Annotated in this window: 58 protein-coding genes (2 of these 58 only partly in view); 31 read left to right on the forward strand and 27 right to left on the reverse strand. The window is 63.6% G+C overall.

The window, feature by feature from the left end; all coding sequences use genetic code 11:
- The 5 genes from ACTJKL_RS23280 to ACTJKL_RS23300 all read left to right on the forward strand — a co-directional run.
- On the forward strand, nt 1-289 hold the 3' portion of the coding sequence (locus ACTJKL_RS23280) for an SRPBCC family protein (RefSeq protein WP_003528608.1). Its footprint begins 161 nt before the window's first position; only the last 289 of its 450 coding nucleotides appear in the window; its start codon lies off the left edge, out of view; it ends in the stop codon at nt 287-289.
- 127 nt (nt 290-416) lie between these two features.
- Nucleotides 417-968 carry a DUF1003 domain-containing protein gene (locus ACTJKL_RS23285; RefSeq protein ID WP_275599690.1) on the forward strand — a complete coding sequence of 184 codons (552 nt, stop codon included), beginning with the start codon at nt 417-419 and terminating at the stop codon, nt 966-968.
- Between the two features lie 73 nt (nt 969-1,041).
- Nucleotides 1,042-1,317 (forward strand): hypothetical protein, encoded by a 276-nt coding sequence (locus tag ACTJKL_RS23290; RefSeq protein WP_440853912.1) that lies wholly within the window; start codon nt 1,042-1,044, stop codon nt 1,315-1,317.
- A 49-nt stretch (nt 1,318-1,366) separates the two neighbouring features.
- Nucleotides 1,367-2,431: a polysaccharide pyruvyl transferase family protein gene (locus ACTJKL_RS23295; RefSeq protein WP_440853913.1), complete on the forward strand. Its 1,065-nt coding sequence runs from the start codon at nt 1,367-1,369 to the stop codon at nt 2,429-2,431.
- Entirely contained in the window at nt 2,418-3,842 is a 1,425-nt protein-coding gene (locus ACTJKL_RS23300) for a Coenzyme F420 hydrogenase/dehydrogenase, beta subunit C-terminal domain (protein WP_440853914.1), read from the forward strand. The genes ACTJKL_RS23295 and ACTJKL_RS23300 overlap by 14 nt, the downstream gene beginning before the upstream one ends.
- Here the strand turns inward: ACTJKL_RS23300 and ACTJKL_RS23305 are convergent.
- From ACTJKL_RS23305 to ACTJKL_RS23315, 3 genes are all read right to left on the reverse strand, one after another.
- Complete coding sequence (locus ACTJKL_RS23305; protein WP_338284082.1) at nt 3,755-4,717, reverse strand: glycoside hydrolase 5 family protein; 963 nt, start codon at nt 4,715-4,717, stop codon at nt 3,755-3,757. The two genes, ACTJKL_RS23300 and ACTJKL_RS23305, sit on opposite strands and share 88 nt — an antisense overlap.
- 72 nt (nt 4,718-4,789) lie before the next feature.
- A complete protein-coding gene (locus ACTJKL_RS23310; RefSeq protein ID WP_440853915.1) occupies nt 4,790-5,389 on the reverse strand; it encodes a histidine phosphatase family protein in 600 nt (199 codons plus the stop codon).
- The gene (locus tag ACTJKL_RS23315; RefSeq protein ID WP_440853916.1) at nt 5,386-6,489 is read right to left on the reverse strand and encodes an inositol-3-phosphate synthase; all 1,104 of its coding nucleotides are present in this window, start codon (nt 6,487-6,489) and stop codon (nt 5,386-5,388) included. Before ACTJKL_RS23315 ends, ACTJKL_RS23310 begins: the two co-directional genes overlap by 4 nt.
- Before the next feature lie 151 nt (nt 6,490-6,640).
- Between ACTJKL_RS23315 and ACTJKL_RS23320 the strand changes: the two genes are divergently transcribed.
- Nucleotides 6,641-8,386, forward strand: coding sequence for a hypothetical protein (locus tag ACTJKL_RS23320; RefSeq protein ID WP_440853917.1), 1,746 nt, complete (start codon nt 6,641-6,643; stop codon nt 8,384-8,386).
- Between the two features lie 30 nt (nt 8,387-8,416).
- Here ACTJKL_RS23320 and ACTJKL_RS23325 read toward each other — a convergent pair whose 3' ends face one another.
- Nucleotides 8,417-9,442: a Gfo/Idh/MocA family protein gene (locus ACTJKL_RS23325; RefSeq protein ID WP_440853918.1), complete on the reverse strand. Its 1,026-nt coding sequence runs from the start codon at nt 9,440-9,442 to the stop codon at nt 8,417-8,419.
- Nucleotides 9,435-10,427 (reverse strand): MDR/zinc-dependent alcohol dehydrogenase-like family protein, encoded by a 993-nt coding sequence (locus ACTJKL_RS23330; RefSeq protein WP_440853919.1) that lies wholly within the window; start codon nt 10,425-10,427, stop codon nt 9,435-9,437. The genes ACTJKL_RS23325 and ACTJKL_RS23330 overlap by 8 nt, the downstream gene beginning before the upstream one ends.
- Nucleotides 10,428-10,760: 333 nt before the next feature.
- Between ACTJKL_RS23330 and ACTJKL_RS23335 the strand changes: the two genes are divergently transcribed.
- Genes ACTJKL_RS23335 through ACTJKL_RS23370 form a run of 8 tightly spaced genes read left to right on the forward strand, consistent with a single transcriptional unit; the run spans nt 10,761 to nt 19,307 of the window.
- Nucleotides 10,761-11,867, forward strand: a complete 1,107-nt coding sequence (locus tag ACTJKL_RS23335; RefSeq protein WP_440853920.1) for an NAD-dependent epimerase/dehydratase family protein — start codon at nt 10,761-10,763, stop codon at nt 11,865-11,867.
- Complete coding sequence (locus ACTJKL_RS23340) at nt 11,864-12,985, forward strand: NAD-dependent epimerase/dehydratase family protein (protein ID WP_440853921.1); 1,122 nt, start codon at nt 11,864-11,866, stop codon at nt 12,983-12,985. The genes ACTJKL_RS23335 and ACTJKL_RS23340 overlap by 4 nt, the downstream gene beginning before the upstream one ends.
- Nucleotides 12,982-14,133 carry a glycosyltransferase family 4 protein gene (locus ACTJKL_RS23345; protein ID WP_440853922.1) on the forward strand — a complete coding sequence of 384 codons (1,152 nt, stop codon included), beginning with the start codon at nt 12,982-12,984 and terminating at the stop codon, nt 14,131-14,133. The genes ACTJKL_RS23340 and ACTJKL_RS23345 overlap by 4 nt, the downstream gene beginning before the upstream one ends.
- Nucleotides 14,134-14,137: 4 nt before the next feature.
- Nucleotides 14,138-15,268: a CgeB family protein gene (locus tag ACTJKL_RS23350; RefSeq protein WP_440853923.1), complete on the forward strand. Its 1,131-nt coding sequence runs from the start codon at nt 14,138-14,140 to the stop codon at nt 15,266-15,268.
- Nucleotides 15,265-16,350: a CgeB family protein gene (locus ACTJKL_RS23355; RefSeq protein WP_440853924.1), complete on the forward strand. Its 1,086-nt coding sequence runs from the start codon at nt 15,265-15,267 to the stop codon at nt 16,348-16,350. The genes ACTJKL_RS23350 and ACTJKL_RS23355 overlap by 4 nt, the downstream gene beginning before the upstream one ends.
- Complete coding sequence (locus ACTJKL_RS23360) at nt 16,347-17,465, forward strand: CgeB family protein (protein ID WP_440853925.1); 1,119 nt, start codon at nt 16,347-16,349, stop codon at nt 17,463-17,465. The genes ACTJKL_RS23355 and ACTJKL_RS23360 overlap by 4 nt, the downstream gene beginning before the upstream one ends.
- A 19-nt stretch (nt 17,466-17,484) precedes the next feature.
- Nucleotides 17,485-18,525, forward strand: coding sequence for a UDP-glucuronic acid decarboxylase family protein (locus ACTJKL_RS23365; RefSeq protein ID WP_440853926.1), 1,041 nt, complete (start codon nt 17,485-17,487; stop codon nt 18,523-18,525).
- A 2-nt stretch (nt 18,526-18,527) separates the two neighbouring features.
- Nucleotides 18,528-19,307 (forward strand): TIGR04290 family methyltransferase, encoded by a 780-nt coding sequence (locus ACTJKL_RS23370; RefSeq protein ID WP_026168915.1) that lies wholly within the window; start codon nt 18,528-18,530, stop codon nt 19,305-19,307.
- 82 nt (nt 19,308-19,389) lie between these two features.
- Here the strand turns inward: ACTJKL_RS23370 and ACTJKL_RS23375 are convergent, their stop codons facing one another.
- From ACTJKL_RS23375 to ACTJKL_RS23430, 12 genes are all read right to left on the reverse strand, one after another.
- Entirely contained in the window at nt 19,390-19,581 is a 192-nt protein-coding gene (locus ACTJKL_RS23375; RefSeq protein ID WP_033046178.1) for a hypothetical protein, read from the reverse strand.
- Between the two features lie 34 nt (nt 19,582-19,615).
- Nucleotides 19,616-19,960: a hypothetical protein gene (locus ACTJKL_RS23380; RefSeq protein ID WP_018098023.1), complete on the reverse strand. Its 345-nt coding sequence runs from the start codon at nt 19,958-19,960 to the stop codon at nt 19,616-19,618.
- Between the two features lie 114 nt (nt 19,961-20,074).
- Nucleotides 20,075-21,166, reverse strand: a complete 1,092-nt coding sequence (locus tag ACTJKL_RS23385) for an ABC transporter ATP-binding protein (RefSeq protein ID WP_411922230.1) — start codon at nt 21,164-21,166, stop codon at nt 20,075-20,077.
- A 1-nt stretch (nt 21,167) separates the two neighbouring features.
- Complete coding sequence (locus ACTJKL_RS23390; protein WP_338284097.1) at nt 21,168-22,364, reverse strand: glycoside hydrolase family 172 protein; 1,197 nt, start codon at nt 22,362-22,364, stop codon at nt 21,168-21,170.
- A 30-nt stretch (nt 22,365-22,394) separates the two neighbouring features.
- On the reverse strand, nt 22,395-23,243 hold the full coding sequence (locus ACTJKL_RS23395) for a carbohydrate ABC transporter permease (protein WP_440853927.1): 849 nt from the start codon (nt 23,241-23,243) through the stop codon (nt 22,395-22,397).
- Entirely contained in the window at nt 23,233-24,177 is a 945-nt protein-coding gene (locus ACTJKL_RS23400; protein ID WP_440853928.1) for a carbohydrate ABC transporter permease, read from the reverse strand. The genes ACTJKL_RS23395 and ACTJKL_RS23400 overlap by 11 nt, the downstream gene beginning before the upstream one ends.
- Nucleotides 24,178-24,237: 60 nt before the next feature.
- The gene (locus tag ACTJKL_RS23405) at nt 24,238-25,593 is read right to left on the reverse strand and encodes an ABC transporter substrate-binding protein (RefSeq protein ID WP_440853929.1); all 1,356 of its coding nucleotides are present in this window, start codon (nt 25,591-25,593) and stop codon (nt 24,238-24,240) included.
- Between the two features lie 59 nt (nt 25,594-25,652).
- The gene (locus ACTJKL_RS23410) at nt 25,653-26,657 is read right to left on the reverse strand and encodes a LacI family DNA-binding transcriptional regulator (protein WP_440853930.1); all 1,005 of its coding nucleotides are present in this window, start codon (nt 26,655-26,657) and stop codon (nt 25,653-25,655) included.
- A gap of 217 nt (nt 26,658-26,874) precedes the next feature.
- A complete protein-coding gene (locus ACTJKL_RS23415) occupies nt 26,875-27,849 on the reverse strand; it encodes a DUF3618 domain-containing protein (protein ID WP_440853931.1) in 975 nt (324 codons plus the stop codon).
- Entirely contained in the window at nt 27,846-28,265 is a 420-nt protein-coding gene (locus ACTJKL_RS23420; RefSeq protein WP_018098028.1) for a phage holin family protein, read from the reverse strand. Before ACTJKL_RS23420 ends, ACTJKL_RS23415 begins: the two co-directional genes overlap by 4 nt.
- Nucleotides 28,258-28,836, reverse strand: coding sequence for a nutrient deprivation-induced protein (locus ACTJKL_RS23425; protein ID WP_440853932.1), 579 nt, complete (start codon nt 28,834-28,836; stop codon nt 28,258-28,260). Before ACTJKL_RS23425 ends, ACTJKL_RS23420 begins: the two co-directional genes overlap by 8 nt.
- Nucleotides 28,837-28,992: 156 nt before the next feature.
- Nucleotides 28,993-29,166: a hypothetical protein gene (locus tag ACTJKL_RS23430; protein ID WP_080662009.1), complete on the reverse strand. Its 174-nt coding sequence runs from the start codon at nt 29,164-29,166 to the stop codon at nt 28,993-28,995.
- A gap of 166 nt (nt 29,167-29,332) precedes the next feature.
- Between ACTJKL_RS23430 and ACTJKL_RS23435 the strand changes: the two genes are divergently transcribed.
- From ACTJKL_RS23435 to ACTJKL_RS23455, 5 genes are all read left to right on the forward strand, one after another.
- Nucleotides 29,333-30,019, forward strand: a complete 687-nt coding sequence (locus tag ACTJKL_RS23435) for a BON domain-containing protein (protein WP_440853933.1) — start codon at nt 29,333-29,335, stop codon at nt 30,017-30,019.
- Nucleotides 30,020-30,387: 368 nt separating this feature from the next.
- Nucleotides 30,388-30,567 (forward strand): hypothetical protein, encoded by a 180-nt coding sequence (locus ACTJKL_RS23440; RefSeq protein WP_100672533.1) that lies wholly within the window; start codon nt 30,388-30,390, stop codon nt 30,565-30,567.
- A 184-nt stretch (nt 30,568-30,751) separates the two neighbouring features.
- Nucleotides 30,752-31,156, forward strand: coding sequence for a cupin domain-containing protein (locus tag ACTJKL_RS23445; protein WP_440853934.1), 405 nt, complete (start codon nt 30,752-30,754; stop codon nt 31,154-31,156).
- 255 nt (nt 31,157-31,411) lie between these two features.
- The gene (locus tag ACTJKL_RS23450; protein ID WP_100672535.1) at nt 31,412-32,149 is read left to right on the forward strand and encodes a response regulator; all 738 of its coding nucleotides are present in this window, start codon (nt 31,412-31,414) and stop codon (nt 32,147-32,149) included.
- A complete protein-coding gene (locus ACTJKL_RS23455) occupies nt 32,149-33,495 on the forward strand; it encodes an ATP-binding protein (protein WP_440853935.1) in 1,347 nt (448 codons plus the stop codon). The genes ACTJKL_RS23450 and ACTJKL_RS23455 overlap by 1 nt, the downstream gene beginning before the upstream one ends.
- Nucleotides 33,496-33,680: 185 nt before the next feature.
- On the opposite strand, the gene ACTJKL_RS23460 is transcribed toward ACTJKL_RS23455, so the two are convergent.
- From ACTJKL_RS23460 to ACTJKL_RS23475, 4 genes are all read right to left on the reverse strand, one after another.
- Nucleotides 33,681-34,421: a VOC family protein gene (locus ACTJKL_RS23460; RefSeq protein ID WP_440853936.1), complete on the reverse strand. Its 741-nt coding sequence runs from the start codon at nt 34,419-34,421 to the stop codon at nt 33,681-33,683.
- Nucleotides 34,422-34,563: 142 nt separating this feature from the next.
- Nucleotides 34,564-35,610, reverse strand: coding sequence for an alpha/beta fold hydrolase (locus ACTJKL_RS23465; protein ID WP_440853937.1), 1,047 nt, complete (start codon nt 35,608-35,610; stop codon nt 34,564-34,566).
- Between the two features lie 178 nt (nt 35,611-35,788).
- Complete coding sequence (locus tag ACTJKL_RS23470) at nt 35,789-37,543, reverse strand: cytochrome c biogenesis protein DipZ (RefSeq protein ID WP_440853938.1); 1,755 nt, start codon at nt 37,541-37,543, stop codon at nt 35,789-35,791.
- A 172-nt stretch (nt 37,544-37,715) separates the two neighbouring features.
- Nucleotides 37,716-38,390 carry a type 1 glutamine amidotransferase domain-containing protein gene (locus tag ACTJKL_RS23475; protein WP_440853939.1) on the reverse strand — a complete coding sequence of 225 codons (675 nt, stop codon included), beginning with the start codon at nt 38,388-38,390 and terminating at the stop codon, nt 37,716-37,718.
- Nucleotides 38,391-38,587: 197 nt separating this feature from the next.
- Here ACTJKL_RS23475 and ACTJKL_RS23480 point away from each other — a divergent pair, with 197 nt between their 5' ends.
- The 3 genes from ACTJKL_RS23480 to ACTJKL_RS23490 all read left to right on the forward strand — a co-directional run bounded on the left by ACTJKL_RS23480 (nt 38,588) and on the right by ACTJKL_RS23490 (nt 40,669).
- Nucleotides 38,588-39,520 carry a LysR family transcriptional regulator gene (locus ACTJKL_RS23480; RefSeq protein WP_440853940.1) on the forward strand — a complete coding sequence of 311 codons (933 nt, stop codon included), beginning with the start codon at nt 38,588-38,590 and terminating at the stop codon, nt 39,518-39,520.
- A gap of 142 nt (nt 39,521-39,662) precedes the next feature.
- The gene (locus ACTJKL_RS23485) at nt 39,663-40,376 is read left to right on the forward strand and encodes an SDR family NAD(P)-dependent oxidoreductase (RefSeq protein ID WP_440853941.1); all 714 of its coding nucleotides are present in this window, start codon (nt 39,663-39,665) and stop codon (nt 40,374-40,376) included.
- A gap of 53 nt (nt 40,377-40,429) precedes the next feature.
- Nucleotides 40,430-40,669, forward strand: a complete 240-nt coding sequence (locus ACTJKL_RS23490; protein WP_018098042.1) for a tautomerase family protein — start codon at nt 40,430-40,432, stop codon at nt 40,667-40,669.
- A 67-nt stretch (nt 40,670-40,736) separates the two neighbouring features.
- Here ACTJKL_RS23490 and pqqE read toward each other — a convergent pair whose 3' ends face one another.
- The 6 genes from pqqE to ACTJKL_RS23520 all read right to left on the reverse strand — a co-directional run bounded on the left by pqqE (nt 40,737) and on the right by ACTJKL_RS23520 (nt 45,195).
- Nucleotides 40,737-41,864, reverse strand: a complete 1,128-nt coding sequence (pqqE, locus tag ACTJKL_RS23495) for a pyrroloquinoline quinone biosynthesis protein PqqE (protein ID WP_440853942.1) — start codon at nt 41,862-41,864, stop codon at nt 40,737-40,739.
- Nucleotides 41,861-42,157, reverse strand: coding sequence for a pyrroloquinoline quinone biosynthesis peptide chaperone PqqD (gene pqqD / locus ACTJKL_RS23500; RefSeq protein WP_440853943.1), 297 nt, complete (start codon nt 42,155-42,157; stop codon nt 41,861-41,863). Before pqqD ends, pqqE begins: the two co-directional genes overlap by 4 nt.
- Nucleotides 42,154-42,924: a pyrroloquinoline-quinone synthase PqqC gene (gene pqqC / locus ACTJKL_RS23505; protein ID WP_440853944.1), complete on the reverse strand. Its 771-nt coding sequence runs from the start codon at nt 42,922-42,924 to the stop codon at nt 42,154-42,156. The genes pqqD and pqqC overlap by 4 nt, the downstream gene beginning before the upstream one ends.
- Nucleotides 42,921-43,832, reverse strand: a complete 912-nt coding sequence (gene pqqB, locus ACTJKL_RS23510) for a pyrroloquinoline quinone biosynthesis protein PqqB (RefSeq protein WP_440853945.1) — start codon at nt 43,830-43,832, stop codon at nt 42,921-42,923. Before pqqB ends, pqqC begins: the two co-directional genes overlap by 4 nt.
- 41 nt (nt 43,833-43,873) lie before the next feature.
- Complete coding sequence (gene pqqA, locus ACTJKL_RS23515) at nt 43,874-43,969, reverse strand: pyrroloquinoline quinone precursor peptide PqqA (protein WP_003528714.1); 96 nt, start codon at nt 43,967-43,969, stop codon at nt 43,874-43,876.
- 284 nt (nt 43,970-44,253) lie between these two features.
- On the reverse strand, nt 44,254-45,195 hold the full coding sequence (locus ACTJKL_RS23520) for a LysR family transcriptional regulator (RefSeq protein ID WP_100672546.1): 942 nt from the start codon (nt 45,193-45,195) through the stop codon (nt 44,254-44,256).
- A 101-nt stretch (nt 45,196-45,296) separates the two neighbouring features.
- Between ACTJKL_RS23520 and ACTJKL_RS23525 the strand changes: the two genes are divergently transcribed.
- The 9 genes in view from ACTJKL_RS23525 to ACTJKL_RS23565 are tightly spaced (at most 57 nt apart) and all read left to right on the forward strand, a layout consistent with a single transcriptional unit that may run on beyond the window.
- Nucleotides 45,297-46,346: a class 1 fructose-bisphosphatase gene (locus tag ACTJKL_RS23525; RefSeq protein ID WP_440853946.1), complete on the forward strand. Its 1,050-nt coding sequence runs from the start codon at nt 45,297-45,299 to the stop codon at nt 46,344-46,346.
- Nucleotides 46,347-46,356: 10 nt separating this feature from the next.
- Nucleotides 46,357-47,226 carry a phosphoribulokinase gene (locus ACTJKL_RS23530; protein ID WP_100672548.1) on the forward strand — a complete coding sequence of 290 codons (870 nt, stop codon included), beginning with the start codon at nt 46,357-46,359 and terminating at the stop codon, nt 47,224-47,226.
- Between the two features lie 10 nt (nt 47,227-47,236).
- Nucleotides 47,237-49,318, forward strand: coding sequence for a transketolase (tkt, locus tag ACTJKL_RS23535; RefSeq protein WP_440853947.1), 2,082 nt, complete (start codon nt 47,237-47,239; stop codon nt 49,316-49,318).
- 2 nt (nt 49,319-49,320) lie between these two features.
- Nucleotides 49,321-50,400 (forward strand): class II fructose-bisphosphate aldolase, encoded by a 1,080-nt coding sequence (fba, locus tag ACTJKL_RS23540; RefSeq protein ID WP_100672550.1) that lies wholly within the window; start codon nt 49,321-49,323, stop codon nt 50,398-50,400.
- Between the two features lie 31 nt (nt 50,401-50,431).
- Nucleotides 50,432-51,892 (forward strand): form I ribulose bisphosphate carboxylase large subunit, encoded by a 1,461-nt coding sequence (locus tag ACTJKL_RS23545; RefSeq protein ID WP_010975100.1) that lies wholly within the window; start codon nt 50,432-50,434, stop codon nt 51,890-51,892.
- A gap of 57 nt (nt 51,893-51,949) precedes the next feature.
- On the forward strand, nt 51,950-52,339 hold the full coding sequence (locus ACTJKL_RS23550; protein ID WP_018098053.1) for a ribulose bisphosphate carboxylase small subunit: 390 nt from the start codon (nt 51,950-51,952) through the stop codon (nt 52,337-52,339).
- A gap of 11 nt (nt 52,340-52,350) precedes the next feature.
- Entirely contained in the window at nt 52,351-53,286 is a 936-nt protein-coding gene (gene cbbX / locus ACTJKL_RS23555; RefSeq protein WP_275599653.1) for a CbbX protein, read from the forward strand.
- Complete coding sequence (gene rpe / locus ACTJKL_RS23560) at nt 53,283-53,969, forward strand: ribulose-phosphate 3-epimerase (protein ID WP_440853948.1); 687 nt, start codon at nt 53,283-53,285, stop codon at nt 53,967-53,969. Before cbbX ends, rpe begins: the two co-directional genes overlap by 4 nt.
- Before the next feature lie 3 nt (nt 53,970-53,972).
- On the forward strand, nt 53,973-53,998 hold the 5' end (the start) of the coding sequence (locus tag ACTJKL_RS23565; RefSeq protein ID WP_018098055.1) for a thioredoxin family protein. 541 nt of this gene lie beyond the right edge of the window; only the first 26 of its 567 coding nucleotides appear in the window; the start codon lies at nt 53,973-53,975; its stop codon lies off the right edge, out of view.

Here is a 53,998-nt window from a genome sequence, read left to right on the forward strand (position 1 = left end):
GGCCCGCTTCGCCCGCGGCTCCTTTCGCGAGGTGGTGCCGGTGCACCGCCTGGCTTACAGCTTCGGCTGGGACGACAGCGATGTCGTGCCGCCGGGCTCGAGCCTGGTCGAGATCGACCTGATCGAGCAGCCGGATGGAACGCTGGTGCGACTGACCCATTCGGGCCTGCCCAATGCCGAGCAATGTGCCGGTCATGCCGAAGGTTGGGCCCACTATCTCGATCGGCTTTCGGAAGTTGCCGCGGGACGCGACCCGGGGCCTGACCCGTGGCACGGCCGTACCGGGTGAGCCTCGGCCCCGGCCGCTGACCTGGGAGCTTCCGCCTCGTCCTTCTCGCGCGGAACTTTGCGGTGCCTGACGTGTTTGCCGTAGCCGCCGGCAACAAGGCGGCCCACAAGGTGTCGCGAGTGTTCGAATGGGATCGAGAAGGAACAGAACCGAGGAAAGATCGTCCGCCGCTCGAACCATGCCGAGGCTCGAGCGCAACATAAACGCCATTCTGAAGCGGCGCGAGGAAGACGAACGCGGGCGGAGGGCGCACGACAGGGTCGCCCAGGCGATCACGAACTTCGCAGGCTCCATGACTTTCGTCGGCTTGCACGTCCTGGCGTTCGGCGCCTGGATCGCTCTGAACCTCGGTCTGGTCCCCGGCATACCGGTGTTCGACCCGACCTTCGCCGTTCTCGCCATGGTTGCTTCGGTGGAGGCGATCTTCATTTCCACTTTCGTTCTGATCAGCCAGAACCGAATGGCCGAGAAGGACGACGAGCGCTCCGACCTCAATCTGCAGATTTCGCTCCTTGCCGAGCAGGAGGCGACGCAACTGCTCGCGCTTCTTCGTGAGATAGCCGGCCGGCTGGGCGTGAAGGTGGACGGTGAAGAGGACATCCGTGAACTCACCGAGGAGATCACGCCGGAAGAGGTCCTCAATCGGCTCGAGGACCAGAAGGTCCGGTCGGGCGATTAGAACCACGCCCATTTGCCGCAGGAACAATCGGCCGGGCCCGTCATTTGACGACTGACAACAAAAGGAGTCCAAGATGGAGGAGTCACAAGCCATTTCCCGTCCGCAACGCGCTTCCGACTATTCCGGTCGCCGGATGGACTGCATCGCCGCTCTGCGGCCGGCCGTTTCGGACCTGGCGGCGACATCCCAGGAAAGCATCGTGGCGGCGATGGGCGGGGAGTTGACCGACGATCTGCTGGCGCTCGCCCAACGGGCCGAGGCGGCCGGTTGGACGTTCGAGGAGGCATCGGCGGCGATCGAGGAGCTTGCGCGCGAATATGAGGGCGCGAAAGGAACCATCTTCGATTGAAACCGGTTGAACCCGGCGATCTGCTTCCACGATCAGGAGATAGAGGCCGTTGGCGAAACTCGGCGTTTTGACCTTCCACCGCTGCATCAATTATGGATCGTTCTGGCAGGCGCGATCTCTTGTCCACGGTCTTCGTTCGCTCGGCACCGACCCCATTGTCCTCGATCATCATTCCGCCCGCGTCACCCGGGCCGAGTGGCGCTGCGCGATGCAGCCGCTTCTGCCGGAGAGGACCCCGCGCGCCGACATTCCGCTCTACGCTTCCAAGATCAGAAAATTTCAGAGCGCCCTGGCTTCGGTACCGATGAGTGCCCCCTTCGCACTGGACGGTCCGGCCGGCGCCGAAGAATGCGATATCGTCGTCGTGGGCAGCGATGAGGTTTGGAACTTGCGGCACCCCTGGTACGGCGGTTGCTCGCTTTTCTACGGGGAGGGTCTCTCCGCCAAGAGAACCGTTTCCTACGCGGCGACGTTCGGAAACCACCCCGCGGCCGATGGCCTCGAACCATACTGGGCTGAAAGGCTGCGCAAATTCGATGGAATTTCCGTCCGCGACGACAATTCGAGGGCGATCATCGAAAAGGATGTGGGACGCGAGGCGACGCTCGTTCTCGACCCGTGCCTGCAGTTCCCCGAGACGATTTCCTTCGGCCCGAACGCTCTGGCTTCACGCCCCTACATAGCCGTCTACGGACATTCGTTCCCGTCTTGGTTTCAGCACACGATCCGCCATTGGGCGACGACGCGCTCGCTGCCTCTCGTCAGCATAGGCTATCGTAACGAATGGGCGGACGAGCAGTGGCTCGATGCCGGGCCCTACGAGTTCGCCGCCTGCATGGAGGGTGCCGAGGCCGTCGCGACGAATTTCTTTCACGGCTGCATCTTCTCCCTCCTCAACGCCAAGCCATTCGTCACGGTCCTTTCCGACTATCGTTCCAACAAGATCGCCGATCTCGCGCGCACCGCCGGCGCGGAACGGCACGTGGTATCGCAGGAGACGCCGCAAGCCGACTACGAAACACTTCTCGCGCAATCCCCGAGCCCGGCTATCGCGAGAAGGCTCGCCGAACTCCGCCGGCAATCACGGACCTATCTGACAGATGTCCTCGCCTGAGCGACCCGCACCCGCCTTGGCCAGCGCCTCGCTCTCGCCGGGGCAGATGGCGAAATCCGGGCTCTGCATCGGTTGCGGCACGTGCATGGCGCAATCGGGCGGCAGCGCCGCGATGCGTCTCGACCGCTATGGCCAGCTCAAACCGGCCGCTACACATCGCCCCGACGGGTTCGCCGAGCTGTGCCCCTTTTCGCCCCACGCCCGAAGCGAAGACCAGATCGCCGAGGCACGCTTCGGATCGGCGCGATTTTACGACCCGCGGATCGGCCGCTTCGAGGCAGCCTATGTCGGCCATGTCAGCGAGGGCAGCTTTCGAGCGGATGGCAGCTCCGGCGGCATGGCCAGTTGGACGGCCGCGGAGCTTCTCAAGAGGAACCTGGTCGACGCGGTTGCGCATGTGGTTCCCCGTTCGGGCGCCGGCGAACGTCTGTTCCGGTATCAGGTCTCGCGGTCCGCGGATGACCTGCGCAAGGGCGCCAAGTCGCGCTATTATCCGGTGGAGCTCTCCGGCGTCATCGCCGAAATGAAGCGGCATCCCGGCCGCTACGCAGTCGTCGGGATACCCTGTTTCATCAAGGCGATCCATCTCCTCTGCCTCAACGACCCGGTGCTCGAGGAGCGCCTTGCCTTCACCCTCGGCCTGTTCTGCGGACACATGAAGAGCACCCGCTTCGTGGAAAGTTTCGCCTGGCAGATGGCCACGGAAATGAACGCCGTAGCGGGCGTGGACTACCGCCTGAAGGATTCCGCAAGACCGGCAAACTGGTACACGGCCCATCTGCGGCTCAGGGACGGAAGCACGAGAAGCAAGGATTGGTGGCATCTGGTCGACGGCGACTGGGGAGCCGGGTTCTTCCAGAATTCCGCCTGCAATTTCTGCGATGACGTGGTTGCAGAAACGGCCGACATCTCCTTCGGCGACGCCTGGGTCGAACCCTATTCGTCCGACGGCCGCGGAACGAATGTGGTCGTCGTTCGCTCGCCCCTGCTGCAGACGCTCGTGGCCGAGGCGATCGACGCGGGAAGGCTCGACCTGAGCGCGGTCGACAGTGCCTTCGTCGTGGAGACGCAGGCTGCCGGTTTCAGGCAAAGACGGGAGGGGCTGGCCTTCCGGCTGGCCTGGCCGCGTTCCGGCATTCGACCGAGGAAACGCGTTGCGCCGAAGTGGAGGGGCTTGCCTGCACGGCGGATGCTGATTTACTGGCTGCGCAGCGCGATCAGCGCAAACAGCCACCGTGTCTTCTGGCTTGCCAGAACCCTGAACATGCCGGCCGCCTATCTCCGCTGGGCGGCGGCGATGCTCGCTCTCTACCAGGGCGTGACCTATTCACGCGGCTGGATCGGCAAGCTCGCCGATGCCATCGCGACGCCTTGGCGCAAGGGCTCGAAGGACGACGGGGCGGGCGCATAGCGCGCCGTCATTTCGGCACAGAATTCGGCAAACTCCTCCGGTACGAGGGGCGCGCTCGTGTGGTGCGGAGCGAGCCCCCGGTGCTCGGGCGTGAAGCAGTAGGTGACGGTGACGTCGAAATCCTCGAGCGCCTCCATCTGGCGATCGAACCAGTCGAGCGCATTCGGCCGGAAGCGGTCGGCCCAGGAGAGCCCGGTGCGCAGATATGTGACGCCTAGGCGCTTCATCCAGGCGACGGCATCGTCGAGGCGCGGGTCCTCGAAATGGAACCATTGTACGAGCCCGATCTCCGGCGTGTGGCGGGCAAACTCCTCGAACGCCAGTTTCGGCGTTCCGTCCTCGCGCAGAAGACCCATGTAGAAATGCCGGTAGTAGGACGAACCCTCGGCCTCCCGATGCCGCGTCGTCGCCGGCCAGGCCCGCGGCAGGTCGTAAAGGCTGTACCATTGAATGCGATCCGCCCGGCCCTTCAGGAGTTCGGCGGTTCGCTTCAGTCCCCAGAGCTGCACTTCCTCGGCGCCGAAGGTGGAGACGCCGACCTCGCTTACCCAGACCGGCAGTTCGGTGACGCTCTTCAGTTCATCGAGCTTCTGCGGCCATTCATGGATCTGCCAGAGGTTCCAGTCGAGCGGGAAACCATGGGCCGCGACGGCGTCGACATGGTCGAGCACGCCCTCCGATTTCATCAGAGCGAGGAAGTTCGGATCGATCGGCGAAATTCCGCCGAGCACGCGTGTGAGCCTGGGATTGACCTCCCGGATCGCAGCCGCGGCCAGCTTCGCCATATGGGCAAAGCGGCTCCAGTCCGGATCGATCTCCGGATCCCAATGCGACTTGTTGTTCGGCTCGTTCCAGATCATGGCGGCTTCGATCATGAGTACCTCCGAATTGCCGGAAACGCCGGCCGGCCTCCCGCATTTGCGGCACCGGCAGACGCGGCCGGCCGGCTACGACACGTTTTCGTTCAATGTCAGGATTTTCGCGCCCCAATCGCCCATCACCAGCACCGAGATGGAGGCAGGGGCGATTTCGAAGCGCGGCCAGGCGTCGGCGGAAAGTCCTAGGACATGACAGACCAGGGTTTTGATGACGTCCGCGTGGCTGACCAGGGCGACCTTCTCCTGGCCGTGGCGCTGCGCAAGCGCCGCCACAAGTCCCACCGCCCGGCATTGCACGTCCAGCATCGTCTCCCCGCCGGGAGCACGCACGAGGCTTCGCATCGCGTTCCATCGCCGCCAGAGCGGGTCGGCATCGAGGACGTCGAAAGTCTTGCCCGACCAGTCGCCGAAATCCACCTCATCGAGCGCTTCCGTGGTCACGACTTCCGCAACTTCCGACGCCGCGGCGATCGCCGCGGCCGTTTCCTGCGTGCGCTTGCGCGGGCTCGCGTAGATCGAGCTTATGCCTTCGCCGGCCAGACGCGCCGCGAGCCGCTGGGCCTGCTCGCGGCCCGCGGTGCCGAGCGGCACGTCGCCGGTCCGCCCGGCAAGAAAGCAGCCGACCCTGTCATGGGCGGCATGCCGCACCAGAAGGAAAGTGGTCGTCACTCGGCGGCCCCCAGGAGTGCGTCGGTATCGCCGGCGATGAATTCCTCGAGGCGTCTGCGCGCTTCGGCATCGGTGAACTGCTGCGGCGGCGACTTCATGAAGTAGCTCGAAGGGGCAATCAGCGGACCGGCGATGCCGCGGTCGATTGCGAGTTTGGCGCAGCGAACCGCATCGATGACGACTCCTGCGGAATTCGGCGAGTCCCAGACTTCGAGCTTCAGTTCCACGTTGAGGGGAACGTTGCCGAATGTCGTGCCCTCGACGCGAATATAGGCGAACTTGCGGTCGGCAAGCCAAGGGACGTGATCGCTTGGGCCCACGTGGATGTCGCCGGCCGCAAGCGGAATATCCATCTGGCTGACGACCGATTGGGTCTTGGAAATCTTCTTCGATTCGAGCCGTTCCCGCTCGAGCATGTTGAGAAAGTCGGTATTGCCGCCGAAATTGAGCTGGTAGGTCCGATCTATGCGCACCCCCCGGTCGCGAAAGAGGTTGGCAAGCAACCGGTGCACGATGGTCGCGCCGACCTGGCTCTTTATGTCGTCGCCGATGAGCGGCAGGCCGCGCTCGGCGAATTTGCGCTGCCACGCCTTGTCCGAGGCGATGAAAACGGGAATGCAGTTGACGAAACCGCAGCCGGCGGCAAGCGCCTGCTCCGCGTACCAGCGCGTGGCGACTTCGGAACCGACCGGAAGATAGGAGACGAGCACGTCCGTCTCGGTCCGCCGCAGGACCTCCGCGACGTCGGCGGCGGGCGCATCGGATTCCTCGATCTCCTCGCGCAGATAGCGGCCGATGCCGTCGAGCGTTCTGCCGCGCTCGACGAGCACGCCGGTGGCGGGAACCTCCGCAAAGCGGAACGTGTTGTTGGGAGCGGCGTAGATGGCCTCCGCGACATCGCGCCCGACCTTCGAAGCGGCGACGTCGAAAGCCGCTGAGAGCTCGATATCACCGACGTGGTATCCGCCGAGACTGGTATGCATCAGCCCCGGAACCGGCTCGTCCTCCTTCGCGTCGCGATAGAATGTCAGCCCTTGGACGAGGGAGGACGCGCAATTGCCGACACCGACCAGCCCGACCCGAATGGAGTTCGATCGCATCTCACCACTACTCCTGCGCAGTATCTACAATGCTTGCCAAACCCGCGCGCAACCGATTGGTTCCTTCTTCTTTCTCCCGTTTCTCGCGCATCGCGGATCGAATTCAGCCGCAGCGCGTTGAAGGGGCGGACAGGAAAGTGAGCGAGACTTCATGCTCGTATACGGTGACGCAAAGCGCCTGGAGCGCGCCGACACGCTATGCGCCGAGATCGCCTCGCGCCTGCATAGGGCCCAACACCAGCCGCCGGGCATCGCCCGCCACACCGAGCTCGTCGCCATCCTGCTCAGGGCCGGGGAACTGGTGCAGGGGCTTGCCGACCTGGAGCTGGTGCGGATGGGAGCCGACGACATCTCCGCATCGCGCCAGACCGGCGAGTGCCTCCTCCTCGACCTTGCCGGGCTCGTCGCCCGGTCCTGGCGCCAGGGCTTCGCCGGCCCGGTGGTCGTGCCGGCCCGTGTCGCAAGGTCGCTGGCGGAAAGCCAGGCACCGCTTTCCCTCAGCATTCGCGAGCCGGAAGGCTATGCCTTCTATGCTCTTTACCCGGAGAGCTATCTCGAGGCCGCGGCAGGTTCCGGGCTTCCTGCCGACACGGTGGTGATCGGCCTGCGCAGCATCGGCACCACGCTCTCGGCACTTGTCGCGGCCTCCCTCGGTGCCGCGCCTCCGGTCACACTGCGGCCGATCGGCGATCCGTTCCGAAGGCGGCTTGCAGTCGCGCCGCAACTTGCGGAACGGCTGCTGCGCGACCGGGCGGCGGATTTCGCGATCGTGGACGAAGGACCCGGCCTTTCCGGCAGCTCGTTCGGATGCGTCGCGGATTGGCTGGAGGATCACGGCGTCAGCGCCAACCGCATTCACTTCTTCCCCGGCCACAAGGGAGGACTTGGGCCGCAATCCTGCGGCCGTCATCGCCAGCGCTGGGCGGAAAGGCCGCGCCATGTCATCGACGTGGACGATCTCCTGATCAAGCCGTCGCATTCTGCGCGCCACCTCGCCGATTGGGTCGCCCATCTCGTCGGCCCGCTCGAGAAGCCGCTCGAAGACGTCTCAGCCGGCTTATGGCGCAAGATGCTTCCCGGCGATCGCTGGCCTCCCGCAGACGGCAGGTTCGAACGCCGGAAATTCCTGGCGCACACCGCCGACGGTCCGTGGCTCGTCAAGTTTGCGGGACTCGGCGAAACCGGGCAGCGCAAGCTCGTCAAGGCGCGTCTTCTTGCCGAGGCAGGCTTCACGCCACCGGTCGCCGGATTGTGCCATGGCTTTCTGGTTCAGAAATGGGTTTCGGCGAAGCCGATGGCGCCGCCGGAATTCCGCCGGCCGGCCTTCATCGCCCATCTCGGCCGCTACCTGTCCTTCCGGGCGCACAGCCTGCCGCCGCCTGCGGCGCAAGGGGCATCCATGGCCAAACTCTGCGAGATGGCAGTGATCAACACCGAAGAGGCATTGGGCAGAGCGGCAGCGTCGCGGCTGAAGAGCCGCCTCGGCGATCCGGAACGATACGATTCGACGATCGTGCCGGTCGATACGGACAACCGGCTTCACCGGTGGGAATGGCTGGTCGAAGGAGAGCGACACATTCTCAAGACCGATGCGTTCGACCACAGCAGCGCCCATGACCTCGTCGGCTGTCAGGACATCGGCTGGGACATTGCGGGCGCGAGCATAGAATTCGACCTCACGGGCGAGGAGCGGGCGGCGCTGCGCGCGGCCGTATCCGAAGGCTGCTCGCGCATTCCGGATGCCGGGCTGCTGGAGCTCTTCGAACTCTCCTATCTCGCCTTCCAGCTGGGCCTGTGGATGTCGGCAAAGTCCGTGGCCGCCCCCGAGGAAGTCCCCCGGCTGGAGGCCGCAGCCGCGCGCTATGCGAGGTTCCTTCGGCGCCGGATCGAGGATTAGGATAGGAGCCGCAGCGGACGGCACGCCGCCCTACCGCCCGTAAATCCTGTCCAGCACATCCGCCACTGTGACCAGATATTCGCTGTCGGGATCGAAGCGCGCGCCTGCGGCCAGCCTCTCGGCCCAACCGGCCGCCGCGCGTCCGCCCCAGGCGTCGGGGGGAACCGCAAGCACCTCGCGCTGCGTGCCGCGATAACGTTCGGCCGTGAAGTCCAGATAAGACCCGTTGACGTTTCTCAGGCTGGCGCCGCCTTCGGTGCCATAGAAGTCGGCGCTGATCACCGCATCGCATCCGGCCTGCAAATGCCATGAGCATGCCATCCTGGCGAGAGCGCCGTTCGCCAGTTCGACCGTAGCGACGGCGTAATCCTCGACCTCGTCGCCGTCGCGGCGGATGGGCAGACCTTTGGCGAAGAGCCTGCTTTCCACGCGGGCGACGTCCGGGAACCCGAGGACCCAGAGAAGGAGGTCGACCAGGTGCACGCCGAGATCTATGACGCAGCCGCCGCCGGAAAGCGCCTTGTCGTAGAACCACGGCTTGCTCGGCCCGTAGGCATTGTGGAAGGTGAGGTCCACGGCGAACACGGTGCCGAGTTCGCCCGACGCGATCAGGTCGCGAATTTGCCGCATGCCGTCGGTGTAGCGATAGGAGAGATCGACGCTCAAAAGCCTGTCGACATGCCGGGCGGTTTCGACCACCGCCGCGGTCTCGTCGCGCGTGCGGCCGAGCGGCTTCTGGCAGAAAACCGCCACGCCCTGCTCCAGTGCCACGATCGATTGGGCGGCGTGGAGCGCGCTCGGCGAGGCGATCACGATGCCGTCGAGCTCCTGGTCGAGCAGTGCCTCGAGCGAGTTCACGACGGAGGCCTCGGGGGTCAGCTCGCGGGCCGCCGCCGCCATTTCCGGCGAAGGATCGAAGATCGCGACGGTTTCGACGGATCCGGTCTCGACCACCGCCTTCATCCGGTGGAAGCCGATTCTTCCGACGCCGAGAAAGCCGACGCGGGGGCGGATGACGGCCTTCGGGCTCGTTGAAAGCTGCATTGCGTCACTCATGGCAGATCACCAGCGCTTTGATGAAACCTTCCGGCCGGTCGCGCGTCATGTCGAGCGCGGCGCCGAGTTCTTCGAGGGGAAACCGATGGGTGTAGAGCCGCGAGGGAGAAAAACCACCCGCTGCCGTCGCTTCGATCGCCTCGTTCATGCCGCGCATATAAACGGCAGGATCGCGTTCATGCGCATTGATCACGTCCAGGCCGCGCCAGTTCCAGAGCTGCATGTTCACCTGTCGGGGGCCGTCCTGGTGGTAGCCTGCGACGACGAGCCTGCCGCGCTCCTTCGTCAGTTCGCCGGCAAGATCGAGCGGCCATTGCTTGCCGACCGCCTCGATGACGCAATCGCAGAAACGCCCGTCGGTCAGTTGCTTTACCTCTTCGATGATCCGCCAGTGATCGTCCATGGGAATCACTTCGCTCGCACCGGCCTGCTGGGCCGCGGCGAGCGAAGACGGCCTGCGCGATATCGCTATCACCCGCGCGCCGGCAGCGCTTGCGAGTTCGGTCAGAAGAATCCCGAGAAAGCCGATACCGACGATCGCCACAGTCTCTCCCGGACTGATCGCGCTGCGCCGGAAGATGTTGAAGGCACAGCCGAGCGGTTCGCCGGGAAAGGGCTGATCTGCAAGAGACGCCGGCAAGGGCGCGATCGCGCTCTGATCGGCGATGTCGTGCGTGGCATAGGCATGGTAGGAAAGTGCCGCCACGCGATCGCCCGGCGCGAAACCCTGCACGCCCTCGCCGACCGCGTCGACAATGCCCCAGCCCTCGTGTCCGAGCGCGCCGGGTTCCGTCGGAAACTGCATCCATTCCGGACCCGCCCAGGGAACGAGATTTGAGGCGCAGACGCCGCAGCCTTCGAGCCTTATCCGCACCTGGCCGCGACCCGGTTGCGGCAACGGCAACGTCTCTATGCGCACCGCGCCCGGCCCGGTGACGATAGCGGCGGACATCGTGTCCGTCCGCTGAGATATGCTGATGTTCATGTCAGCTCCTTCCCTCGGTGGCGACCTGTCCGGCAGCCCGAAAAGGGTGTCGCGAGGTCCGCCGGACCCGCCCCTGCCCCGGCCAAAGAAAGCTCCGAGCAATGTTCAAGAGCCTCCCGCCCTTAACTTGATGTTGCAGCTTTTGTTCCTGATGCCCGCAGTTCGCGTGGAACACTCCCGCGAAAGAGAGGTTTGTACCTTGGCACGGGGCGACGCCCCCGGGGGATCAAAGAAGAACATCAAAGAAGAAGAAGTCAAAGAAGAAGGAACATTTGCGACGCACGTTTGTTGGAGGTTTGTCTCTATCTCTGATTGGTCATCATCAGGTGCATTATGACAAAAGTACTTGTTACCGGCGGCTGCGGCTTCATAGGGCGGCATGTTGTCGAAGAGCTTCTTTCAAGGAACTACGACCTGCGCGTCCTCGATGCGTTGAACGATCAGGTCCATGCGGATGCGCAGGTCACGCTGCCACCGGAAGTAGACATGCGGCGCGCCGACATATGCGACGCAGACGCGGTGAAAAGCGCGCTGAAGGACGTCGATCACGTCATTCATCTCGCCGCGGAAGTCGGCGTCGGCCAATCGATGTACGAGATTTCCCGCTATGTCGGCGTCAACGACCTGGGCACCGCCGTTTTGCTCGAGGCGATGATCGGCATGCCGATCCGGCGGATCGTCGTTGCCTCTTCCATGAGTGTTTACGGCGAAGGCTTGTACGAGACGACGGCCGGCGAGCGTCGTGCGCATATCCGGCGATCCCCCGCCGAGATCAAAGCCGGCGCCTGGAACCCGTCCGGTCCTGACGGCGAACGCCTGAGGCCGATCGCCACCGACGAGAACAAGCCGGTCGACCTCGCTTCCATCTACGCGCTCACCAAATATGCACAGGAGCGTCAGGTCCTTATATTCGGGGAAACCTATGGGACGGACGCGGTGGCGCTGCGGCTCTTCAACGTCTACGGCGCCGGCCAGGCGCTTTCCAACCCTTATACGGGCGTGCTTGCCAATTTCGCCTCCCGCCTTGCCAACGGGCAATCGCCGATGGTTTTCGAGGACGGCCGGCAGAAACGCGACTTCGTGCATGTCCGCGATGTGGCGCGTGCCTTCCGGCTGGCGCTCGAACAGCCGCACGCCGCCGGCCACGTCATCAATATAGGCAGCGGCAACGCCTACGCCATTGCGGACATCGCCTCGTTGCTTGCCGAAGCGATGGGTGTACCGGAGATCGAGCCGGAGATCATGAACAAGGCCCGCTCAGGCGATATCCGCAATTGCTTTGCCGATATCGCGAAGGCACGCGACCTTCTCGGCTTCGAACCGGCCCACCGGCTCGAGGACTCGCTTGCGGACTTCGCCCAATGGGTCCGCAGCGCCGGCGCGATCGACCGCGGCGCCGAGATGAAACGCCATCTGGAAGCACGGGGGCTGGTCCTATGAGCGGCCGGACGGTCGGCACGGACCGGCATCTGGCGGCGCCCGCTCTTTCCGGCAAGACGGCGCCGATCCTGGTCGTTGGCGGCAGCGGCTTTCTCGGCAGCAATCTGGCCGACAGCTTTCTGCGCGACGGCGAGCACGTGATCGTTCTCGACAATCTCAGCCGTCCGGGCGTCGAGCGAAACCTCGAATGGCTGGTGGACGGCCACGGCCGTGCCGTCGAGGCATTGATCGCGGATATCCGCGACCTCGGCGCGATCGAACCTGCCTTCAGAGAAGCCAGGGCTGTGTTTCACTTTGCGGCCCAGACGGCGGTAACCACCAGCCTCGAGCAGCCGACGGACGATTTCGAGACGAATGCCCGCGGCACGCTCAACGTGCTCGAAGCCGCACGCCTGGCCGGCCGCCGTGCGCCCGTCATCTTCGCCAGCACCAACAAGGTCTATGGCGCCCTCGGGCACATGGCGATGCAGGACATGCGGGGCCGTTACATGCCGGCCGACGAGGCGACACGCGAGCATGGCGTCGGTGAGGCCCAACCGCTGGATTTCTGTACGCCCTACGGCTGCTCGAAGGGTGTCGCCGACCAGTATGTGCTGGATTATGCCCGCTCCTTTGGCTTGCCGACGGCCGTGCTCCGGATGAGCTGCGTCTATGGGCCGAGGCAGTTCGGCACCGAGGACCAGGGCTGGGTCGCCCATTTCCTCATTCGCGCCCTCGCCGGCGAGCCTGTTTCGATCTATGGCGACGGCAAGCAGGTCCGCGACATTCTCCATGTCACCGATGCGGTCGCGGCCTATAGGGCGCTCCTGAAATCGATCGACCGCCTGAAGGGGCGCGCTTTCAATCTGGGAGGCGGACCCGCCAATGCCGTCAGCATTATGGACGTGCTGCGCGAGATCGAGCTTTTGACCGGCCGCGTGCTCTCGAAGGCAAAAAGCGATTGGCGCGCAGGCGACCAATTGTACTTCGTCGCCGATACGCGCGCGATCGCCGATGCGCTTGGCTGGAAGGCCGCAATGCCCTGGCGCGAAGGCTTGCGCGACCTGTACGCCTGGCTTCACGACGATCGGGGTGCGGTCAGCAGGATCCGGCGCCAACCGCGGAGGGTCACCGCATGAGCCTTCCCGCCGTTTCCGCCGCTCGATTTGACGGCCGCCGCAGGGCCCCGGGCCCACTGCCGCGGCGGGTGTTGATGACCGTCGATGCCGTGGGCGGCGTCTGGCGCTATGCGATGGATCTCGCTGCGGCCATGCGCGATTGCGGCGTGGAGCCGCTGATCGTCGGCCTCGGCCCGCAACCTTCCCCGGAGCAACGGCGCGAGGCAAACAGCATAGGCCGGCTCGAATGGCCGGCTCAGCCGCTCGACTGGATGGTCGAAGACGAGAGCGAACTCGACCGCGTCCCGCACCTCCTGTCCGAACTTGCGCTCAGGCATTCCGTCGATCTCCTCCATCTCAACCTGCCGTCCCAGGCGGCGCGAATAACGGCGGAAATACCGCTCGTCACCATGTCGCATTCCTGCGTCGCCTCCTGGTTCGCTGCGGTGCGCGGGTCCGGTTTGCCGGAAGCCTGGGCCTGGCAGAAGCGATTGAACCGGCTGGGATTCGACCGCGCCGACCTGGTGCTCGCGCCGAGCCGAAGCCATGCCGCGACCCTGACGCGCACTTACGGCGCAATCCCCGATCTCGCAGTCGTCTACAATGCGAGCCGGAATGCATGCTCCGTCAGCACCAAGGAAAACTTCGTCTTTGCCGCCGGTCGCTGGTGGGACGAAGGCAAGAACGGCGCCGTGCTCGACAGGGCCGCCGCCGACATAGGCTGGCCGGTCGTGATGGCCGGCGCCTGCGAAGGCCCGAACGGGCAGCACCTGGCGATCATGCATGCCGATCACGAAGGTGAACTCAGCCACGACCGGACGATGAGGCTGATGTCGAAGGCCGGGATCGTCGTCTCTCCATCGGTCTATGAACCCTTCGGCCTGGTGGCGCTGGAAGCCGCGCGTGCAGGCGCCGCACTGGTCCTCGCCGACATCGAAACCTATCGCGAGCTCTGGGAGGGCGTCGCCCTTTTCGCCGACCCCGGTGATCCCGCCGCCTTTGCCGAAGCCGTCAACCGGCTGACGGAGGATGAAGGGCTCAGGGCCGACCTTGGCCGACGGGCGCAGCTGCGCTCAGCCGATTTCACGGTCGAGGCTCAGCGCGACGCGGTGCTCGCCGCCTACCGGCGGGTGATGAGCGGGTCCGATCGATTGACGGCAGCGGAGTGAGCGGATGCGATTTCTCTTCTACACCCACTCATTGGTGTCCGACTGGAACCACGGCAATGCGCATTTTCTGCGCGGTGTCATGCGCGAACTCATCCGGCGCGGCCACGAGGCCGTAGCGCTCGAGCCCGGCGATTCCTGGAGCCGGCGCAATCTCGTCGCAGATCAGGGTAACGGAGCGATCGCTGCCTTCCGCAAGACCTTCCCCGATTTGAGGGTCGGGATCTACGGGGCCGATTTCGAGCATGAAGCGGCGGCCCGCGAGGCCGACATGGTCATCGTGCATGAGTGGACCGATCCCGCTCTCGTCGCCGAGCTCGGCCGCATTCGCCTGAAGGGCGGCCGCTTCACGCTCGCTTTCCACGATACCCATCACCGCGCCGTCAGCGCCGAGCGGGACATCGCCCGGCTCGACCTTTCCGGATACGACTTCGTTCTGGCCTTCGGTGAGGCGCTGCGGGAGCGTTATCTGCAGGCGGGCTGGGGAAGGCATGTCCATACCTGGCACGAGGCGGCGGATACCTCGCTGTTCCACCCGATGCCGGACGTGGAAAAGCGGGGCGAGCTCATCTGGATCGGCAATTGGGGCGACGACGAGCGCAGCAGCGAGATCATGTCCTTCCTGGTCGAACCGGCGAAAAAGCTGAAGCTCAGGACCACCGTCCGCGGCGTGCGATATCCCGAGACCGCGCTCAAGGCTTTACGGTCCGCGAAAATCGACTATGGCGGCTGGCTCGCCAATGCCGCTGTTCCGCGGGCTTTCGCCGAGCATCGGGTCACCGTGCACATTCCGCGCCGGCCTTATGTCGAGGCCCTGCCGGGCATACCGACGATCCGCGTCTTCGAGGCGCTTGCCTGCGGCATTCCGCTGATTTCGGCGCCTTGGAGCGATGCCGAAGGACTTTTCCGGCCGGGCAGGGATTTTTGCCTTGCCAAGGACGGCAAGGAGATGACGCGCCTTCTGCGCCAGTTGCTCGCCGAACCGGACTTCGCCGCGGAGATGACCGCCTCCGGGTTGGAGAGGATCCGGGCGCGCCACACATGCAGCCATCGCGTCGACGAGCTTCTCGCCATCGTGGCCTCCTACAGGCCGCGCTCCGGCGCGCGACAGATCATTTCGGAGGAGGTCGAGGTATGAGGCTGGCATTTTACGGATCGAGTCTCGTTTCGGCCTACTGGAACGGCGCGGCCACCTACTATCGCGGCCTGCTCCGGGCGCTTGCCGAACGAGGATATCAAATCACCTTCTACGAGCCCGATGTCTACGATCGGCAGAAGCACCGCGATATCGATCCGCCCTCCTGGTGCAGGGTCGTCGTCTATGACGGGACCGTCGAGGCGTTGAAGCGAGTGGCGCAGGAAGCAGCCAAAGCGGACATCGTCGTCAAGGCGAGCGGCGTCGGCTTCGAGGACGAACTGCTGCTCGCCGAGGTGATGGCCGCGGCAGGCCCGGCGGCGCTGAAAATCTTCTGGGATGTCGATGCACCCGCCACTCTGGCCGAACTCAGGGCCGCGCCCGACCACCCGCTTCGCCACGCGCTTTCCTCCCTGGATCTCGTGCTGACCTATGGCGGCGGCGATCCCGTGGTCGAAGCCTATCGCGCGCTTGGCGCCCGCGATTGCGTTCCGATCTACAATGCCGTCGATCCGGAGACGCACCATCCGGTGCCGCCGGATCCGTACTTTGCCGCCGATCTCGCCTTCCTCGGCAACCGCCTGCCGGACCGGGAGGAGCGCGTGGAGGCCTTCTTCCTCGAGCCGGCGCAAAAGCTCTGGCAACGGCGTTTCCTGCTCGGCGGATCCGGGTGGCACGACAAGTCTCTGTCCCCGAATGTCGCCTATATCGGGCACGTCCCGACCGCCGACCACAATGCCTTCAACACGACGCCGAATGCCGTCCTGAATATTTCACGCGCCAGCATGGCCGAAAACGGCTTCTCGCCGGCAACCCGCGTCTTCGAGGCCGCGGGCGCCGGCGCCTGCCTGATCACCGACTACTGGGAGGGCATCGAGCTCTTCCTGAAACCCGGAGAAGAAGTGCTGGTCGCCAGAGACGGCCGCGACGTCGCCGAACTGATGCAGCAGCTGACGGCGGCCGGCGCCCGTGAGATCGGCGAACGGGCGCTCCGCCGCGTTCTCGCCGAGCATACCTATGCGCACCGTGCCGAGGAGGTGGACCGCGTCCTGCGGCAGGCGCGCCGCATGGAGGCTGCCGAATGAAGCGACCGCTCGACATCGTCATTCTCGGTCTCTCGCTGTCCTCCTCGTGGGGCAACGGTCATGCGACCACCTATCGCGCTTTGCTTCGCGCGCTCGACGCTGCCGGGCACAAGGTGACGTTCCTGGAACGGGACGTGCCCTGGTATGCGAGCAACCGCGATCTGGCCGCGCCGGATTTCTGCGACCTCGTGTTCTACTCGAACCCGGACGAACTCGTCTCCAGGCATGCGCACCGACTGGCCGGCGCGGATGCCGTCGTCATCGGCTCCTACGTGCCTGATGGCGTGGAGGTCATCGACGCGGTTGCGGATCTCGCACCGAAACGTCTGTTCTTCTACGACATCGACACGCCTGTGACGCTCGCAAAGCTCGAGCGCGGCGACGAGGAGTTTCTGGCGCGAAGACAGGTTGCGGACTTCGACATTTATTTTTCCTTCTCCGGCGGCAGAACGCTCGACCGGCTGCGGGACGAGTTCTCGGCGCGGCGGCCGGTGCCCCTCTATTGCGCCGTCGACCTCGACGCCTATCGCGATACCGGTGCGGCCACCGAGTGGGACCTCGGCTATCTCGGCACCTTCAGCCCCGACAGGCAACCCGCGCTCGAACGCCTGTTGATCGAGCCGGCGCGGCGCTTGCCGCACATGCGCTTCGTCGTGGCCGGGCCGAGCTATCCTGAGGACATCGACTGGCCGGGGAACGTCGCGCGCATCGAACATCTGCCGCCCGGCCAACATGCCGAATTCTACAGCCGCCAGCGATTCACCCTGAACGTAACGCGGGCCGACATGGTGGCCGCCGGCTGGTCCCCGAGCGTTCGCCTCTTCGAGGCCGCCGCGTGCCGCACGCCGCTCATCAGCGACTGGTGGGAGGGAATCGAAAGCTTCTTCCCGGCCGGCGAGGCCGTGATCATCGCGCGAAACAGCAGCGATGTCGTCACGGCATTGACGCGGCTCGACGAAGAACACCGCAAAGCACTTGCCGATTGCGCCTATCGACGCGTCGCCGCCGCGCACAGTTCCACGGCGCGCGCACGGACCTTTGTCGAGGCAATCGAAAGCGTCGCCGCCAGGACCGGTCTCGCCACAAGGCGTTCCGAGCGGCGGCTTCCGGTTTAACCCGAAAGGAGAACGGCCGATGGCTAAAAGAAACAAAGCAAGCCGAGGAAAGATCATCCTGGTTGCCGGCGGCGCCGGCTTTGTCGGGTCGCACCTTTGTACAGCACTTCTAGGCTCCGGCAACCGGGTGATCTGCCTCGACAGCTATCTCACCGGCTCCCCTGCCAATCTCGTCGGTCTGCAGGACGACCCCTATTTCGCAATGGTGGAACAGGACGTCTGCGACGAAATCGACATCGATGAACCGCTCGACCAGATCTACAATCTGGCCTGCCCCGCCTCGCCGCCCTCCTACCAGGCCGATCCCATCCACACGATGATGACAAGCGTGACCGGGACGGGAAACCTCCTCCGGCTTGCCGAAAGGCACGGGGCCACGCTGCTGCAGGCCTCCACAAGCGAGATCTACGGCGATCCCGAGGAGCATCCGCAGCAGGAGAACTACTGGGGCCACGTCAATTGCACCGGGCCGCGGGCCTGCTACGACGAAGGCAAACGCGCGGCCGAAGCCCTCTGCTTCGACAGTCTGAGGGCGGGAAGCGTCGACACGCGGGTCGCCCGCATCTTCAATACCTACGGTCCGCATATGCGCCCCAATGACGGCCGGATCGTATCGAACTTCATCGTCCAGGCGCTGAGGAACGAGCCGCTCACCGTTTACGGCAGTGGCGAGCAGACGCGCTCCTTCTGCTACGTGTCCGATCTCGTGGACGGACTGATCCGGCTGATGAACCGCGAGGAGAATCCTGCCGTGCCGGTGAACCTCGGCAATCCCGGAGAATTCACCGTCATCGAACTGGCGGAACTGGTCCTCTCCAGGATCGAGACGGCCTCGACGATCGTCCATGAGCCGCTGCCGGCGGACGATCCGCAGCGTCGCCGTCCCGACATCGCGCGCGCCAGGAAGCTTCTCGGCTGGGAGCCGAAAGTTCCTCTGGAGGACGGGCTGACCCATACGATCGCCTGGTTCCAGAGCGCACTTGCCGGAAGCCGCGCTGAACGCCGGTCCGGCCGCACCCGGCGCCAGCCGCAACTTTCCGTCGTCACTCAGGATCTGTGATCATGGTTCAGCAGACGAAAGACCGAACGGTCATAGCGCAAGAGATTGCGGCGCTCGGTCCCTGGTTCCACAACATGCGGATCGGAGGCATCGAGACGGCGCCCGGTCACTTCCTCGGCGACTATCCCGCGGTGAAATGGAAGGCCTTCAGGCATGTGGTGCCGGAAGACCTCGAAGGAAGGAGCGTCCTCGACATCGGCTGCAATGCCGGGTTCTACGCGCAGGAGATGAAACGCCGCAATGCCGGACGCGTACTCGGCATCGACTCGGACCCGCACTATCTGCGGCAGGCGAAGTTTGCCGCGGAGCAGGCGGGGGTCGACATCGAGTACAGGCTTATGTCGGTCTACGACGCGGCACGGCTGCGCGAGAGATTCGATCTGGTCATCTTCATGGGCGTTCTCTATCACCTGCGCCATCCGCTGCTGGCACTCGACCTCCTCTACGAGCATGTCGTCGGCGACCAGATGCTCTTCCAGTGCATGCAGCGCGGGTCGGAATCCGTGGCAACTCTCAAGGGTGATTACGATTTCCGGGAGTGGGAGATCTTCGACCGGCCCGACTATCCGAAGCTGTTCTTCGTCGAACACCGCTTCGCGGATGACCCCACCAACTGGTTCATCCCCAACCGCGCCGGCGTCGAAGCGATGCTGCGAAGCGCCGGCTTCGTCATCGAAGCCAATCCCGAGCGGGAAGTCTATCTCCTGCGGCGCGGCGAGCGCCCGTATCTGGACGAGCCCACCTTGAGGATCCTCGGAAATTCAGCAGATATCGGGAACTAGTGGCTGCGGCGAACCTCCGGCCTGCAGGCCAGAGGGGCAATTCACCGTCGCCTTGGCGTTGACGGTCCGTCGCTCACGGACCTCATCCGAAGCGGCGAAGCTGCGCAGCTTCCTTCTCGAGCAGGTCGGCGACTTCCTGAAGCGTCATGTGCGTCACGCAGAGATGAATCGCACATTCGAGAAAGCGCGTCGACGAGCGCCGCAAATACATGGCTTCCTCGCGAGCGGCCAGTTCCGATAGAGGATCTTTCGAGGGGCGTCGACGGTCAGGCATTTGGAGACTCCTTCGCTTGTTTGAAGAACCGCTTTTACGGCGAGAGAAGCCCGCCGGCGTAGATCAAGGCGCCTATCACGACGGCCATGGCTATGATGGCCAGGCTCAGCCCCAGCCGTTGCCTGTTCGGTGCGGCGGTCTCCGCCGCTGCAAGCGGCCGCATCGCGTCGTTGTACTCGGTAGAGGTATCGGCCGGCCTCCCCGCGGCCTGCCCGGCCCTGGCGTTTCGGACCGCTTCACTGCCGGGCGGCATACCGCCTGCTTCGTCATCGGTCTCGAGCGGCGCCGCCGCGGGGTCGAAGCCGCGCCTCTTGTCGCCCGTCCTTCCATGCTGGATGTCGCCGCGCACCTGCGCAGAATTGCTTGCCGGCTTGGACATGGTCGCTCCTTTCCGCTTCGCGACTCAACCGGCTGTCACGATATTTGTTCCCTGCTCCTCCGCGGCGTCGTACCCGGGCTGACCGGCGCTCGCGGCGAGGTCAAGCGGCCGGCTCTACGCACTTGCGGACGGAAAACCGCTTCGCACTTCTCCTGGACGTGCTCCAAGCCGCAGGGTGGTATGAGCGTCGAAGAAGTGAATATCAGCGGAGGCGAGGTCGAGACCGATCCGGTCACCGGGCGCGAGGCTGGTGCGTTCGCGAAGCAACATCGCCAGTTGCGCTCCGCCAAGCTCCACCAAAAGATGTGTTTCGTCGCCCGTCGGTTCCACGATCAGCACCTTGGCGGAGGGACCGTTAGCGCCGATCTGCAGCTTGTTCGGCCTTATTCCCGCGACGGCCGGCCCCTTGTGAGACAGATCGGGAGCAGGAATGACGATGTCGCCGGGCGCCCGGAACGTGCCGTCAACGACCTCGCCCTCGATGAAGTTCATCGAGGGACTGCCGATGAAGCTCGCGACGAAGAGATTGCGAGGATAGTCGAAAATCTCCAGTGGCGTCCCGATCTGCTCGACATTGCCGTCGCGCATGACGACGATGCGGTCGGCCATCGTCATGGCTTCGATCTGGTCGTGCGTCACGTAGATGCTGGTGGTGCGCAGGCGCTGGTGCAGACCTTTGATCTCGGCACGCATCTGCACTCGGAGCTTTGCGTCGAGATTGGAGAGGGGTTCGTCGAACAGGAAGACTTCAGGACGGCGGACGATGGCCCGGCCCATGGCGACGCGCTGGCGCTGGCCGCCGGAGAGCTGCCCCGGATACCGTTCGAGCAGGCCGTCGAGGCCAAGCATGGTAGCCGCTTCGCCCACCTTTCTCTTCTGCTCGTCCTTGGGGAGGCGGGCTAAGCGAAGCGCGAAGGCCATGTTCTCGGCAACGGTCATGTGCGGGTAGAGCGCATAGTTCTGGAAGACCATCGAGATGTTGCGGTCCTTCGGAGCGACCTCGTTGACGATATCTCCTCCGATCACGACCGCTCCGTCGGAGATTTCTTCAAGGCCCGCGATCATCCGCAAAAGGGTGGACTTGCCGCAGCCCGACGGTCCGACCAACGCGACGAATTCGCCGTCGGCGATCTCTGCCGAGACACCATGAACGACTTCCAGCGCACCAAAGCGCTTGACCACATTCCTTATTTCAACGCTGGCCATCTCAGCCTCTCGCCTTTTTCATCGCCGCTTCCATGTTGTGGAACGGGCGGCGATAAGCCGGTATCCGGTCCGCAACATCGGGGAACTTGCCGAAGGGCTTATGCGGCTCCGCCTGGTACCAGAAGGCGACGGAGGAGATATCGTCGCCGCGGCGGTTGGCATGGCCCCGCTCGATGGTCACCCGAATGGCCTTGTGGAAGATGGCGGGATCTTCGATGTGCCAGCGGTAGAGCGTGACAGGTTCGGTCCAGTTGGGGCCGCCGGCCGCGATGATGCCGTGGTAGGGCGCGCTATAATCTTGGGTGGGGCACCAGGCGGTGTTGAAATAGTCTTCCGTGCCCGTGCCGTGCAGGGTCGGCGGCCAGGCGTCGTTGGCACCTGGTTCGGACTCCGGCCGCGGTTCGATCAACGCCGCCTTCGGACCGATGCGGGGATCGGGCTTGCGCACCGTATCCGGTACCGACAGTCCCTGCTCGCCATCGATGAAGATCATGTCGTCGCCTTCGCCATACCAATCCCAAACCTCGGAACGGCGCCGCGAATAAACGCTGTAGAGTACGCCGACGTAATGGCCGCGCCCTTCGGCCTCGAGGATCGTGTAGTTCTCCCGACCATCGACGTTCTCGCCGCCGAAAAGAAACTGTTCGTTTGTCAGCCCGGCTTCGCTCATACCCGCCGGCCGTGCCTGGCGGTAATGTGCGTGGAAACGGCCCATGTCCTCTTCGAGGACATCGTGAAGCTCGAGATCGATGTAGTAGTAGAAGAGGAGGTCGTGTTCCGCCTCGTTGGTGACGGTGAACTTCATTTGCGAGCCGAAGGGCATGGGGAAGTAGCAGTTGAAGGCCTTGCCGTCCTCCGGGCTCGCCTGCATCGGCAGGCTTGCATAATTGGCGGTGCGGGCGTGGCCCATGCCGAAGAAGTCGCCGACAGGCGCTTCGATGCTCGGCTCCGTTTCACCGTCCCAGTAGGCCCTGAGCACGATCTTGCGCAGGAAGTCCTCGCTCTCGCATGCGAGCGTCGCCCAGATATGGGTGATGATGCCGGCACCTTCATATTCGCCGATCACCACCGTCTTGCCGGGTTCGATGTGCAGCCTGTCGTCGTTGCCGCCGGTGCGGTCATGGCTGGAGAAGCGGCGCGTTTTCGCTTTGCGCAGCTTCGCGAGACCGCGAAGGGGCGAGAGGCCGGCATTGGTCATTCGAATTGCTCCTGTATATTCGCTCGCAGCTCACTTGAGTCCGCTGGTCTTGAGGGAATCCATGATCTGCCTCTGGAAGATCACGAAAAGGATGAGGGTCGGGATGGCGACGATCGTGGAAGCGGCCATCATGTAGTTCCAGGATGCCGAATACTGGCTCTTGAAATTCGCAATCCCGAGTTGGACGACCCAGAGATCGGGGTCCGATGTGATGGTGAGCGGCCACAGGAAGGAATTCCAGTTGACCAGGAAAAACAGGATCGCCAGTGCCGACATGATAGGGCGGCTGAGCGGGAGGATGACGCTCCAGTAGATCCGCCAGTAACCCGCGCCGTCGATGCGCGCGGCTTCCTCGATCTCCTTGGGCAGCGACAGATAGTACTGCCTGAGAAGGAAGATGCCGAAGGCGTTGAAAATCGCCGGGATGATCAATCCTGCATAGGAGTTGAGCATGCCCATGGCTTTGACGATGACGAAGAGCGGCACGATGATCACCGGCAGCGAGACCAGGAACGTCGAGAAGATCGAGAGAAACATCACCTCTCGGCCGGGAAATCTCAGCCGCGCCAGCGCATAGCCGGCCATGGTGTGGAAGAACAGCGCCACGATCGTGACCGTGGCGGACACGAGGAAGCTGTTGGCCATGTAGCGGATGAACGGAACGCCGGTCAGCACATAGATGAAATTGTCTAGCGTCGGTGCCTGCGGAATGAGATTCGAAGAAAACGACTCGGCGGCCGGCTTGAAGGCGATCGACACCATCCAGAGGAGCGGAAAGAGCGTCATGAAGGCGAGTATGGCGGTCACCACCATCCAGAGGCCGCGGACCAGCGTCACCTGCGATCGGGAGAAAAAAGGCTGGGGGCGCTTACTGCTCATGATGGAACCGTCCTCCCCGCGTCAGAGCAAAGAAAACGGCCGTCACGATCATCAGCGCCACAACCAGGATGGAGGCCATGGCAGCCGCGTAGCCGAAGGCGCCGAAACCGAAAGCCTGCTGATAGATATAGACGATCAGTACCGATGTCGCGTTCGCAGGCCCGCCCTTGGTCATGACGTAGATGATGTCGAAGGCCTGCGCGCCTGCGACGGCCGCGACCATGGACACCATGATCACGAAAAAGCTCGTGGGCTTGAGAAGCGGCAGCGTGATGAACCAGAAGCGGGCGATGGCGCCTGCCCCGTCGATCATCGCCGCCTCGTAATATTGACGGGGAATGTCTTGCAGGCCGCCGAGGAAGATCAGCATGTAGAATCCCATCAGGAACCAGACGCTGACCAGGACGATGGTGATCAGCGCGAAGTTGGGATCGCCGAGGAGGGAGATGCTGCCGATGTCGAGAGCGGCGGTCAGTCTGCTGACTACGCCGATCTTGTCGACGACCATGAATTGCCAAACCAGCGCGACCACGACGAGGCTGACCATGTGCGGTGCAAAGAACATTGAACGCATGATCGCGTTGAAGCGATCGGTGCGCTGGACGAGAAGGGCAAGGCCCAGCCCGCATACGTAGAGCAGCGGGACCAGCATGATCGCGTAGAGCGCGGTGACCCTCGCTCCCTTCCAGAACAGCGGGTCGTTCCACATGCGCAGGTAATTCCTGGCGCCGACAAAGGAGTAACCGCCGAAACCGTTGACCTCGAAGACGCTGAGCACGAGGGACAGCGCCATCGGGACGCCGAGAAAAATGAATAGCCCCAGCGCATCGGGCAACACGAAAAGATAGCCCGCGATCCATTCGCGATGCTTGGCGGAAAGGCGGGTTCGCCCGGCGTGCCTGCGCCGCGCGGCCGTTTCGGCAATGATTGTCATGGCATCATGTCCAGCTTGCTGAGGCGGCCGCATCCGCTGCGGCCGCCGGTGTGGCCGTCATCAAAGGATCGGCGCGCCTTGATAGCTCGCGAGAAACGCGTCGAGCTGCTGAGAGGCGGCCGTCGCCGTCGTTTGCGGATCGGCGCCGCCCAGCTGCGTCTGCTGGATCGCGTCGGAGATGATCTTGTACACCTCCGGCGGAACGCGCGGCTCGGCCCGGGTCCCGGGATGGATCTCCTCGGCGAATTTACCGATCATACCCGTCGAGAAGGCTCCGCCGCCACTCTTCAGCGCGCTGTTGCGCGGCGGCATGTCTGATTTGCCCTTGGTGCACCAGTTGGCGACCCGGTCGACAGAGCCCTGATCCATGGAGGCTAGGGCCCAGGCGCAGAATTCGCCCGCCGCGTCGGAGTTGCGGCCATTTGCATTGGCGACGAATGCCCACCCGCCGCCGACGGTCACATATTTGCCGTTTGGCGGCGTGGGCAGCCGGAAGACGCCATACTGGAAGTCCTTGGCATTGCTCTGAAGCTGTGAAATGCCCCAGATGCCGACATTCTGCATGGCGACATAGCCGGATGCGAGGTTCGCAATGGTGTCGTGCCCGCCCGCACCCATGATCTGGCGGGGCGCCGCCCCACTGTTGATCGCGTCCTGCCAGAATTTGAGCGCTTGCACCGTTGCCGGCGAATCGAAGCTGCTCTTGCCGTCGGCCGTCTGGAATTCGCCGCCGCCCTGCCAAAGGAAGGGATACCACGTGAAGTTCTGGTAGTATCCCGGCTGGGTCTCGAACATCACTCCGAAGCGCTCCGGAGTCGTGAGCTTCTTGGCCACCTCCAGCAACGCCTCCCATGTCTTGGGGACATCGTTCTCGTTGAGGCCGGCCTCCTCGAAAGCCTTGACCGAATAGTACATCGCCATCGGCTCGACTTCCATCGGGATGCCGAAGATCTTGCCGTCCACCATGCGGTTGGCGATGACGCTTTCGGGGAAGTCCGCCTTCGCCTCGTCATCGATGAAGGGGGTCAGATCCTTGAGGACGCCGCCATTATAGTAGCGCAGGAAGTCACCCGGCGAGATGATAAAGATGTCAGGTCCCTCGCCGGAGGCAAACGCAGTCGCCAGTTTCGGGCCACTGATGTATTCGGAGTTCGGAATGAATTCGAGTTCGATCTTCTGCGGGTGGCTGTCGTTCCAATCGGCAACCGTCTTCTCGAACCACGCGACCTGGCTCGCTACCGGACCGCCGGGTGCGTAAAACTGCCAGAATTTCAGCGGTCCTTCCTGTGCCCGTACGGCCAGGCGGTTGATGTAGGGAAATCCGCCGAGGCCGACGACACCACCGGCAACAGCCGCACCGCCCTTCAGCAGGCCGCGGCGGGTCAGTGTCGGAAAAACCTTCTCTCTGTCACTCATTAATTCCTCCCGTTTTGCTGGTAAACGCCCCCGGCTCCTCTCCGGAGGACGGCTTCGCCTTACGCCGTATCGAAGGCGTGAAGGATGCAGGGGATCACCTCCGAGCGGGGCGACCCTGAATACTCGCCCGACAACCGTTCGAGCAGCATGGCGGTTGCTCGATGCGCGAGCAGCGAAGGGGTGTTGCCGACACGCGCGATCCGCGGCCGCACATATTCGAGCTGGGGCTGGTCGCCGAAAACGGCAATCGCAACGTCGTCGGGAATGCGGACGCCGCGGTCATGGAATTCGGCGATAGCCCCCGCCGCCATGAGATAATTGCCGAAAAAGACGACTGAAGGCAGGTGGTCCCCAGTGCTCGCCAGCAGCCATTCTACGGCTTCCTGGCCCGACGGGCTAAGATAGGTGCCCTCGCGCCGCAGTTCGGCGAGCGGTTCCACGCCGTGATCGCGCAGACCCTGTTCGAAGCCCGCCGCTCTTGCCATGGCCTCGGCAAAGAAAGACGGACCGGTGACATGGGCGATGCGCTTGTGGCCTTTCTTTGCAAGGTAGGCGCCCATCTGATAACCGCCGCCGAAATCGTCGATCTTGACGCTGTCGACGGCTGCATTCGGCAGGTCACCGATAAAGACGGTGGGAACGTCTATGCCGATCAATGCGTCGTGCATGTCATGCAGGGCAAAGTCGCCCACGATCAACCCGTCAATCCGGCGGTTTCGTATATGCCTCAGATATTGCTGACTATGCTCCTGCGAGTGACCGCCGGGAACGTCGGTGTTGAAGATCAGAAGATCCAGCCCCGTCGCCTGGAGATCCGACTGGGCCGCCTTTACGAGTTCCGGATAGAAGGGGTTGCGAATATCCGGGATCAGCATTGCGACGAGATTGGTCCGCCCTGTGCGCAGACTCTGCGCCTGGGGGTTCGGCACGTAACCGAGCTCCGCTATCGCGACTTCCACCCTTCGACGCATTTCCGCCGAAACACGGTCCGCATGATTCAGCACGTGCGAGACCGTTGTCAGAGATACGCCCGCTCGTTTCGCTACCTTGGCAATCGTTGTCATGCCTCAATGAATAATAGAGGATAAATCGTTTTGCAAATCGTTTTTCAAATCGATTTGCAAAACGATTTGCGGCACATCGGCCTGAGGCGGCTGGCTGCCAAAAGCGCGCAGATCTGTAGGTATGGGAGGCTGCCGTCCGGGAAGATTCAACAACGGAGCGTTTCAGTGTTCCTGAAACGCTCCGGCAATTTAGAACGACTAATCGCTGCGAGAGAGGTTACTCCCGCACCGACTGCTGCAGGCGATCCTTGGCCGCGTCATGCACTTCCAGCGCCGCATCGCCGGCCTTGTCGAGGATTTCCTGCCCGGCCTCCATGGCTTGCGCCACGCCGGCATTCGCCCTGGCCGCGAGATTGGACCGCACATCTTCCGCCATTTCGCCCAGTGCCTCGTCCTCGGCTTCGCTGTGGGGCAGCGCCGCCCCGATTGCCGCACCGACGGCAAAGGCGAGCGCTCCGCCGACAAGCGGCTGGTCGCGGAAATGCCTCAAGATGGCGGCGTTGAGCTGCGCGCCCTGTTCTTCGAGCGACCGGCCGGCACCCTGCATGCTGCCGGCGAGAGATCTGCCGGCTCCCGTCACCGAATCGGACATACGGCCCGCCGCGGCGCTCACCTGTCTCCAGGTCCGGGACGCCCAGCCGGACGCCTCGTCGAACAGGGCGCCGGTCTCGTCCCTGATATCTTCGATCTGCTTGCCTGCCGCATCGGTAAAGCCGCGATAGATCTTCCCGGCCGGGTCGACGAAGTGCCCGGCCCGCCGGCCGGCATCGTCCGTCAGGGCGCGGAAGCGGCTGCCGCTTTCATCCGTGAAGTGACTGTAGCGCTCGCCGAAGCTCGCCTCCACCGGACCCACTCTCCGGACGGAGCCCGTTACGGGTGCAAGCGGGTAATCATCCGCATCGTCATTCCCCTCCCCGTGGCGCGGCGCGCGCGAGGCGGGGTTGGCGATCAGCCAGGCGAGGCTTACCCCCATCAGGGCGACCGGGATCGGGTTTGACTTGAGCGCTACGCCGAGATTGCTCAGATATTCGGATCCGCCGCTCGTTTTTGCATACTCGAGCAGTTCGTCCATTAGTTCTCCCGGCGACATGCGCTCCTGAATTTCGTGGAGCTTTTCCTCGATTCGCTGGCGATCGGCCTCTATTTCGCGCTGCAGTTCGGCAGCGGAGTGGGTGTGTGCGGAATCGTTCATTGCAGTCTCTCCTTCACCACGTTCGCGTCGCGCTGCAGGGAGGCGGCCGTCCGGTCGAACTGGATGCTGCTGCCCTTGAGCGCTGAGAGGCCGCGCGAAATCATCACCCAGGCAAGCAAGGCGACAACCACGCCGACGATGGCCGCCGACAACGCATCGGCATTCGCTTCGGTCATGCCCTGAGCCACGAGGAAGGCGCCCAGACCCTGGACGACGGCACTCAGCAGCACGCCGACTGCGCCTATGGCAAAGATCAGCCCGACGAGCAGCGTCTCGAGGCTGCCGACCGCCCGATTGAGATTCTCGGATGCCTCGGCTTTCGCGAGGTCAATTTCCTTCCGGAAAAGACCGGATATATCCGCCACCAGACCGGTCATCAGTTCCGTCAGGGGGCGCTCGTCCCGATGATTAGCCATTATAGCGTTCCTTCTCGCTTGATTGACGGGTCCGTCCCGAAGCATCCCGTCCGTCGCGGCGTGGAGGCGAAGCGGTGAGGAACCGACTTGCGGCCAGTCCTGCGATCGCGGCCATGCCGAGGAAGGCGAGTGGCTGCTTACGGCCGAAATCTTCGACCATTCCGGCGATCTCGCCGAGATTGCGGCCCTCTGCCTTGCGTGCGAAGCCCTGGAGCGACGTGCCGATCTGCTTTGCATAGCGGCCGATGGCCCGTTGATCCGATTGTTCGAGTTCGTTTCCGACCTTCTCGAGTGCGTCAGCAACACCGCTCAACTGGCGTGCTGCCGCATTTTTCTCATCCTCCACGGCGCGGCCGACCGCCGCCTTTGCCTGATCCGTCTGTTCACTGGCGAACTCTTTGAACTCGTTCACGTCTTCACGCACGGCGTTCTCGAGGCTGCGGTCACCCGCCTCCCCCTCTCCGCCGGTGTCACCGGCTTGCACGCCGCTCACGCGCTCGATGCCTTGCGCGGACGTCAAAGGCCTGCCCAAGGGATCGCCGGACCCGCGGCCGCTTGTGTCATTGGTCATTCTCGGTTCCTCCCATGCATAACGGGGATCGTTATCGTCTACGCAATCAAACGAGCCATCTGGAGCCTTGTTCCCTGCAAAGCGCCGCAGGCCTTCCCCTTGCGTGCTTCGCTTGTTCAGGAAGCCTCCCGTTGCAGCCATCTCGCCGCCCGGCGATCAGCGGGGCCGGTTCTCCGGCGACTGTTCGTAAAGTTCCTCGACCTTGCGCTTCTGCGCCTGCTTTTCGGCACGCGAGAGCGGCCTCTGCTTCAAGATGGCATAGGCGACCGCAGCGCCGAGTATGAAGGCGCCACCGCCGGTGACAAAAAGCCAGAAATAGTTCGTCAACATCGTCGTATCTCCTCAAATGCAGCCAACTGTGTCGGCCACCGAAGGTTCCGGGCGGTCCTGTTTCCGCGACATGCCCGGGCCTGTGCCGGAGCGCTCACTGCGCCGGAACCGAGCGTCTGCTCGCGGGTTTGACCGACGTTCGACGAACCAAGCCAAGGAGGAGATCATGGCCAGGAACAGGAGCTGGAGCCGCGACGTCTACGAGAGCTATCCCGAATCGGACCGGCGCCGGCGCGGCCAATCCTACGAGGACGAGAGGCGCCGCGCCTTGACTGCCGGTCCGCGGCTTACGGATTACGAGAGCCCGGCGTATTTTGCCGGTAACGAGCCGGGCCGCTCCGGCACATATCGCGGGCGCGATGACAGCTGGGAACGGGAACGCGCATACGGTCCAGGTCACTTCGGCGGTGGAGGCTTCTACCGCGACGACGACTATGGCGAGGAGTATCCCCGTCTTGGCAGGGGCTACGGAGAGCGCGGCTTTCTCGAACGCGCCAGCGACGAAGTCGCGTCCTGGTTGGGCGACAAGGGAGCCGAGCGCAGACGCGAGATGGACCAGCATCGCGGCAAAGGTCCCAAGGGCTACATCCGTTCGGACACCCGCATCCAGGAAGATGTGAGCGATCGCCTGAGCGACGACGGAATGCTCGACGCCTCCGATATCGCGGTCTCGGTCACCAATGGCGAAGTCCAACTGAGCGGTTTGGTCGATTCCAAATGCGCCAAACGCCGCGCGGAGGACTGCGCGGAGGCCGTCTCCGGCGTGAAGCATGTCCAGAACAGCCTTCGCATCCGCCCATCGGGAGGATCACCCGGCTGGAATGCCGGCAACACCGACCGCAACATCGCTTGAGAGGCAGGCATCCGGAGCAACGGCTCTTCCGGGAAAAGTGTCTATCGGTCTTCCGTTCGGGAGTGCGCTTAATCAATGGCTAAAGCGGCAGCGACCCGAGGTGGTCGTCGATGGCTCTCATCGGCGACACCTCCGGAGGCCACCTTACCTTCGGCTTGAATGAATCGTTCCGCGCAACCGGATCAACGAACAAGGCGCCCGACAGTTCATGGCGTGAAAAGTTCCCCATCTGCTCGCATCGAAGACTTTGCAGCCCCCGGCGAGCATGTGCACTGCAAGGAACTTTCTTAGGACCATCCGGTTGTAAGAATCGAGAGGCCGCACAACGGCCGATAGGAGCGGTTACCCCCGCGTGACCGACAAAGCTTATGCAAACGGCATTGTTCATCGCGATCCCCGCCCTCCCGCTCGGAGCGGCGCTCGTGCTTCTGTGGTTCGGTCCTCTGTGGCGCCAGCAAGCCAGCCCATGGAACCGCTCGTCGACCTGGTGCCCCGGATCGACCATCCTCGACCGCCAGGCGCCGTGGCGGTGCCTCGACCGGATTTAATGCAGGCGGGCGGCGAATAAGCGTGACCATCGTCGGCGTCGTGCGGCGAAGGCCGACGCCTCGCGCAGACACATGCCGTTACAAAAGTCCCGCCCGGCCGACACATCGTCAATACACACGGTCGTTCAAATAACCGCACTGGCACCGAGGACGAGCCTCGGCCAATGCGGAAAGGATGACCTTTATGAAGAAGACGTCTCGAATCTTGGCGGCCGCGCTGCTGGTCGTTGGAAGCGGCTTGGCATTGCAAGCGGCCAAAGCACAACAGGCGGGACTTCACCGCACCGATCTCTTGCAGCACGATCTCGGCCAGCCGGGCCGCGAAACGATCCAGGTGCGCGTCGATTTCGATCCCGGTGCCGTCTCCATCAAGCACTCCCATCCGGGCGAAGAGGTGGCCTATGTGCTCGAAGGCTCGCTGGAATATCAGCTCGAGGGGAGAGCGCCGGTCACGCTTCATGCCGACGATGCCCTGTTCATTCCGGCCGGGGTGGCTCATCTCGCGAAGAATGTCGGAAGCGGCAAGGCATCGGAACTCGCGACATACATCGTCGAAAAAGGCTCCCCGCTTGTCGTTCCGGTCAAGTGAGCGTCCGTCATGGATGCCGAGAACCGCGGCGCGACAACAAACCGGCGGCTCCATGCTCCCGCCGGTCTCAACCGCGTGGACAGAGGCAGACATTTCGCCGCGTGGGAAGGGCCGGATCTCTTCAGCGCCGAGCTGCGTGCCGCTTTCCGGTCCTTGCGTTGACCCCCGCATTACGGCACAGGCATGAGCCGGTGAATACTGCTGTCACGGTATTCTCGTTCTGTTAAGAAATGGCGGTCAAAGGGGTGTCTTGCCATGGAGCATATCGATCACATCCTGATCGTCGATGACGATCGGGAAATCCGCGAGCTTGTGTCGGCTTACCTGAAGAAGAACGGTCTGCGGGTGACCGCCGTCGCCGACGGGCGGCAGATGCGGACCTTCCTAGAGGCGAATACGGTCGATCTGATCGTTCTCGATCTGATGATGCCGGGCGACGACGGCCTCGTCTTGAGCCGCGAACTGCGTGTCGGCAGACACAAGGCGACGCCCATCGTCATGCTGACCGCCCGCTCGGACGAGATGGACCGCATCATCGGGCTGGAAATGGGCGCCGACGACTATATCGCCAAACCGTTCTCGGCGCGCGAACTGCTCGCCCGCATCAAGGCGGTCCTGCGGCGCGCGCGAATGCTGCCGGCGAACCTGCAGGTCTCGGAGGCGGGTCAGCTGTTGCGTTTCGGCCAATGGAGGCTCGACACGACGGCAAGGCATCTCATCGATGCGGACGGTACTGCGATCGCGCTCAGCGGCGCCGAATACCGGCTGCTGCGCGTCTTCGTCGATCACCCCCAGCGCGTTCTCAACCGCGACCAGCTCCTCAACCTCACACAGGGGCGCGAGGCCGAACTCTTCGACCGATCTATTGATCTCCTGGTCAGCCGGGTTCGCCAGCGGCTCGGCGACGATGCCCGGGAGCCGACCTATATCAAGACCGTCCGCAGCGAAGGCTATGTTTTTTCGGTGCCGGTCGAGATCGTGGAGCCCCGCTGATGGCGGCGCGGTCGATTCTCCATGATATTCACCTGTGGCCGCGCACACTCAGGGCGCGGCTTTTCGTTATCCTTCTCGCCGGCTTGGCGGTCGCCCACGCCATGTCCTTTGCGGTTCTGTTCTCGGAACGCTACATCGCCGCCAGGTCGGTGATGTTCAATACGCTCGAAACCGACGTCGCGACGTCGATCGCCATTCTCGACCGGCTGCCCGCGAGCGAACGCGCCGCCTGGCTGGGCCGGCTCGCTCGCGGATCCTACCGCTTCGTCCTGGGGCCGGGCATGCCCGGCAGTCCCGTGCTCAATGAGGCCGACGCCGAGGTCGCCGACAAGGTCCGGGCTGCCATCGGTGCGAAATATTCGATCGAGGTCGAATCCATCCCGGGCGGCGTCCGCCGTCTTCAGGCACATCTTCGCTTGAGCGACGGTGAGCCGCTGACGATCGACGTCACGCCAAGGGGCGTCATGCCGGTTGCCGACTGGCTGCCTTACGTTCTCGTCGCTCAGCTCTCCCTTCTGGTCCTGTGCAGCTGGTTAGCAGTGCGGCAGGCCACCCGCCCGCTCGCGGATCTGGCGAAGGCCGCCGACACGCTCGATCCGAACAGCAAGACGCCGCGCCTCAGCGAGACCGGACCGAGGGAAGTCGCCTATGCGGCGACGGCATTCAATGCGATGCGGGATCGCATCGCGCAGTATCTGGAGGAGCGCGTGCAGATATTGGCCGCGATCTCGCATGACCTGCAAACACCGATCACACGGATGAAACTCCGAGCGGAAATGGCCGAAGCGTCCATCGAGAGAGACAAGCTGATGAGGGATCTGGACGAGGTCGAACGTCTCGTCAGGGAAGGTGTCGCCTATGCACGCAGCGCTCACGGCAAGGACGAAAAGGCTACCCGCATCGATCTCGCCTCGTTCATCGAGAGTTTGGCCTATGATTATCAGGATACCGGCAAGGCCGTCACTTTCGGCAAATTGGCGGACGGCGCAATCGTGACCCGGCCGCATGCCTTGAGACGGATTCTCACCAACCTGATCGACAATGCGCTGAAGTTCGGGGGCAGCGCCCAGATCGAGGTTCAGCGCCGTCCCGAGGGCACAGTGACCATAAACGTCCTCGATCGCGGTCCCGGCATTCCGGAAGACCAGCTCGAAGCGGTTCTGCAGCCCTTCTTCCGCCTGGAGCAATCACGCAGCCGGGATACGGGCGGGACCGGGCTCGGCCTCGCAATCGCCCAACAGCTCGCAACGGTCATCGGCGGCTCCCTGACCTTGCGCAACCGCGATGGCGGCGGCCTTGCCGCGGAGCTTTCCCTGGAGCGTTTCACTGTTTCATCAAAACAGTGAAACGCTTTAATCTTTGATACGACGCACTTCCGGACGGAGAACGTTATGCGCTTCTCCTCGATGTGCTCCAAGGGCTGCCTGAGGAGCTATCGACCCCCGTCTGGTCCGCGACACGGGCAGCTTACCAAAGGAACGGGGCGGTCTCGGCCGCCCCGCTATGCATGATCGTTTCAGGCTGCAGTGTCTCAGGCCGGCTGCGGCTCGCCGGACTGCTCCCGGACAATGTAATCGGCGTACCAGATGGGCCAGTCCTCGTCCCGGTGTCCGAGCTGCTTTTCGTACTCGCCGTGGGCTGCTTCGGCGCGGCGGAACGCGGCTGCGAGATCGGCGGCCGAACTGAAGGCCGTCGCGTCCGCGTCGACGCGCCCGGGCAATCGCGCGGTGACCTCCTGGAAAAGCCAGCCATTGCCGTCCGGATCGCGGAACGAAGCGTAGGAGCGATAGCTGCGGCGCTCGGGATCGGGGCCGTCGACACGATGCGTTCCGAACAGATACGGTTCGTCGCTCCCGGCATTCACGTCGCCCGCATGGAACACCTCGCTGATATCGACGCCGCGGCCGCGCAACTCCTCGCGGGCGGCCTCGATGTTGGAAACGATGAGGTACAATCCCTGCGCAGAACCCGGTTCCGCATCGGTCACATGCCTTCCGAAGATGACCGAGGCACCCGATCCGGGCGGGGTAAACTGTATCACGCGGTAGTCGTCGGCACCGGCAAAGTCGGCGTCGAGCCTCCAGCCGAGGCTCGCGTAGAATTCCTTTGCGCGATCGACATCCGACACGGGTACGACGATAACTTCGAGCTTCATATCGACCGGCCGGGCTCTTTCGCTATTGATTGCGGTGGTCATGTCATTCTCCTCTTGTCTGGGAGGCGCAAGGCGCCATGTGCCTTCTTGGTTGACGATGCGGGACGGAAGCTGCATGCCTCGTCCGACTGTCGAGACACATATGCCGCCCCGCACGTGTATGGGATGTTTCGCAAGGGGCGGAATTTGTAAGCCAATCCGCACGGACCGCCGGCGGATACATTTCGATACGAGGACATTGCTCCGCAGGCGAACGCGATCAGAAACGATCGACGTCGACGACCGCCTGGGCAAAAGCCTGTGGGGCTTCCTGCGGCAGGTTGTGACCGATACCGCCCGAGATCAGCCGGTGCTCGTACTTGCCGGAGAACTTCTTGGCATAGGCTGCGGGCTCCGGATGCGGAGCGCCATTGGCATCGCCCTCCAGGGTGATCGTCGGAACACCGATCACCGGCAGTTCGGCAAGCCGGGCTTCCAGCCCATCATATTTGCGCTCGCCGTCGGCAAGGCCGATCCGCCAGCGGTAATTATTGATGGTGATGTCGACATGATCCGGGTTGTCCAAGGCCTCAGCGCTTCGATTGAAGGTGGCGTCGTCAAAATCCCATTTCGGCGATGCGAGCTGCCAGATGAGCTTCGCGAAGTCCTTCCGGTACTGTTCGTAGCCCGCGCGCCCGCGCTCCGTGGCGAAGTAGAACTGGTACCACCAGGCAAGCTCCGCCTTCGGGGGCAAAGGCTTCTTATTGGTTTCACGGCTGCCGATCAGATAGCCGCTCACCGAAACCAATGCCTTGCAGCGCTCCGGCCAGAGTGCGGCGACGATATTGGCGGTGCGTGCGCCCCAATCGCAGCCGGCGATGACGGCCTTCTCGATGCCGAGCGCATCCATCAGGGCGACGATGTCGGCGGCGATCGCCGCCTGCTGACCGTTGCGCGGTGTGTCGGGGGATAAAAATCGCGTCGTGCCGTAGCCACGCAGATAAGGAACGACCACCCGGTAGCCCGCCTTGGCGAGCAGGGGCGCCACATCGACATAGGTGTGGATGTCATAGGGCCAGCCATGCAGCAGGATGACCACGGGGCCATCGCTCGCGCCCGCCTCGGCATACCCGATGTTGAGGACACCCGCGTCGATCTGCCTGATCTTAGCGAAAGATGTATTGGTCCCCGGCGTTGTCGCCGGAATGCGAGCCTCGCTCGTTGATTTTGCGAGGGCGCCGCGTCCAACGCCGAAATGCGCCGCAGCGACGGTCAATGCCGCCATTCCCATGAACCGCCGCCGCCGCAGATTGAATTCCCCTGTCATCGAACTTCTCCGGATAGTGTGAACCACAGCCGTGAAATGCGATGGTGATGTATCTCGAATGTGAGCCCGCCCGACCGCAATTGAAAGCCCGTGTACCGTTTCACGGCCGCCGATACAGTAGGCTACAATTCACGCGCGCCAGACCTCACGGCACCGACGCGCGCTCTCCTCTCTTCTTTCATCCGAATGTAAAAACGAAGGCTTCGACGCCGGGATCGAGAAAGCGTATCTCGAACGTCCGTTCGCGCACTTCTCCCGACTGCCTTACGAGCTGGTAGAGGCGCGTCTCGCCCACCGTTCCATTGCCGTCGGAATTGATGTCCGAACCGTGATCCGGGCCCGGTGCTACACCGTCGACTTTCACCTGAAAGCGCACCCTGCCGCCGTTTTTCCCAGGGCCGAGGACAAGGTGCAGATCGCGCGCGCTGAACTTGTAGGTGATTGCGCCCCCGGCCCGATTGAGTGTCGCCTGCTCTGCACCAACCGTCCAGTTGCCGGCGAGACTCCATTGATTGAGCCGAGGCTTGCCGGCGGTATAGTCGCGCGCCGCATCGGCTGCGACACGCTCCGGCGACACGAAGTTCGAAGCGCGCATGTAGCCGACATAATCCTCGCCCGACTGGAGGTGGGCGAGATCGGGCGCGGCTTCTGCACCCGTCGCATCCGGCTGCACGAAACCACTGTCGCTCCGGCTATTCCCTGCCGCTTCCGCGAGCAGCTCCTGTATGACGCGCTCCGACCGCGCATAATCGCCCTCACCGAAGTGATGATGTCTGATCCGCCCTTCTGCATCGATGAAATAGTGCGCCGGCCAGTAGCTGTTGCCGAAGGCGCGCCAGATCGCGAAATCGTTGTCGATCGCAACGGGATAGCGGATATCGAAATCCGTCACTGCGCTCTTGACGTTGTCGATGCGCTTTTCGAAGGCGAATTCGGGCGCATGCACGCCGATCACCACCAGCCCCTGGTCCCGGTACTTCTCGGCCCAGGCGCGGACATAGGGGATCGTACGGATGCAATTGATGCAGGAGTAGGTCCAGAAATCGACGAGCACGACCTTGCCGCGCAGCTGTTCAACGCTCAAAGGCTTCGAGTTGACCCACTCGACGGCGCCGTCCAGCGGCGGGAACATGCCTTCCACCGGCAAGTCGCTTCGGTAGGCCGGTCGTTCGCCGTCGGCGGCCGTTGACGCGCTCGCCCTCTCCTCGACGGGATCGTCCCGTACACGGTCGAGGAGCGATTGCTCCAGGGCTGCGGTGCTTGCATAGGAGAGGCGCGCAAGCTGCCCCGTATCGAGCCCCAGCGCGATTGCGGCAACGCCGGCAAGTACGGCAATGCCGAGGCCCTGCCGGAGCCGCTCGCCAAGGCCGAGTGAGCGCTTCATCGCCGCGAACACTCTCCCCCCGGCAAGAACGGCCAAGGCGAGCGAAGTCGCCGCGCCGGCAGCATAGGCCGCCAGCAGAAGCGTGGTCTCGACATTCGCACCATGGAGGGCGGCGCCGGTCAGCACCAGGCCCAGGATTGGGCCCGCGCAGGGCGCCCAAAGAAGCCCGGTTGCAACACCGAGAAGGAGAGACGCTCCGACGCTCGGCTGCTGACCGGCCACCCTTTGTGAGAGCCGGCTGCCGAGCGCGACGGCCGGACGAGTGAACACGGCCGCGGCCCGCGCCGAAAGCAGGGTCACGCCGAAACCGGCGAGCACTGCGATCGCCGCATACCGCCCCGCCACATTCGCGTTCACCGCCCAGTCCCCGCCGAGCGCGGCGAGCGTGGCCACGCCCGAGAATGTGAGAACCATGCCGACGAGCATCGGTAGAACGCTCCTGGCGAAGGGCTGGCCGGCCCGCGAAAACACGAAGGGCAAGACCGGGAGGATGCAGGGGCTGAGGATGGTCAGCACACCTGCAAGATAAGCTATCGTGAAAAGGATCATTTTCGTCCCTCTGCATTGGACCTGCGCCTCTCGCGGCGGCGGTCGCGCTTGACACGCGGAGCATGGGACCAGAGCGAGGTATCCCGATTGTGTCTCGTAACGAGGGGATCTGTATCGAAGTGCAGAAAGCCTCACGGGCCTTCTGCAGCATCATGCCAGCCGGCAAGGATGACTACTGTAGAAGCTTCAGCAGTTCTCTGGCGGCGGATGTGGACGACGACGGGTTCTGGCCGGTGACCAGCCTGCCGTCCACAACCGTGAAGTCGGCCCAATCCTCGGCCTTTTCGTAGCGCCCTCCGAGGCGCTTCAATTCGTCTTCGACCAGGAAGGGCACGACATCGGTCAGTTGAACGGCCTCCTCTTCGGAATTGGTGAAGCCCGTGACGCGCCTTCCCTTGACGATGGGCTCGCCGCGATGCGTGACCTGCGTCAGGACGGCCGGGCCGTGGCAGACGGCGGCGACCGGCTTGCCCGCGTCGTAGAAGCCTTCGATAAGAGCGATGGAATTCCTGTCATTGACGAGGTCCCACATCGGACCGTGTCCGCCCGGATAGAACACCGCGTCGTAGTCCTCCTGGTTGACTTCACCGAGCTTCAGAGTATTTGCCAATGCTTCCCTGGCTGCAGGGTCCTCCTTGAAGCGCTCCATCGCTGCAGTCCGGCTGGCTGGCTCATCGCTCTTGGGATCGATCGGCGGCTGACCGCCCTTGGGCGACGCGATCGTGACCTCCGCCCCGGCGTCCTTGAACACGTAATAGGGCGCAGCAAACTCCTCAAGCCAGAAGCCGGCCGGCTTGCCTGTATTGCCGAGCCGGTCATGCGAAGTCAGAACCATCAGGATCTTCATGGTCATTCTCCTTCGTTGAAGCGCTTCCAAGCGCAGGATCGCGCGGATACGCAGCCTATTCTCGAGCCGTGACCGTATGTTGGCGAGGCTCTCGCGGACCGCCGGCCAGTACAGCCCTGCCACCATCATTTGCGTATTGCCGTCTTCGGGTGAATACTCGCTATGTGGCAGTCACTGTACCGGGGAACGGCAGAATAATGGACCGCATCGATGCAATGAAAGTTTTCGTCGCCGCGATCGACGAAGGCAGCCTCGCCGGGGCGGCCCGCCGGCTGAAGCGCTCGCCCACAGCGGTGAGTCGCGCCTTGAGCTTCCTGGAAGCGCATGTAGGCGTCGAGCTTCTGCATCGAACCACCCGCACCCTCAAACTGAGTGAAGCAGGCCAACGCTATGCGACCGCCTGCCGAAGGGTGCTAACCGACCTCGAGGAAGCCGACATGCTCGCAGGAGGCGAGCGCTCCGCACCCCGTGGGATGTTGACGATTTCGTCGCCACCAATCCTCGGGGAGGAAATACTTCGCCCCATCCTGGATGATTTTCTCGATCTCTACCCGACCGTTTCTGTCCGGCTTCTTCTACTCGATCGCTTCGTCAACCTGGTGGACGAAGGCGTCGACATTGCGCTGCGCATCGGCCAACTGGCAGATTCGTCGCTCATCTCCACCCGGCTCGGCGGCGATGTGCGGCGCGTCGTGGTCGCCTCGCCTCGGTACCTCGCCAATCACCCCCGCATCGAAGAACCGGCGGATCTCGCCAGGCACCAAATACTGGCCTTCACCAATTTCGGTCTGGAGTCCTGGAGCTTCACACCGGCGAAAGGCTCGTCCCTCCCCAGGACGGTCCAGTTTAAGCCCAGATGCATCGTCAACAGCGTGCGCGCTGCCGCCGCTTCGGCGGCTGCCGGGCGCGGCCTGACGAGGCTTTATTCCTATCACGTCGCGGAATATGTGAAGGACGGGCGCCTGGAGATCGTGCTTTCCGATGCCGAGCATCCGCCCCTGCCGGCGCATTTGCTCGCACCGCAGGGCCGAATGTCGGTCCCCAAGGTCCGCGCCTTTGTCGACTATGCAGCGCCGCGTCTGCGCTCCGAATTTGCGCGCATGGCAGCGGAGGCGGGCACGCTTACCTGATTATGCCGGAATCCGGTCGAGTGTCTATCAAGTGCCGGCAATTCTCCCAAAGATCGCACCGATCTAATTTCGATCGCACCAACGCCGAGGGCGGAGGGCGGACGCAGGAAGCGGCCGCTGCGATCGAGAAAGGATCACATCAATGCGTAACGAACAGAAAGTCGTCGTCATCACCGGCGCCTCGCAAGGCATCGGCGCCGGACTGGTTCGCGCCTATCGTGACCGGAACTACCGCGTCGTCGCGACCTCCCGGTCCATCAAGCCGAGCGCCGATCCGGATATCCATACAGTCGCCGGCGACATCAGCCAGCCGGAGACCGCCGACCGGATCGTGCGCGAGGGGATCGAGCGCTTCGGCCGCATCGACTCTCTGGTGAACAATGCCGGCGTTTTCCTCGCCAAGCCGTTCGTCGAAATGACCCAGGAGGATTACGACCACAATCTCGGGGTGAATGTCGCCGGCTTCTTCCACATCACCCAGCGTGCCGCAGCGGAAATGCTGAAGCAGGGTTCGGGCCATATTGTCAGCATCACCACCAGCCTGGTCGATCAGCCGATGGTCGGCATGCCCTCCGCACTCGCGTCGCTCACCAAAGGTGGCCTGAACGCGGTGACCCGGTCGCTGGCGATGGAGTTTTCCAGGAGCGGCGTCCGCGTCAACGCGGTCTCCCCAGGGGTAATCAAGACCCCGATGCATCCAGTTGAGACGCATTCGACGCTCGCCGGACTGCACCCGGTCGGCCGGATGGGCGAAATTCGCGACGTCGTGGATGCCGTCCTCTATCTCGAAAATGCGGGATTCATCACCGGCGAGATCCTTCATGTCGACGGCGGTCAGAACGCGGGACGCTGGTAAACGGCATATCGCCCTGCGACGACACACGAACCAGATCCGCAAAGGAGACTGCAATGCCTATCGTCACCGTACAGGTTACTCGCGAGGGAAGCGCACCCGGCCGCAACTCGGTCACCGCCGAGGAGAAGGCCGCGATCATCAGGGGCGTCAGCGAAGTGCTGCTCGATGTCCTGAACAAACCGCTTGAATCCACCTATGTGGTTATCGAGGAAGTCGATCTCGACAACTGGGGTTGGGGTGGCCTCCCGACGGTGCAATACCGCCGGCAGCGCGCGGAGGCGGCACAATTCTGAAACCGGCTCATCTGCCCCGCCGCTCGTGGCACGCTTCACTTTAGAAGCGTGCCGACACATTTAACGGTCATGCCCGGCCGCGATAATTCATGGCGACGACCGACGGCGCCGAAAGCTGTTCGACTTCAAGCGTCAGGCGATCGCGAAGCGGAGACCGGATGCAAACCGGGTCCGTTGCGCTCGCGTCGCCGGCAAGCGCCATCGCCTGGCAGCGGCAGCCACCGAAATCCACCTTCTTGCGCTCGCAGCTCCGACAGAGCTCCGGCATCCAGTCCTCGCCGCGATAGGCATTGAACGCATGGCTCTCGTACCAGATGCTGGAAAGTGATTTTTCGCGCACGTTCTCGAAGGAGAGGCTCGGAATGGTTTCCGCGGCATGGCATGGAAGCACCCGCCCAGACGGCGTGACGTTCAAGCCGACGCGTCCCCAGCCGCCCATGCAGGCCTTCGGATACTTCGAATAATAATCGGCGGGCACATAATCGATCACCAATAGGCCTTGATATTTCTCGCGTGCTTCGGCGACGGTTCGCGTAGCGCGCTCGACCTGCTCGCGGGTCGGCATGAGAACCTCTTTGTTGCGCTCGGCCCAGCCGTGGAACTGCACGGTGGCGACTTCGATGCGTCGCGCTTTCAGCCGGATCGCCAGCTCGATCATCTCATCGATCTCGCCCATGTTCTGCCTATGGCAGACGGCGTTCAGCGTCAGCGGTATAGCGGCATCGGCTGCCCAGCCTGCAACCGCCATTTTCCGTTCATAGCCGCCTTTGTACCCGCCGATCCGATCGGCGCTTTCGGGAGAAACGCCCTGGATGGAAAGTTGAATATGGTCGAGCCCCACCTCGGCGAGACTGTTCATTCTCGCTTCCGTCAGTCCCACGCCCGAGGTGATCAGGTTGGTGTAAAGGCCCAGCGAACTCGCCGCCTGCGTCAATTCGACGAGGTCCCGCCGCGCGGCAGGCTCCCCGCCGGACAGGTGCAGATGCAGAACGCCGAGATCGGCGGCTTGCGCGAAGACGCCTGTCCATTCCTCGGTCGACAGTTCTTCCTTGGCTTGCGTCAGGGCGATCGGGTTGGAGCAATAGGGACAGGCGAGCGGGCAGCGATGCGTCAGTTCGGCCAGCATGGCCATCGGTGGGGGAACACGCGGGATGGCGCGCACAATATCGGCTGGTCGGGCGATGGTATCGCTCATTGGACGATCTCCAGCATGCGGCGGACCGAGAGCTCCTGGACGAAAGTCTTGACATCCTCCGCGATCTCTTCGACCGGGGCGTCGAACTTCTCGGCAAAGTCGGCGGCGATCCGGTCAAGGTTCCGTTCGCCATCGAGAGCCTGAACGATGGCGACGGCGATGTCGTCCACGGCCATGGCACGCTCCGGAGCCAGAAGCACCGTCTGGCCGCGGACCGGATCCTCATGCAGCCGGACCCCTCGTGCCAGCTTGACGACGCTCGACCCTGAAATCTCGGGCGCGTCGGCCGTCATTCCGCCGCCTCCCGTGCTCTCGGCTCGCGGATCACCCCCTCCCGGCCGTCCCAGGCACCCGGCGGAATGCGCCCCGGCGTGACATAGGCCGAATAAAGTGCATCGAGCTGGGCCCAAAGAACATCCGTCTTGAAGGTGAGAGCCTGAGCGGCAGCGTCCTGCTTTTCCCGCGTGTCGGCATGGTCGAGGACATAGGCGAGGCCGAACTCGACATCCCGGGGCGCCTCCGCCAGCCTCTGGCGGAAGTAGGCGAGCGCCGCGTCATCGGCGAAGGCGTAGTGCTCCAGCAGCCCGGTAATGCGCTCCGAGTGGATCTTCGGCGCAAAAAGCTCCGTCAGCGAGGAGGCCACCGCCTCGAGGAGCGGCTTCTCACGCACGAAGGAAACGTAGGCGTCCACGGCAAACCGGGTCGACGGCAGAACGCCCCTTGCCGAGCCGACATAGGCTGGATCGAGTCCGACGGCCTCGGCCAGACGCAGCCAGCGCCGGATGCCGCCGCCCTCTTCGATGCCGCCGTCGTGATCTTCGATGCGGGAGCGCCAGGCCCGGCGCATATCCGGGTCGTCGCAACGCGACAGAAAGGCCGCATCCTTCATGGGGATGCGGCTCTGGTAATAATAGCGGTTGATCACCCAGGCGCGGACCTGCGTCGTCGTGCAACCGCCGCTATGGAGCATCGCATGAAACGGATGCTTGTCATGATAGCGCTCCTTGCCGATCTCCAGCAGGCGGGCATGGAAAGCTTGTCTGTCAGTTGCCGTCGTCACAGCCGGACCTCCATGCCGTCATAGCCGATCTCGAAACCGCGGGCATCGACGCGCTCGCGCTCGGTGCCGGCCCGCCAGATCGGGTTGGTGTTGTTGATATGGACATAGATCTTTCTGCCGATGTTCAAGAGATCGAGCGCCTCGAGACTGCCGCCCTCCCCGTCGATCGGCATGTGGCCCATGCGACGGCCTGTCTTGCGGCCGGTCCCGGTCAGGATCATCTCGTCATCGGAATAGAGCGTGCCGTCGAAGAAGACGGCATCGGCATCGCGCAGGCGCGCGGCGAGGCTGTCCGTCATCACGGCGCAGCCCGGAACATAATAGACCCGCCTGTCGCCGGCCTTCAGTTCGACACCGACCGTGTGCTCGCCCTCGATGCCCAGATCGGGCTCGCCGTCCTCGAGAAAGAGCGGCACCTTGCCCGGAACGGCGAAGAGCCGTGCATCGAGGCCCGACAGCGGAGAGAACGCCTCATCGATTTCAATGGTTTCTCTTGAAACCAGTTCCGGGTCGAGGACCTGGAAGACCGGATTGTCGGCGACGATCCGGCCGACCGCGCCGGTCGAAAACAGGGTGAATGCCTGCTTCTCCCGCAAGACGAGAAGTCCTGCCAGATGGTCGATGTCGCCATTCGTCAACACCACGCTCTCGATGGGGCTGTGACGAAGGCGGCGCGGCTGAAGCGGCCTATTGTTTTGAACCTGCTGGCGGATGTCGGGGGAGGCGTTGAAGACGGCCCAGCTCTCACCGTCGAGACTCACCGCGAGCGACGACTGCGTTTGCGGTCTGAGGCCGGAGGCCGGATCGCGCGCCATCGCGCAGTTGCGACAGCCGCAATTCCATTGCGGGAGACCGCCGCCGGCGGCGGCCCCCAAGACGATGATGCGAAGATCGGACGTTTTATTCACCGGGATACCTGATGCCTTACCGATCCTCGTCAAGCTGGCCTTCAGAAGAGGATCGGTTCATCCCCGTCCGCAGGAGCATAGCGGGTGATTTCCATAGCGCAGCTGACTTCGATGAATTTCGGTTTATGCCAGGCCATACTTCCTCCATTCGCCCGTGGGGTCGTTGTGCTCGCTCCCGTTCCGGCAGGCGCCCTTGCGGTCGGGGCGGGCATGAAACCAAGCAGGACCTATAGCAGTCGCTGCCCGGGTCAAGGGCCGGAACGGCAGTCCGCTGCTCCGGCAGAGCCCGGCGGCGCCGTAGCCGGGCTTTTAGGCATCGTAAAGTCTCCTCTTGTGGCGCATGGTAGCAAGCGATGTGGTGCCCCACAATTACGACCTAGGTGTCGGTCGCCGCCGCCTTCCGCCCACATGAAGCTCACCTCTAGCCGAATGCGTTGGCTGGATAAGGCTTGCTGACCACAGGCAGATAGCGCGCTCCGGACGCCAGCACGAATCGCTCGAAAGCCTGCATGGCCGGGGTGGCGGCACGGTCCAGGCGCGACACGGTAAACCACTGCCGGCGGATCGGCGTGTCGACCACGTCGAGGATCACGAGCCTGCCGAGCTTTACCTCCTGTTCTATCGTATGGGCCGAGATGAAGGCGATTCCGAGACCGGCGATTACGGCCTGCTTGATCGTCTCGTTCGAGGCGATCTCGGTGCCGAGCTCCTCGAGCTCGTGCGGCGTGTCGCTCAGGAAGATCTCGAGGGAGATACGCGTTCCCGATCCTTTTTCGCGCACCAGGAACTGTTCCTGGGCGATCCGCTCCCGTGAAATCTCCAGCACGCCCGCGAGCGGGTGACCGGCGGGGGCGATGAAGACCAGTGGATGATCGCCGAACACCTGCGCCCGCACCTCGAAATCGCGCGGCGGCCGCCCCATCAGAGCGATGTCGATCTCGTGGTCCCGCAGCTTCGCGATGATCTCGGCCCGGTTGCCGATGAAGAGATTTATCTCCACGGCAGGAACCTGATCGCGAAAGGCGGCAATCAGCTGCGGCGCGAAATATTTCCCGGTCGACACGACTCCGAGGCGCAACCGTCCGGTTCTGAGCCCCTTGATGGCATCTATCGAGTCCTCGAGGGCAATGAGGCTGTCCTCGATCGCCCGCGCCGCTTCGAGAAAGGCAAGGCCGTAAGCCGTCGGCACCATGCCGCCGCGCGTGCGGTCGAAGAGCGCAATGCCCGCATCCCGTTCCAGATGCTGGATCTGCAGGGTGAGCGCCGGTCCGGTCAGTCCCAAGGCTTCGGCTGCGAGGTTGATCTTCCCCAACCGGCAAACGGCTTCGACGGTGCGGAGCTGGCGAAAGGTCACGTTGCGCATGGATCAAAGTAAGTAAATTTAACTCATGAAGTCAAATGAATAAATTTTACAAACTCCCCTTTTACGCCATCCTTCCCTCGACAGCGTGCGGAGGAGACATCATGTCAGGCGCAACTCTCGAAGCATACCTCGCTTCATGCACGGCCCGCGGCGACGACCTTACGCGGGACGTGGCCGCCGTGATCCAGAGGCTGGCTAAGGCCGCTCTCGACATCCGCAAGCTCGTCGGCCAGGGAGCGCTCGGCACCGCTTTCAACGGCACCCACGGCAGCAGCAACACGGATGGCGATCTGCAGAAGGACCTCGACATCCTGTGCGACGACCAGTTCCTGTCGTCGCTGCAAGGCGCCCCCGTTGCATGCTACGCCTCGGAAGAACTGGAAAATCCCGTTCTGCTCGACCCGGCTGCGCGCCTCGCGGTTGCCATCGACCCGCTCGACGGCTCTTCGAACATCGATAACAACGTTTCCATCGGCACGATCTTCTCGGTGCTTCCCGCCGCCAAGGGGCCGGACGTGGACCCCTCCCAGTCCTTCCTGCAACCTGGAAACCGGCAACTGGCGGCGGGCTTCTTCATCTACGGGCCGCAGACCGCTCTGGTGCTGTCGCTCGGCAAGGGGACGGAGATCTTCGTCTTCTCCAGCAGGCTCGGATGTTTCGTCGAGGCCTGCAAGTCGGCCAGCATCCCGGAGCGCGCGCACGAATTTGCCATCAACATGTCGAACTACCGGCACTGGGAAGAAGCCATCCGGCTCTATGTCGACGACTGCCTGGCAGGCTCTGAGGGGCCGCGCGAGCGGGATTTCAACATGCGCTGGATCGCCTCGCTCGTCGCGGAAACCTATCGCATCCTCATCCGCGGCGGGATCTTTCTCTATCCCGCCGACGGCCGGAAGGGATATAGCCAGGGCCGGCTGCGGCTGGTCTACGAGGCGAACCCCATCGCCTTCATCATCGAGAATGCCGGCGGCGCGGCCACCACGTCCATCGACCGCATTCTCGATCTCGTTCCGGAAAATCTGCACCAGCGCGTGCCTCTGGTTTTCGGCTCGCGCCGCGAGGTGGCGCGCATCACCCGCTATCACGTCGACCCGCACATGATTGGCGAACGCGCTCCGCTCTTCGGCAAGCGCGGTCTGTTCCGGGCCTGAGGAGAAAAATATGTCGGCCAAATACCCCATCATCTCCATCACAGGTTCGTCCGGCGCCGGCACCACGACCGTCAAGGACACTTTCGAGAAGATATTCAAGCGCGAGAACATCTCGGCGTCCTTCATCGAAGGCGATGCCTTTCATCGCTTCGACCGGGAAACCATGCGCAGCAAGATCGCGGAGGAGAAAGCCCGAGGCGTCGACTTCACGCATTTCTCCGCCGAGGCGAACGAACTGGAGATCCTCGAAAGCGTCTTTGCCGAATACGGCCGGCGCGGGGTCGGGCGCACCCGTCACTACGTGCACGACGAGGCCGAGGCCGCGAAATTCGGCTCGGACCCAGGCACGTTCACCGACTGGGAAGAATTCCGCGACAGCGATCTTCTCTTCTACGAGGGGCTGCATGGCTGCGCCGTCACCGACACGGTCAATCTCGCCCAGCATTGCGACCTGAAGATCGGTGTCGTGCCCGTCATCAATCTCGAATGGATCCAGAAGATTCATCGCGACAAGGCGACCCGCGGCTACTCCACCGAGGCCGTGACCGACACCATCCTGCGGCGCATGCCCGACTATGTGAACTATATCTGCCCGCAGTTCTCCCTGACGGACATCAATTTCCAGCGCGTGCCGATCGTCGATACGTCCAATCCCTTCATCGCCCGCTGGATACCGACGCCGGCCGAATCCATCCTGGTCATCCGCTTCGCCAAGCCGCAAAGCATCGATTTCCCCTACCTGCTGTCGATGCTGCACAACAGCTACATGTCGCGCGCCAATTCTATCGTGGTGCCGGGCGACAAGCTCGATCTCGCCATGCAGCTGATCTTCACCCCGCTCATTCACAAGCTGCTCGAGCGCAAGCACCGCATGTCGTGAGGAGGACATCATGAATGTTTCGCAGCAGATCGGACCCCGCGCCGCCTCGGAGCGCAGCATGGCCGATGCCATCCGGTTTCTTTCCATGGACGCCGTCGAGAAGGCCAACTCCGGCCACCCCGGCATGCCGATGGGCATGGCCGACGCGGTGACGGTCCTCTTCAACCGCTTCATCAGGATCGATCCGTCACGCCCCGACTGGCCGGACCGCGACCGATTCGTGCTTTCGGCCGGCCATGGCTCGATGCTGCTCTATTCGCTCCATCACCTCATCGGCTTCGCCGATATGCCGATGGCCGAGCTTTCATCCTTCCGCCAGCTCGGCTCGAAAACGGCCGGCCACCCCGAATACGGCCATGCCCTCGGTATCGAGACCACCACCGGACCGCTGGGCCAGGGGATCTCGACCGCTGTCGGCATGGCGATCGCCGAACAGATGATGGCCGCCCGCTTCGGCAGTGCGCTCTGCAACCACTTCACCTACGTGGTCGCCGGAGACGGCTGTCTGCAGGAGGGGATCAGCCACGAGGCGATCGACCTTGCCGGACATTTGAAATTGCGCAAGCTCATCGTGCTGTGGGACGACAACCGGATATCGATCGACGGCTCCACCGATCTCTCCACCTCGATGAACCAGCTTGCGCGTTTCCGCGCCGCCGGCTGGGATGCGCAAGCCGTCGACGGCCACGACCCCGGCGCGGTGGCAAAAGCGATCGAGCGGGCGCGCCGGACCCGAAAGCCGTCGCTGATCGCCTGCCGCACCCGCATCGGCAAGGGTGCCGCCAGCATGGAGGGCTCGCACAAGACCCACGGCGCGGCGCTCGGCGAAAAGGAGATCGCTGCCACACGCGAAAACCTCGCCTGGCCGCATCCGCCCTTCTTCGTTCCATCTGAGATCAAGGCTGCCTGGGAAAAGGTGGCGGCGCGGGGCCGCTCGGCCCGCGAGGCCTGGGAAATCCGCCTCGACTCTTCGCGCTCGAAAAAGCGCTACGAGCAGACCATAGGGCGGCAGCTCGACGGCGAGGTCGGCGATCTGCTTGCAAGATTCCGGGACGCGCATCGTACAAGGGCTACGAAGGTCGCGACGCGTCAGGCCTCGCAGATGGCTCTGGAAGTCATCAACGGCGCCACCGCGTTGACGATCGGCGGCTCGGCGGACCTGACCGGCTCCAACCTGACGCTGACCTCGCAGACCCAGCCCATTTCGTCGGGCAATTTCAAGGGCCGCTACCTGCATTACGGCATCCGCGAGCACGGCATGGCGGCCGCCATGAACGGCATCGCGCTCCATGGCGGCTTCATCCCCTATGGGGGCACTTTCCTGGTCTTTTCCGACTATGCTCGCGGTGCGATGCGCCTTTCGGCCCTGATGGGCCTGCCCGTCATCTATGTGCTGACGCATGATTCCATCGGGCTCGGCGAAGACGGACCGACGCACCAGCCGGTCGAGCATCTGGCCATGCTGCGCGCCACGCCCAACCTCAATGTCTTCCGGCCGGCCGACATCATCGAGACGGCAGAATGCTGGGAGATCGCGCTTGGCGAGAAGAACACGCCGAGCGTCCTCGCCCTTTCGCGGCAGGCCCTGCCGATGCTGCGCCGGACGGACGGGAACGAGAACCTGTCGGCGCTCGGGGCCTATGTCCTGAGGGAAGCGCGCGGCGACCGGGACGTCACGCTTCTTGCCACGGGATCCGAAGTCGAGATCGCCGTAGCCGCAGCGGAGCGCCTGCAGGCCGAAGAAGGCATAGCAGCGGCGGTGGTCTCCATGCCGTGCTGGGAGAAGTTCGAGGCTCAGGACTCGGCCTATCACAGGCAGGTCCTCGGAGATGCACCGCGCATCGCCATCGAGGCGGCGGGCCGCCTCGGCTGGGACCGTTGGATGGGCCCCGACAGTGCCTTCGTCGGCATGACGGGCTTTGGTGCCTCGGCACCGGCCGGAGACCTCTACCGCCATTTCGGCATCACCGCCGACCATGTCGTCGCTGAAGCCCTGGAGCTTCTCCGCCGGGCTTACCCGGAAACGCCGCCAGCAGGTGCCCGGACCGGCAATCCGATCGCCCACATCGTCAGATCATCCGAGGAGGCATGACAATGGCCCGCATCACGCTTCGCCAATTGCTCGATCACGCCGCCGAACGCAGCTATGGCGTGCCGGCATTCAACATCAACAACATGGAGCAGGGGCTTGCGATCATGGAGGCGGCGCGCGCCTGCGACGCTCCCGTGATCCTCCAGGTCTCCCGTGGTGCCCGCTCCTACGCGAACGACGTCATGCTCGCCAAGATGATGGAAGCTTTGGAAGAGATGTATCCGGACATTCCGCTCTGCATCCACCAGGATCACGGCAACAATGTCGCGACGTGCCTCACGGCGATCCAGCACGGCTTCACCTCGGTGATGATGGACGGCTCGCTGAAGGAGGATGCCAAGACCCCTGCCGATTACGACTATAACGTCTCGATCACGGCAGAGGTGAGCCGCCTCGCGCACATGGTCGGCGCCTCGGTCGAAGGCGAACTCGGCTGTCTCGGTTCGCTCGAGACCGGCCATGGCGAGGCCGAGGACGGCCACGGCTTCGAAGGCGCGCTCGACCGTTCGCAACTGCTTACCGATCCGGACGAAGCCGCCCGCTTCGTCGCCGAGACCGGCGTCGATGCGCTGGCCGTCGCCATCGGCACCTCGCACGGGGCCTATAAGTTTACCCGCAAGCCGACCGGCGAAGTCCTCGCTATGGACGTGATCGAGAAGATTCATGAGCGGCTGCCGAACACCCATATCGTCATGCACGGCTCCTCCTCCGTACCGCAGGAATGGCAGGACGTTTTCAACGCCCATGGCGGCCAGATGCGCGAGACCTACGGCGTCCCCGTCGAGGAGATCGTCCGAGGCATCCGCTTCGGCGTGCGCAAGGTCAATATCGACACCGACCTGCGCCTTGCCGCAGCCGCTGCCTTTCGCCGGGTCGCCGACACGAGCCGCACCGAATTCGATCCCCGCAAATTCCTGAAAGCGGCCATGGAAGCCATGTCGTCGGTCTGCAAGGCGCGTTTCGAGGCCTTCGGTACCGCCGGAAACGCATCCCGCATCAAGGTCGTGCCGATGTCGGAGATGGCCCGCCGCTACGCAAGCGGCTCCCTGAAACCCCAGCCTGAGCGGTCGGAAGCCGCCTGATCGCATCCATTCAGAGGAAAGGACCCCAACCATGAACGCCGACGCAAAGACAGAGATCAAGGGCCGCGAACGTTACAAGGCCGGCGTGCTGAAATACGCCCAGATGGGCTATTGGAACGGAGACTACGAGCCGAAGGACACCGATCTGATCGCGCTCTTCCGCATCACGCCGCAGGACGGCGTCGATCCGATCGAAGCGGCCGCCGCCGTCGCCGGCGAAAGCTCGACGGCCACATGGACAGTCGTCTGGACCGATCGCCTGACGGCCTGCGATCAATACCGCGCCAAGGCCTACCGGGTCGATCCGGTGCCGGGAACGCCGGGGCAGTATTTCTGCTATGTCGCCTACGACCTCATCCTCTTCGAGGAGGGGTCTATCGCGAACCTGACCGCATCGATCATCGGCAACGTCTTCTCGTTCAAGCCGCTGAAGGCGGCAAGGCTCGAGGATATGCGCCTGCCCGTCGCCTATGTGAAGACCTTCAGGGGCCCGCCGACCGGCATCGTCGTGGAGCGCGAACGGCTCGACAAGTTCGGCAAGCCGCTGCTGGGTGCCACGACCAAACCGAAGCTCGGCCTGTCGGGCAAGAACTATGGCCGCGTCGTCTATGAGGGTCTGAAGGGCGGCCTCGACTTCATGAAGGACGACGAGAACATCAATTCGCAGCCCTTCATGCATTGGCGCGACCGGTATCTCTACTGCATGGAGGCCGTCAACCACGCTTCCGCGGTCACCGGCGAGGTAAAGGGGCACTATCTCAACATCACTGCCGGCACGATGGAGGAAATGTACCGCCGAGCCGAATTCGCCAAGGAGCTCGGCTCGGTCATCGTCATGGTCGATCTCATCGTCGGCTGGACTGCGATCCAGTCCATATCGGAATGGTGCCGGCAGAACGACATGATCCTGCACATGCACCGGGCCGGTCACGGCACCTATACGCGGCAGAAGAACCACGGCATCTCCTTCCGCGTGATCGCCAAATGGCTGCGGCTCGCCGGCGTCGACCACCTGCATGCGGGCACGGCCGTCGGCAAGCTCGAGGGCGACCCGCCGACGGTGCAGGGCTATTACAATGTCTGCCGCGAAATGAAGAACGAGGTCGACCTTCCGCGCGGTCTGTTCTTCGAGCAGGACTGGGCGGACCTCAAGAAGGTCATGCCGGTCGCCTCGGGCGGCATCCATGCCGGCCAGATGCACCAGCTGCTCGATCTTTTCGGCGACGATGTCGTACTGCAATTCGGCGGCGGCACGATCGGTCATCCGATGGGCATCCAGGCAGGGGCCACCGCCAATCGCGTCGCCCTGGAAGCCATGGTGCTTGCCCGCAACGAGGGGCGCGACATCGCCCACGAAGGTCCCGAGATTCTGCGGGCGGCGGCGAAGTGGTGCAAGCCGCTGGAAGCGGCCCTCGATATCTGGGGCAATATCAGCTTCAACTACACCCCGACCGATACGTCGGATTTCGTGCCGAGCGTAACCGCGGCCTGACAGACACCAGGGCCTGACAGACCCGAACTGACGGACAAGAAGAGAAGGAGAGACGACATGCGTATCACCCAGGGATGCTTCTCGTTCCTGCCGGACCTGACCGATGAGCAGATCACGGCACAGGTGGAATATTGCCTCGGAAAGGCTTGGGCTATCGGCGTCGAATATACCGACGACCCGCACCCCAGAAACACCTATTGGGAAATGTGGGGCAATCCGATGTTCGACCTCAAGGACGCCAAAGGCGTGATGATGGAGCTCGAGGATTGCCGCAAGGCCCACCCGCAGGACTATATCCGTCTCAACGCTTTCGATTCCAGCCGCGGCCTCGAGACGGTGACGATGTCGTTCATCGTCAACCGCCCCGAAAACGAGCCGAGCCTCAGAATGACCCGGACGGAGAGCAACGGCCGCAGCCAGCATTATATGTGGGAAACGCAGCGATAGGAGGAGCGACAATGCTGATGCCGGATGCTCCATCGAACACCGAAAGCCTGCCGACTTCGGTCGACCTCGCTGAGGAATACCAAGCCTCCGGCGTCGCCGAGATCCTTGACGAACTGGACCGGGAACTCGTGGGCTTGAAACCCGTGAAGCAGCGTATCCGCGAGACGGCGGCGCTGCTTCTCGTCGAGCGGGCGCGCCGTGCAATGGGCCTCAGCCATGAGCCGCCGTCGCTGCATATGAGCTTCACCGGCAATCCCGGCACCGGCAAGACCACGGTGGCGCTGCGCATGGCCAACCTGCTGCACAGGCTCGGCTATATCCGCAAGGGCCATCTGGTCTCGGTGACGCGCGACGACCTGGTCGGGCAATATATCGGCCACACCGCACCCAAGACCAAGGAGATCCTGAAGAAGGCAATGGGGGGCGTGCTTTTCATTGACGAGGCCTATTACCTCTACCGTCCCGACAACGAACGCGATTACGGCCAGGAGGCAATCGAGATCCTGCTGCAGGTGATGGAGAACAATCGCGACGACCTGGTCGTGATCCTCGCCGGCTACGCCGACCGCATGGACCGGTTTTTCGAGAGCAATCCCGGCTTCCGATCCCGGATCGCCCATCACATAGACTTCCCCGACTATGATAACGGGGAGCTTCTATCGATCGCCGAGAGCATGCTCAGCCGGCAGGGGTACCGCTTCGACAGCAAGGCGTCTGCGGTGATGAGCGACTACATCGCGCGCCGCCGGCGACAGCCGCATTTCGCCAATGCGCGCTCCATCCGCAACGCGCTCGACCGGGCCCGGCTGCGGCAGGCGAACCGCCTTTTCGAGGAAAGCGCCGGACCGGTCGATGCCGAACAGCTGTCGACCATCACTGCTCGTGACATCGCCGCGAGCCGGGTGTTCACCACAGTCGAACCCAGTCACACGGAGACATCGCCATGAATGAGAAGACCATCATAGCGCCTTCGGTTCTGTCGGCCGATTTCTCACGGCTCGGCGAAGAGGTCGAGGCTGTGTGCCGGGCCGGTGCGGACTGGATCCATCTCGACGTGATGGACGGCCATTTCGTGCCCAACATCACCTTCGGCCCCCCGGTCATCAAGGCGCTGCGGGACCGCACGGACAAGGTGTTCGACTGCCATCTGATGATCGCACCGCCCACGCCCTATCTCGGCGCTTTCGCCTGTGCCGGCTGCGACATCATCACCGTGCATGCGGAGGCGACGACGCATCTCGATCGCTCGCTGCAGGCCATCCGCGACGTAGGCTGCAAGGCGGGCGTATCGCTCAATCCCTCGACGCCGGAGAGCGTCATCGAATATGTGCTGGACCGGCTGGACCTCGTCCTCTTGATGACGGTCAATCCGGGCTTCGGCGGCCAGGACTTCATTCCGGCCGTGGTCGACAAGGTGCGGCGGGTGAAGGCGATGATCGGCGGCCGTCCGATCCACATAGAGATCGACGGCGGCGTGACGCCGGAGACCGCACCGCTGGTTGCCGCCGCCGGGGCCGATGTGCTGGTTGCCGGTTCGGCGGTATTCAAAGGCGGCAGCGAGGAGAGCTACGCCAGGAACATCGCGGCCATCCGCGCCGCCTCCGATGGTGCCATCAGGAAGGCAGCGTGAGCCATGGCCGCTACACCACCCCTTTGTGA

It is taken from the genome of Sinorhizobium sp. 22678 (genome assembly GCF_052044265.1).
Classification (GTDB): domain Bacteria; phylum Pseudomonadota; class Alphaproteobacteria; order Rhizobiales; family Rhizobiaceae; genus Sinorhizobium; species Sinorhizobium meliloti_A.

Excerpts from the sequence above, each read along its gene's own strand:
- ACTJKL_RS23390 (WP_338284097.1), bottom strand. The coding sequence starts at position 22,364 with ATGACCAATGCCGGCCTCTCGCCCCTTCGCGGTCTCGCGAAGCTGCGC.
- ACTJKL_RS23340 (WP_440853921.1), top strand. The coding sequence starts at position 11,864 with ATGAGCGGCCGGACGGTCGGCACGGACCGGCATCTGGCGGCGCCCGCT.
- ACTJKL_RS23550 (WP_018098053.1), top strand. The coding sequence starts at position 51,950 with ATGCGTATCACCCAGGGATGCTTCTCGTTCCTGCCGGACCTGACCGAT.
- ACTJKL_RS23470 (WP_440853938.1), bottom strand. The coding sequence starts at position 37,543 with ATGATCCTTTTCACGATAGCTTATCTTGCAGGTGTGCTGACCATCCTC.
- ACTJKL_RS23305 (WP_338284082.1), bottom strand. The coding sequence starts at position 4,717 with ATGATCGAAGCCGCCATGATCTGGAACGAGCCGAACAACAAGTCGCAT.
- tkt (WP_440853947.1), top strand. The coding sequence starts at position 47,237 with ATGAATGTTTCGCAGCAGATCGGACCCCGCGCCGCCTCGGAGCGCAGC.
- ACTJKL_RS23325 (WP_440853918.1), bottom strand. The coding sequence starts at position 9,442 with ATGAGTGACGCAATGCAGCTTTCAACGAGCCCGAAGGCCGTCATCCGC.
- ACTJKL_RS23365 (WP_440853926.1), top strand. The coding sequence starts at position 17,485 with ATGGCTAAAAGAAACAAAGCAAGCCGAGGAAAGATCATCCTGGTTGCC.
- ACTJKL_RS23360 (WP_440853925.1), top strand. The coding sequence starts at position 16,347 with ATGAAGCGACCGCTCGACATCGTCATTCTCGGTCTCTCGCTGTCCTCC.
- ACTJKL_RS23285 (WP_275599690.1), top strand. The coding sequence starts at position 417 with ATGGGATCGAGAAGGAACAGAACCGAGGAAAGATCGTCCGCCGCTCGA.
- ACTJKL_RS23525 (WP_440853946.1), top strand. The coding sequence starts at position 45,297 with ATGTCAGGCGCAACTCTCGAAGCATACCTCGCTTCATGCACGGCCCGC.
- ACTJKL_RS23300 (WP_440853914.1), top strand. The coding sequence starts at position 2,418 with ATGTCCTCGCCTGAGCGACCCGCACCCGCCTTGGCCAGCGCCTCGCTC.
- pqqE (WP_440853942.1), bottom strand. The coding sequence starts at position 41,864 with ATGAGCGATACCATCGCCCGACCAGCCGATATTGTGCGCGCCATCCCG.
- ACTJKL_RS23335 (WP_440853920.1), top strand. The coding sequence starts at position 10,761 with ATGACAAAAGTACTTGTTACCGGCGGCTGCGGCTTCATAGGGCGGCAT.
- ACTJKL_RS23430 (WP_080662009.1), bottom strand. The coding sequence starts at position 29,166 with ATGTTGACGAACTATTTCTGGCTTTTTGTCACCGGCGGTGGCGCCTTC.
- ACTJKL_RS23370 (WP_026168915.1), top strand. The coding sequence starts at position 18,528 with ATGGTTCAGCAGACGAAAGACCGAACGGTCATAGCGCAAGAGATTGCG.
- ACTJKL_RS23440 (WP_100672533.1), top strand. The coding sequence starts at position 30,388 with ATGCAAACGGCATTGTTCATCGCGATCCCCGCCCTCCCGCTCGGAGCG.
- ACTJKL_RS23350 (WP_440853923.1), top strand. The coding sequence starts at position 14,138 with ATGCGATTTCTCTTCTACACCCACTCATTGGTGTCCGACTGGAACCAC.
- ACTJKL_RS23405 (WP_440853929.1), bottom strand. The coding sequence starts at position 25,593 with ATGAGTGACAGAGAGAAGGTTTTTCCGACACTGACCCGCCGCGGCCTG.
- ACTJKL_RS23530 (WP_100672548.1), top strand. The coding sequence starts at position 46,357 with ATGTCGGCCAAATACCCCATCATCTCCATCACAGGTTCGTCCGGCGCC.
- fba (WP_100672550.1), top strand. The coding sequence starts at position 49,321 with ATGGCCCGCATCACGCTTCGCCAATTGCTCGATCACGCCGCCGAACGC.
- ACTJKL_RS23465 (WP_440853937.1), bottom strand. The coding sequence starts at position 35,610 with ATGACAGGGGAATTCAATCTGCGGCGGCGGCGGTTCATGGGAATGGCG.
- ACTJKL_RS23435 (WP_440853933.1), top strand. The coding sequence starts at position 29,333 with ATGGCCAGGAACAGGAGCTGGAGCCGCGACGTCTACGAGAGCTATCCC.
- ACTJKL_RS23460 (WP_440853936.1), bottom strand. The coding sequence starts at position 34,421 with ATGCAGCTTCCGTCCCGCATCGTCAACCAAGAAGGCACATGGCGCCTT.
- cbbX (WP_275599653.1), top strand. The coding sequence starts at position 52,351 with ATGCTGATGCCGGATGCTCCATCGAACACCGAAAGCCTGCCGACTTCG.
- pqqA (WP_003528714.1), bottom strand. The coding sequence starts at position 43,969 with ATGGCCTGGCATAAACCGAAATTCATCGAAGTCAGCTGCGCTATGGAA.
- ACTJKL_RS23345 (WP_440853922.1), top strand. The coding sequence starts at position 12,982 with ATGAGCCTTCCCGCCGTTTCCGCCGCTCGATTTGACGGCCGCCGCAGG.
- ACTJKL_RS23415 (WP_440853931.1), bottom strand. The coding sequence starts at position 27,849 with ATGAACGATTCCGCACACACCCACTCCGCTGCCGAACTGCAGCGCGAA.
- ACTJKL_RS23490 (WP_018098042.1), top strand. The coding sequence starts at position 40,430 with ATGCCTATCGTCACCGTACAGGTTACTCGCGAGGGAAGCGCACCCGGC.
- ACTJKL_RS23480 (WP_440853940.1), top strand. The coding sequence starts at position 38,588 with ATGGACCGCATCGATGCAATGAAAGTTTTCGTCGCCGCGATCGACGAA.
- ACTJKL_RS23330 (WP_440853919.1), bottom strand. The coding sequence starts at position 10,427 with ATGAACATCAGCATATCTCAGCGGACGGACACGATGTCCGCCGCTATC.
- ACTJKL_RS23445 (WP_440853934.1), top strand. The coding sequence starts at position 30,752 with ATGAAGAAGACGTCTCGAATCTTGGCGGCCGCGCTGCTGGTCGTTGGA.
- ACTJKL_RS23385 (WP_411922230.1), bottom strand. The coding sequence starts at position 21,166 with ATGGCCAGCGTTGAAATAAGGAATGTGGTCAAGCGCTTTGGTGCGCTG.
- ACTJKL_RS23320 (WP_440853917.1), top strand. The coding sequence starts at position 6,641 with ATGCTCGTATACGGTGACGCAAAGCGCCTGGAGCGCGCCGACACGCTA.
- ACTJKL_RS23425 (WP_440853932.1), bottom strand. The coding sequence starts at position 28,836 with ATGACCAATGACACAAGCGGCCGCGGGTCCGGCGATCCCTTGGGCAGG.
- pqqD (WP_440853943.1), bottom strand. The coding sequence starts at position 42,157 with ATGACGGCCGACGCGCCCGAGATTTCAGGGTCGAGCGTCGTCAAGCTG.
- ACTJKL_RS23375 (WP_033046178.1), bottom strand. The coding sequence starts at position 19,581 with ATGCCTGACCGTCGACGCCCCTCGAAAGATCCTCTATCGGAACTGGCC.
- ACTJKL_RS23420 (WP_018098028.1), bottom strand. The coding sequence starts at position 28,265 with ATGGCTAATCATCGGGACGAGCGCCCCCTGACGGAACTGATGACCGGT.
- ACTJKL_RS23290 (WP_440853912.1), top strand. The coding sequence starts at position 1,042 with ATGGAGGAGTCACAAGCCATTTCCCGTCCGCAACGCGCTTCCGACTAT.
- ACTJKL_RS23545 (WP_010975100.1), top strand. The coding sequence starts at position 50,432 with ATGAACGCCGACGCAAAGACAGAGATCAAGGGCCGCGAACGTTACAAG.
- ACTJKL_RS23475 (WP_440853939.1), bottom strand. The coding sequence starts at position 38,390 with ATGAAGATCCTGATGGTTCTGACTTCGCATGACCGGCTCGGCAATACA.
- ACTJKL_RS23520 (WP_100672546.1), bottom strand. The coding sequence starts at position 45,195 with ATGCGCAACGTGACCTTTCGCCAGCTCCGCACCGTCGAAGCCGTTTGC.
- ACTJKL_RS23485 (WP_440853941.1), top strand. The coding sequence starts at position 39,663 with ATGCGTAACGAACAGAAAGTCGTCGTCATCACCGGCGCCTCGCAAGGC.
- ACTJKL_RS23455 (WP_440853935.1), top strand. The coding sequence starts at position 32,149 with ATGGCGGCGCGGTCGATTCTCCATGATATTCACCTGTGGCCGCGCACA.
- ACTJKL_RS23450 (WP_100672535.1), top strand. The coding sequence starts at position 31,412 with ATGGAGCATATCGATCACATCCTGATCGTCGATGACGATCGGGAAATC.
- ACTJKL_RS23410 (WP_440853930.1), bottom strand. The coding sequence starts at position 26,657 with ATGACAACGATTGCCAAGGTAGCGAAACGAGCGGGCGTATCTCTGACA.
- ACTJKL_RS23400 (WP_440853928.1), bottom strand. The coding sequence starts at position 24,177 with ATGACAATCATTGCCGAAACGGCCGCGCGGCGCAGGCACGCCGGGCGA.
- rpe (WP_440853948.1), top strand. The coding sequence starts at position 53,283 with ATGAATGAGAAGACCATCATAGCGCCTTCGGTTCTGTCGGCCGATTTC.
- ACTJKL_RS23355 (WP_440853924.1), top strand. The coding sequence starts at position 15,265 with ATGAGGCTGGCATTTTACGGATCGAGTCTCGTTTCGGCCTACTGGAAC.
- ACTJKL_RS23380 (WP_018098023.1), bottom strand. The coding sequence starts at position 19,960 with ATGTCCAAGCCGGCAAGCAATTCTGCGCAGGTGCGCGGCGACATCCAG.
- ACTJKL_RS23315 (WP_440853916.1), bottom strand. The coding sequence starts at position 6,489 with ATGCGATCGAACTCCATTCGGGTCGGGCTGGTCGGTGTCGGCAATTGC.
- ACTJKL_RS23395 (WP_440853927.1), bottom strand. The coding sequence starts at position 23,243 with ATGAGCAGTAAGCGCCCCCAGCCTTTTTTCTCCCGATCGCAGGTGACG.